At 41.1% G+C, this 57,671-nt stretch carries 55 protein-coding genes and 1 tRNA gene (1 of these 56 only partly in view); 46 read left to right on the top strand and 10 right to left on the bottom strand.

The window, feature by feature from the left end:
• Both FQ085_RS12335 and FQ085_RS12330 read left to right on the top strand, forming a co-directional pair.
• Positions 1-364: the 3' end of an ABC transporter ATP-binding protein gene (locus FQ085_RS12335; RefSeq protein ID WP_058385945.1), read on the top strand. The gene continues 386 nt to the left of window position 1, outside the view; 364 of the gene's 750 nt are visible here — the last part of the coding sequence; its start codon lies beyond the left edge, outside the window; the stop codon is at positions 362-364.
• A complete protein-coding gene (locus FQ085_RS12330) occupies positions 348-1,550 on the top strand; it encodes an ABC transporter permease (RefSeq protein ID WP_149456725.1) in 1,203 nt (400 codons plus the stop codon). The genes FQ085_RS12335 and FQ085_RS12330 overlap by 17 nt, the downstream gene beginning before the upstream one ends.
• A 39-nt stretch (positions 1,551-1,589) precedes the next feature.
• Here FQ085_RS12330 and FQ085_RS12325 read toward each other — a convergent pair whose 3' ends face one another.
• The 3 genes from FQ085_RS12325 to FQ085_RS12315 all read right to left on the bottom strand — a co-directional run bounded on the left by FQ085_RS12325 (position 1,590) and on the right by FQ085_RS12315 (position 4,483).
• The gene (locus tag FQ085_RS12325; RefSeq protein ID WP_149456724.1) at positions 1,590-2,759 is read right to left on the bottom strand and encodes a M20 metallopeptidase family protein; all 1,170 of its coding nucleotides are present in this window, start codon (positions 2,757-2,759) and stop codon (positions 1,590-1,592) included.
• A gap of 179 nt (positions 2,760-2,938) precedes the next feature.
• Complete coding sequence (locus FQ085_RS12320) at positions 2,939-3,934, bottom strand: sodium:calcium antiporter (RefSeq protein ID WP_149456723.1); 996 nt, start codon at positions 3,932-3,934, stop codon at positions 2,939-2,941.
• Positions 3,935-3,976: 42 nt separating this feature from the next.
• Positions 3,977-4,483 (bottom strand): antibiotic biosynthesis monooxygenase family protein, encoded by a 507-nt coding sequence (locus FQ085_RS12315; protein ID WP_149456722.1) that lies wholly within the window; start codon positions 4,481-4,483, stop codon positions 3,977-3,979.
• A gap of 208 nt (positions 4,484-4,691) precedes the next feature.
• Between FQ085_RS12315 and hemE the strand changes: the two genes are divergently transcribed.
• Genes hemE through FQ085_RS12295 form a run of 4 tightly spaced genes read left to right on the top strand, consistent with a single transcriptional unit; the run spans position 4,692 to position 8,626 of the window.
• On the top strand, positions 4,692-5,738 hold the full coding sequence (gene hemE / locus FQ085_RS12310; protein ID WP_058385940.1) for a uroporphyrinogen decarboxylase: 1,047 nt from the start codon (positions 4,692-4,694) through the stop codon (positions 5,736-5,738).
• A gap of 39 nt (positions 5,739-5,777) precedes the next feature.
• The gene (hemH, locus tag FQ085_RS12305) at positions 5,778-6,695 is read left to right on the top strand and encodes a ferrochelatase (RefSeq protein ID WP_071153692.1); all 918 of its coding nucleotides are present in this window, start codon (positions 5,778-5,780) and stop codon (positions 6,693-6,695) included.
• A 24-nt stretch (positions 6,696-6,719) separates the two neighbouring features.
• Positions 6,720-8,159 (top strand): protoporphyrinogen oxidase, encoded by a 1,440-nt coding sequence (gene hemY / locus FQ085_RS12300; protein WP_149456721.1) that lies wholly within the window; start codon positions 6,720-6,722, stop codon positions 8,157-8,159.
• The gene (locus FQ085_RS12295; RefSeq protein ID WP_149456720.1) at positions 8,156-8,626 is read left to right on the top strand and encodes a FixH family protein; all 471 of its coding nucleotides are present in this window, start codon (positions 8,156-8,158) and stop codon (positions 8,624-8,626) included. The genes hemY and FQ085_RS12295 overlap by 4 nt, the downstream gene beginning before the upstream one ends.
• 381 nt (positions 8,627-9,007) lie before the next feature.
• On the opposite strand, the gene yhfH is transcribed toward FQ085_RS12295, so the two are convergent.
• Complete coding sequence (yhfH, locus tag FQ085_RS12290; RefSeq protein WP_071153669.1) at positions 9,008-9,133, bottom strand: protein YhfH; 126 nt, start codon at positions 9,131-9,133, stop codon at positions 9,008-9,010.
• 144 nt (positions 9,134-9,277) lie between these two features.
• Between yhfH and lplA the strand changes: the two genes are divergently transcribed.
• The 7 genes from lplA to FQ085_RS12255 all read left to right on the top strand — a co-directional run bounded on the left by lplA (position 9,278) and on the right by FQ085_RS12255 (position 18,147).
• On the top strand, positions 9,278-10,270 hold the full coding sequence (gene lplA / locus FQ085_RS12285) for a lipoate--protein ligase (RefSeq protein WP_149456719.1): 993 nt from the start codon (positions 9,278-9,280) through the stop codon (positions 10,268-10,270).
• A gap of 42 nt (positions 10,271-10,312) precedes the next feature.
• A complete protein-coding gene (locus tag FQ085_RS12280) occupies positions 10,313-11,047 on the top strand; it encodes a response regulator transcription factor (RefSeq protein ID WP_410477406.1) in 735 nt (244 codons plus the stop codon).
• On the top strand, positions 11,047-12,150 hold the full coding sequence (locus FQ085_RS12275; RefSeq protein ID WP_149456718.1) for a sensor histidine kinase: 1,104 nt from the start codon (positions 11,047-11,049) through the stop codon (positions 12,148-12,150). The genes FQ085_RS12280 and FQ085_RS12275 overlap by 1 nt, the downstream gene beginning before the upstream one ends.
• On the top strand, positions 12,053-12,826 hold the full coding sequence (locus FQ085_RS12270) for an ABC transporter ATP-binding protein (RefSeq protein ID WP_071153673.1): 774 nt from the start codon (positions 12,053-12,055) through the stop codon (positions 12,824-12,826). Before FQ085_RS12275 ends, FQ085_RS12270 begins: the two co-directional genes overlap by 98 nt.
• A complete protein-coding gene (locus FQ085_RS12265) occupies positions 12,798-14,735 on the top strand; it encodes an ABC transporter permease (RefSeq protein WP_149456717.1) in 1,938 nt (645 codons plus the stop codon). Before FQ085_RS12270 ends, FQ085_RS12265 begins: the two co-directional genes overlap by 29 nt.
• 97 nt (positions 14,736-14,832) lie before the next feature.
• On the top strand, positions 14,833-16,386 hold the full coding sequence (locus tag FQ085_RS12260) for a fatty acid--CoA ligase family protein (RefSeq protein WP_149456716.1): 1,554 nt from the start codon (positions 14,833-14,835) through the stop codon (positions 16,384-16,386).
• A 171-nt stretch (positions 16,387-16,557) separates the two neighbouring features.
• Positions 16,558-18,147, top strand: coding sequence for a S9 family peptidase (locus FQ085_RS12255; RefSeq protein WP_149456715.1), 1,590 nt, complete (start codon positions 16,558-16,560; stop codon positions 18,145-18,147).
• A gap of 42 nt (positions 18,148-18,189) precedes the next feature.
• On the opposite strand, the gene FQ085_RS12250 is transcribed toward FQ085_RS12255, so the two are convergent.
• Positions 18,190-18,966, bottom strand: a complete 777-nt coding sequence (locus FQ085_RS12250; protein WP_149456714.1) for an enoyl-CoA hydratase-related protein — start codon at positions 18,964-18,966, stop codon at positions 18,190-18,192.
• A gap of 101 nt (positions 18,967-19,067) precedes the next feature.
• Between FQ085_RS12250 and FQ085_RS12245 the strand changes: the two genes are divergently transcribed.
• Positions 19,068-20,684, top strand: a complete 1,617-nt coding sequence (locus FQ085_RS12245) for an ABC1 kinase family protein (RefSeq protein ID WP_058385929.1) — start codon at positions 19,068-19,070, stop codon at positions 20,682-20,684.
• A gap of 329 nt (positions 20,685-21,013) precedes the next feature.
• On the opposite strand, the gene FQ085_RS12240 is transcribed toward FQ085_RS12245, so the two are convergent.
• On the bottom strand, positions 21,014-21,568 hold the full coding sequence (locus tag FQ085_RS12240; RefSeq protein WP_058385928.1) for a competence protein ComK: 555 nt from the start codon (positions 21,566-21,568) through the stop codon (positions 21,014-21,016).
• 177 nt (positions 21,569-21,745) lie between these two features.
• On the opposite strand from FQ085_RS12240, the gene FQ085_RS12235 reads away from it, so the two are divergent.
• The 4 genes from FQ085_RS12235 to FQ085_RS12220 all read left to right on the top strand — a co-directional run bounded on the left by FQ085_RS12235 (position 21,746) and on the right by FQ085_RS12220 (position 28,328).
• The gene (locus FQ085_RS12235) at positions 21,746-21,988 is read left to right on the top strand and encodes an IDEAL domain-containing protein (protein WP_058385927.1); all 243 of its coding nucleotides are present in this window, start codon (positions 21,746-21,748) and stop codon (positions 21,986-21,988) included.
• Positions 21,989-22,183: 195 nt separating this feature from the next.
• Positions 22,184-24,166 (top strand): excinuclease ABC subunit UvrB, encoded by a 1,983-nt coding sequence (gene uvrB, locus FQ085_RS12230; protein ID WP_071153693.1) that lies wholly within the window; start codon positions 22,184-22,186, stop codon positions 24,164-24,166.
• A gap of 6 nt (positions 24,167-24,172) precedes the next feature.
• Positions 24,173-27,055, top strand: a complete 2,883-nt coding sequence (gene uvrA / locus FQ085_RS12225; protein WP_058385925.1) for an excinuclease ABC subunit UvrA — start codon at positions 24,173-24,175, stop codon at positions 27,053-27,055.
• 100 nt (positions 27,056-27,155) lie between these two features.
• Positions 27,156-28,328, top strand: a complete 1,173-nt coding sequence (locus FQ085_RS12220) for a DUF4097 family beta strand repeat-containing protein (RefSeq protein ID WP_149456713.1) — start codon at positions 27,156-27,158, stop codon at positions 28,326-28,328.
• Positions 28,329-28,405: 77 nt separating this feature from the next.
• Here FQ085_RS12220 and FQ085_RS12215 read toward each other — a convergent pair whose 3' ends face one another.
• The 3 genes from FQ085_RS12215 to FQ085_RS12205 all read right to left on the bottom strand — a co-directional run bounded on the left by FQ085_RS12215 (position 28,406) and on the right by FQ085_RS12205 (position 31,837).
• Complete coding sequence (locus FQ085_RS12215) at positions 28,406-28,831, bottom strand: DUF1801 domain-containing protein (RefSeq protein WP_058385923.1); 426 nt, start codon at positions 28,829-28,831, stop codon at positions 28,406-28,408.
• 29 nt (positions 28,832-28,860) lie between these two features.
• Positions 28,861-30,807 carry an elongation factor G gene (locus FQ085_RS12210; protein WP_058385922.1) on the bottom strand — a complete coding sequence of 649 codons (1,947 nt, stop codon included), beginning with the start codon at positions 30,805-30,807 and terminating at the stop codon, positions 28,861-28,863.
• Between the two features lie 481 nt (positions 30,808-31,288).
• On the bottom strand, positions 31,289-31,837 hold the full coding sequence (locus FQ085_RS12205) for an N-acetylmuramoyl-L-alanine amidase family protein (RefSeq protein WP_078080233.1): 549 nt from the start codon (positions 31,835-31,837) through the stop codon (positions 31,289-31,291).
• Between the two features lie 167 nt (positions 31,838-32,004).
• Between FQ085_RS12205 and hprK the strand changes: the two genes are divergently transcribed.
• From hprK to FQ085_RS12105, 20 genes are all read left to right on the top strand, one after another.
• Positions 32,005-32,931, top strand: coding sequence for an HPr(Ser) kinase/phosphatase (hprK, locus tag FQ085_RS12200; protein ID WP_058385920.1), 927 nt, complete (start codon positions 32,005-32,007; stop codon positions 32,929-32,931).
• Positions 32,932-32,952: 21 nt separating this feature from the next.
• Positions 32,953-33,765: a prolipoprotein diacylglyceryl transferase gene (lgt, locus tag FQ085_RS12195; RefSeq protein WP_149456712.1), complete on the top strand. Its 813-nt coding sequence runs from the start codon at positions 32,953-32,955 to the stop codon at positions 33,763-33,765.
• Positions 33,766-33,784: 19 nt separating this feature from the next.
• Positions 33,785-34,720: a nucleoside recognition domain-containing protein gene (locus FQ085_RS12190; RefSeq protein WP_149456711.1), complete on the top strand. Its 936-nt coding sequence runs from the start codon at positions 33,785-33,787 to the stop codon at positions 34,718-34,720.
• A complete protein-coding gene (ppaX, locus tag FQ085_RS12185; RefSeq protein WP_058385917.1) occupies positions 34,717-35,373 on the top strand; it encodes a pyrophosphatase PpaX in 657 nt (218 codons plus the stop codon). Before FQ085_RS12190 ends, ppaX begins: the two co-directional genes overlap by 4 nt.
• Entirely contained in the window at positions 35,370-35,882 is a 513-nt protein-coding gene (locus tag FQ085_RS12180) for an acyltransferase (RefSeq protein ID WP_058385916.1), read from the top strand. The genes ppaX and FQ085_RS12180 overlap by 4 nt, the downstream gene beginning before the upstream one ends.
• A gap of 132 nt (positions 35,883-36,014) precedes the next feature.
• Positions 36,015-37,172 (top strand): ATP phosphoribosyltransferase regulatory subunit, encoded by a 1,158-nt coding sequence (gene hisZ / locus FQ085_RS12175; protein ID WP_149456710.1) that lies wholly within the window; start codon positions 36,015-36,017, stop codon positions 37,170-37,172.
• Positions 37,172-37,798, top strand: coding sequence for an ATP phosphoribosyltransferase (gene hisG / locus FQ085_RS12170; protein WP_058385914.1), 627 nt, complete (start codon positions 37,172-37,174; stop codon positions 37,796-37,798). Before hisZ ends, hisG begins: the two co-directional genes overlap by 1 nt.
• Entirely contained in the window at positions 37,795-39,078 is a 1,284-nt protein-coding gene (gene hisD, locus FQ085_RS12165) for a histidinol dehydrogenase (protein ID WP_149456709.1), read from the top strand. Before hisG ends, hisD begins: the two co-directional genes overlap by 4 nt.
• Complete coding sequence (gene hisB, locus FQ085_RS12160; RefSeq protein WP_071153694.1) at positions 39,072-39,662, top strand: imidazoleglycerol-phosphate dehydratase HisB; 591 nt, start codon at positions 39,072-39,074, stop codon at positions 39,660-39,662. Before hisD ends, hisB begins: the two co-directional genes overlap by 7 nt.
• Complete coding sequence (hisH, locus tag FQ085_RS12155; RefSeq protein ID WP_058385912.1) at positions 39,659-40,288, top strand: imidazole glycerol phosphate synthase subunit HisH; 630 nt, start codon at positions 39,659-39,661, stop codon at positions 40,286-40,288. Before hisB ends, hisH begins: the two co-directional genes overlap by 4 nt.
• The gene (gene hisA, locus FQ085_RS12150; RefSeq protein ID WP_058385911.1) at positions 40,281-41,009 is read left to right on the top strand and encodes a 1-(5-phosphoribosyl)-5-[(5-phosphoribosylamino)methylideneamino]imidazole-4-carboxamide isomerase; all 729 of its coding nucleotides are present in this window, start codon (positions 40,281-40,283) and stop codon (positions 41,007-41,009) included. Before hisH ends, hisA begins: the two co-directional genes overlap by 8 nt.
• Complete coding sequence (gene hisF, locus FQ085_RS12145) at positions 41,003-41,755, top strand: imidazole glycerol phosphate synthase subunit HisF (protein ID WP_058385910.1); 753 nt, start codon at positions 41,003-41,005, stop codon at positions 41,753-41,755. Before hisA ends, hisF begins: the two co-directional genes overlap by 7 nt.
• Entirely contained in the window at positions 41,752-42,378 is a 627-nt protein-coding gene (hisIE, locus tag FQ085_RS12140; RefSeq protein ID WP_058385909.1) for a bifunctional phosphoribosyl-AMP cyclohydrolase/phosphoribosyl-ATP diphosphatase HisIE, read from the top strand. Before hisF ends, hisIE begins: the two co-directional genes overlap by 4 nt.
• Before the next feature lie 81 nt (positions 42,379-42,459).
• The gene (locus FQ085_RS12135; protein WP_058385908.1) at positions 42,460-43,983 is read left to right on the top strand and encodes a tetratricopeptide repeat protein; all 1,524 of its coding nucleotides are present in this window, start codon (positions 42,460-42,462) and stop codon (positions 43,981-43,983) included.
• 69 nt (positions 43,984-44,052) lie between these two features.
• On the top strand, positions 44,053-45,015 hold the full coding sequence (gene trxB, locus FQ085_RS12130; RefSeq protein ID WP_058385907.1) for a thioredoxin-disulfide reductase: 963 nt from the start codon (positions 44,053-44,055) through the stop codon (positions 45,013-45,015).
• A 202-nt stretch (positions 45,016-45,217) separates the two neighbouring features.
• Positions 45,218-45,709 (top strand): 8-oxo-dGTP diphosphatase, encoded by a 492-nt coding sequence (locus FQ085_RS12125; RefSeq protein WP_058385906.1) that lies wholly within the window; start codon positions 45,218-45,220, stop codon positions 45,707-45,709.
• On the top strand, positions 45,696-46,577 hold the full coding sequence (rapZ, locus tag FQ085_RS12120; protein ID WP_071153685.1) for an RNase adapter RapZ: 882 nt from the start codon (positions 45,696-45,698) through the stop codon (positions 46,575-46,577). The genes FQ085_RS12125 and rapZ overlap by 14 nt, the downstream gene beginning before the upstream one ends.
• Before the next feature lie 4 nt (positions 46,578-46,581).
• Entirely contained in the window at positions 46,582-47,577 is a 996-nt protein-coding gene (locus FQ085_RS12115) for a gluconeogenesis factor YvcK family protein (RefSeq protein WP_058385904.1), read from the top strand.
• A 23-nt stretch (positions 47,578-47,600) separates the two neighbouring features.
• Positions 47,601-48,551, top strand: a complete 951-nt coding sequence (gene whiA, locus FQ085_RS12110) for a DNA-binding protein WhiA (RefSeq protein ID WP_058385903.1) — start codon at positions 47,601-47,603, stop codon at positions 48,549-48,551.
• A gap of 51 nt (positions 48,552-48,602) precedes the next feature.
• Complete coding sequence (locus FQ085_RS12105) at positions 48,603-48,860, top strand: HPr family phosphocarrier protein (protein WP_058385902.1); 258 nt, start codon at positions 48,603-48,605, stop codon at positions 48,858-48,860.
• A gap of 92 nt (positions 48,861-48,952) precedes the next feature.
• Here the strand turns inward: FQ085_RS12105 and clpP are convergent, their stop codons facing one another.
• The gene (gene clpP / locus FQ085_RS12100) at positions 48,953-49,564 is read right to left on the bottom strand and encodes an ATP-dependent Clp endopeptidase proteolytic subunit ClpP (protein ID WP_058385901.1); all 612 of its coding nucleotides are present in this window, start codon (positions 49,562-49,564) and stop codon (positions 48,953-48,955) included.
• 172 nt (positions 49,565-49,736) lie between these two features.
• Between clpP and FQ085_RS12095 the strand changes: the two genes are divergently transcribed.
• The 8 genes from FQ085_RS12095 to eno all read left to right on the top strand — a co-directional run bounded on the left by FQ085_RS12095 (position 49,737) and on the right by eno (position 57,629).
• A tRNA-Arg gene (locus FQ085_RS12095) sits at positions 49,737-49,808 on the top strand.
• 505 nt (positions 49,809-50,313) lie between these two features.
• Positions 50,314-50,544: a glutaredoxin family protein gene (locus tag FQ085_RS12090; RefSeq protein ID WP_058385900.1), complete on the top strand. Its 231-nt coding sequence runs from the start codon at positions 50,314-50,316 to the stop codon at positions 50,542-50,544.
• A 107-nt stretch (positions 50,545-50,651) separates the two neighbouring features.
• Positions 50,652-51,695, top strand: a complete 1,044-nt coding sequence (locus tag FQ085_RS18100) for a sugar-binding transcriptional regulator (RefSeq protein WP_188074747.1) — start codon at positions 50,652-50,654, stop codon at positions 51,693-51,695.
• The gene (gene gap / locus FQ085_RS18095) at positions 51,696-52,703 is read left to right on the top strand and encodes a type I glyceraldehyde-3-phosphate dehydrogenase (RefSeq protein WP_058385898.1); all 1,008 of its coding nucleotides are present in this window, start codon (positions 51,696-51,698) and stop codon (positions 52,701-52,703) included.
• Positions 52,704-52,814: 111 nt separating this feature from the next.
• Complete coding sequence (locus FQ085_RS12080) at positions 52,815-53,999, top strand: phosphoglycerate kinase (protein WP_149456708.1); 1,185 nt, start codon at positions 52,815-52,817, stop codon at positions 53,997-53,999.
• A gap of 32 nt (positions 54,000-54,031) precedes the next feature.
• Positions 54,032-54,793, top strand: a complete 762-nt coding sequence (tpiA, locus tag FQ085_RS12075) for a triose-phosphate isomerase (protein WP_058385896.1) — start codon at positions 54,032-54,034, stop codon at positions 54,791-54,793.
• Positions 54,786-56,318, top strand: coding sequence for a 2,3-bisphosphoglycerate-independent phosphoglycerate mutase (gene gpmI, locus FQ085_RS12070; protein WP_149456707.1), 1,533 nt, complete (start codon positions 54,786-54,788; stop codon positions 56,316-56,318). Before tpiA ends, gpmI begins: the two co-directional genes overlap by 8 nt.
• A gap of 15 nt (positions 56,319-56,333) precedes the next feature.
• Positions 56,334-57,629 carry a phosphopyruvate hydratase gene (gene eno / locus FQ085_RS12065; RefSeq protein WP_058385894.1) on the top strand — a complete coding sequence of 432 codons (1,296 nt, stop codon included), beginning with the start codon at positions 56,334-56,336 and terminating at the stop codon, positions 57,627-57,629.
• Positions 57,630-57,671 lie beyond the last annotated feature (42 nt).

The raw sequence follows: 57,671 nt of genomic DNA, 5'->3' as shown, positions 1-57,671 counted from the left end.
ATGGTTCCCGTCACATTTTTCAAAAGGAATGCGTCAAAAAGTGATGATTATGAGTGCGTTTCTCGTGAATCCCGCACTGTATATCATCGACGAACCTTTTGTTGGACTCGATCCACTGGGTATTAAATCACTATTAGATCAAATGGAAAAACAAAAGAAAAAAGGCGCATCGGTGCTGATGTCGACACATATTTTGTCCACAGCTGAGCGTTATTGTGACCGGATTATCCTGCTTCATAATGGCCGTGTGCGAGCAAGTGGGACAATGGAAGATTTGCGCAAAGCCTTTAATATGCCAGATGCGTCGCTAGACGATTTGTATATTGCGATGACCGAGGATGAGCTAAATGAAGAATTTGCATGATATTTGGTCAAGACGACTTCATAAGCACACCGTTGAAGTTCAAAACTATTTAAAATATATTTTTACAGGTCATATTGCCGTCGTTTTACTTTTTGCACTCGGAGCTGCCGGTTTTGCTTATAGCGAATGGATACAGGATATTCCCCCTGAATTCCCAGCCGCATGGCTATTAGCAGGAGTGTTTGGATTGTTGCTCGCCATCAGTCCACCGTCAACCTTGTTAAAAGAAGCGGATACGGTGTATTTTTTGCCATTGGAAAGCAAATTAGATGAGTTTTTGAAACCTGCTTTAAAATGGTCGTTCGTGTCTCAACTGTATTTGCCGGTAGTCGTTTTCATCGTTTCGCTGCCGATGGTCAACGCCCTATACGGTCTGCCGTCTTCTTTTTTGATTGGCTTTCCAATTCTCTTACTGCTAATCAAATGGTGGAATGTTCAAACTGAATTCGCCTTTCGACGCCAAGGAGCAGGAGAAGGCGTGTGGCTAGACCGATTGTTACGTTTTTTACTAGTTGGTTTGTTCACCTACTTTTATATAGAAGAGCAGTTAATAGTTGCTGTATTTGTTCTGTTTGCTATCATTTTTTATGGCAAATGGATTACTCGTAAAGCCGTTGGCAAGCCTTTTGCTTATGAGCATTTTATTGCACTAGAAGAAAATCGCATGCTGCGTTTTTATCAGTTTGCTAATTACTTTACCGATGTCCCTCATCTAAAGGGAAAAATAAAAGTCAGGTCATGGCTCAATTGGATTTATCGCTTTATTAAGCCGGGAGCAAAAAATGCTCACTTGTATTTGGTTTGTAGAACGTTTATCCGGTCAGATGAATTATTTTATTTATGGGTACGGCTAACTGTCATTGTTATGATAGGTGCTTGGTTCATTCCGTTTCAAGTGGGTGTGGCATTGTTTGCAGGCGCGTTGGCGTTCGCAACCACTATTCAAATTTGGCAGGGCTTGACACATACACAACATTTCCGAATGGACAATTTGTTTCCACTATCTCACTTTAGTAGACAACAAGCTGTTTTTAAACTTATTCTTGCGTTGCAACTAGTGCAGAGCATCGCTGCAGCCATCATGTTAGTAATTATGGGTCAGTTGATCACAGCTTTGATAACGCTTATGGTTATTTTGGTCGTGTCTTTCGTGACTGTTACTGTATTAAAAAGTAAAAAAACTTAAAAACAAACCCGGCCTCTGAAAAAGAGGCTGGGTTTGTTTTTATTGATGAAAATGAATAGCTGCTGTGCCTAAAGTTTTAGCGGCGACAAGCATCGCTTCTTCTTTAAAATCGAATTTCGGATGGTGGTGGGGGAACACATCACCATCGGGCATAGCTCCTGTAAAGAAGAAGGCTCCAGGAATTTCCTCTAAGTAGTAGGCGAAATCTTCTCCACCCATTTGAGGAGGGCAGTCAAAGACTTCTGTAACGCCTGGAACGGTTTCCGCAATGCTTTTAATATAAAGCGTTTCTTTTTCATGATTAATGACAGCCGGATAGCCTCGTTTGAAATTAAATTCATAACGACTGTTGTTAGCCAAACTCGTTCCTTTAATGACGCGCTCCATTTCTGTTTCCATCAAGCTACGAACATCTTCCTTAAATGAACGGACAGTACCTGACAATACAGCTTGGTCTGCGATAATATTAAACGGGTTTTGCGCAACAAATGAACCGATAGACAAGACAGCAGATTCTAAAGGATCTACACGTCTAGATACTAAAGACTGGAGAGTAGAGACAATTTGAGAGCCGACGACAACTGCATCAATGGTTTCATGAGGACTTGCTCCGTGACCACCACGACCTTGAATTTTCAATTGAAAGCTATCTGCTGCTGCCATAATTGGACCGACACGCGTGTCAATTCTCCCGAATGGTGTCGTTGACCAAAGGTGCGTGCCAAAAATGGCATCAACGCCTTCCAAGACACCAGCTTCTATCATAGACTTTGCCCCTCCAGGAACGAGTTCTTCAGCGTGCTGATGAATTAATATGTAGGTTCCTGCTAATTCTTCACGCATGGTGTAGAGTGTTTTCCCTAAAACTAAGAGAGTGGCTGTATGACCATCGTGTCCGCATGCATGCATGACACCATCAACAGTTGATCGGTAAGATACTCCTTCTTTCTGGTCCTGAATCGGCAAGGCATCAAAATCAGCGCGCAATGCAACGGTTTTTCCAGGTTTTGCGCCTTGAATGGTTGCGACGACACCATTTCCACCAATATTGTGTTTAACGTCAATGCCTAATTTTTTGTAATAATCTCGAATAAACTGAGCAGTTTGGGTTTCTTGAAACGACGGTTCAGGATTCATGTGGAGGTGACGACGAATCTCGACCATTTCTGGGTAAGCAGCATCTAATTTAGCGTAAAGCGTATCAATCATTTTTAAAACCCCTTTCTTTTTTAAAAGCATATCATAAATAACTAGCAGTATGAAAATGAACCTAAATGTAATATGCGATATATGGTATAGGAACTATTAATTTATTTAAGATTTAAAAGAAATAAAAAAAGCAAAGTCCAACTCCGCAGACGGGAATCGGACTTTGCTTTTAGTTTATCTTAGTAAGTGAAATTAAAGTAAGATGCTGCGAAATACACAACGACAATAATAACTGACGGTAGTGCATAGGATAGTGTAGAACCACTCTTTTTTCTATAAAGCGAAAACAAAGCGAGCAATGACATGATCAATACACCGACAGCGATAATCATATTCGCACCAGATACCCCTGAAATAATCGTCCCAGCAGTATATACAGGGTCAGAAAGGGCAAGAATGATCATATTAAAGATGTTGCTTCCGAGAATTGCACCAACAGCCATGTTCACATTGTTCAATCGTAGCGCCACAAAAACAGAAATGGCTTCTGGAAGAGAAGTCGCTGCTGCAATTAAGAAACTACCGATAAAGCTAGAGCCGATTCCAGTAATGATCGCAATTTCGTCTCCTGTAATGGATAGCGCCGTCCCAGCAGCTAAAATGATCAGTGCCGCGATAACAAAACGAAAAATGGCTGCTTTTGACGATAAAGAAGCACTTGGGTTATCAGGTTCTTCTTCTGACTCGGCAATTGCTTCTGCTTGAGGATCAAGAGACGGCAATTTATTGATAGCAATCATACCAACTATATAAGTGATGGCAATGATTAATGCATCTAAACCAATACCTAAAATTTGGACATCAATGCGTAACCAAAGTGCCAAAATGACCAAAACCGTTAATAAGGTTCCAAGAAGCGCTGTATAAATATTATTGCGTGAAGCTCGATCTAAAATACGTCGACCACGCAAGAGAAAATCAAATCCAGCGAGGATGAACAAGTTAAACAAGTTCGATCCGATCATGTTTCCAACAGCGATATCAGCGTTGCCAATCGCTGCGGCAGAAAAACTAGTGGAAACTTCAGGCAGAGAAGTAGCACCTGCTAATAATAATGTACCGACCATCATGCCGCCCATTGCTGTTTTGGAACTGATGACATCTGCATATTGAGATAGCTTGATGGAGGCAAATACAGTAAGTGCCGCCGCTAATATAAAAATAACAAAAACCAATTAATTTCCTCCTTTTTAGTTATGGGGCAAGAATATGCTGTATTAGTCTTCTTCAGGCTTTGCTCTATAGGTACTGATATGAGAAACACCTGAGAAAATATTTGGCCGCTGTGCACCACTATCCGGTTTCTCAGAATGAGCTTGTGCAAAAGCTTGAGACTCTTTCCATTTTTCATAAAAAACAGGAGATTCCCATTCAGTCAAAACGATATAAGTATCTGAATCAAGCGGTCTTAAAACACGAAATGCAATGTATCCGGGTTCGTTTTCAATAGCACCCGCACGATTTTTAAAACGATGTTCAAAAATTGGACGACCTTCTTCAGTTACCGGTATATTGTTTAAAACGAAAAATCCTTTCTCAGTTAAGTCACCTGTCCCATCGACGATTTCATAACGCCGAGGTGTTTGGAAAAAAGTTTTTCCTTTTGTTTCGTGCATCATCATTGTCGTATTTTCGCCCTGCATGACGACCATCGTCTCTTGTGGGTGTTTGTCACGCATTTTTTTCATGTAGTCGTATGTTCCAGTTGTCATGTAAAAGTTCATTAATACCCCTCCTAATAATATAAATACTACTATATCTACTTCCCTTTAGGAAACTTCCTGAAACAGGAATGGCAATCAAGTGAAAAGAGAAGCGTCGAATTTATGACAAATGCGTTTGGAATCTATACAATATAGTACGGAACGTCTATAGTATAGACGGATATAGGTAGACAAAAGTAGAGTAGCACATCGAAGGGATGAAACATTCATGACATTTAATGATACTTATCTTCGCGCAGCACGTGGAGAAAAAACAGATCACGTACCCGTTTGGTATATGAGACAAGCTGGACGTTCACAGCCAGAGTACCGCAAAATCAAAGAAAAATACTCATTAGAGGAAATTACGCATCAACCAGAATTGTGTGCATATGTTACCAAGCTTCCAGTGGATCAGTATAATAACGATGCGGCCATTCTGTATAAAGACATTGTGACACCACTGCCGGCAATTGGAGTGGACGTAAAAATCAAGTCAGGAATCGGTCCGGTTATCGATAACCCAATCCGTACGATGGCAGATATCGAACGCTTAGGAGACATTAATCCTGAACAAGATGTCGATTATGTACTTGAAACAATTCGTATCCTAACACAAGAACAATTAAACGTGCCGTTGATTGGGTTTTCAGGCGCACCTTTTACATTGGCGAGTTATATGATTGAAGGCGGTCCTTCGAAGAGCTACAACAAAACAAAAGCAATGATGGTTTCTGAACCCGCTATGTGGTTTGCCTTGATGGACAAACTAGCCGACACAATCATTCCTTATGTAAAAGCACAAGTAAAAGCAGGAGCTAAAGCGATCCAAATTTTCGACTCGTGGGTTGGTGCCTTGAACGTTGAAGATTACCGTATTTTCATCAAACCGGTAATGGATCGTATTTTCGCAGAATTGCGTACAGAAAATGTACCATTAACCATCTTTGGAGTAGGCGCAAGTCATTTAGCTAAAGAATGGCACGAACTTCCTGTCGACGTCGTTGGACTGGATTGGCGTTTGCCGATTTCAGAAGCGCGTTCAATGGGCTTAACAAAAGCGTTGCAAGGCAACTTTGACCCAGCTTATTTATTGGCAGATTGGTCAGTAATCGAAGAGCGGGCGAAAAAGATTTTAGATATGGGTATGCAAAATGATGGGTATATCTTTAACTTAGGTCACGGAGTATTCCCAGAGGTTAATCCAGATACTTTGAAACGCTTAACATCATTTGTTCACGAATACAGTGCTGCACATAAAAATAACTGGAAGTAAAACAAAATTCATAATGAGGTGACTAGGTTGAAAAAGAAAATGGGATTATTAGTAATGGCATATGGAACACCTTACTCAGAAGATGATATTGAACGCTACTACACACATATCCGCCGTGGCCGTAAGCCGAGCGAAGAAAGTTTAGAAGACTTGAAAAGTCGTTACAAAGCAATTGGTGGTATTTCGCCACTTGCTAAAATTACATTAGAACAAGCGAATGGCCTATGCGATCGTTTAAATGACGTTCAAGATGACATTGAATTCAAAATGTATCTAGGTCTTAAGCACATTGAGCCATTTGTAGAAGATGGTGTTGAAGAAATGAAAAAAGACGGCATTACAGAAGCAATCTCAATCGTCTTGGCACCCCATTTTTCAACGTTCTCAGTAAAATCATATAATGGCCGTGCAGCAGAAGCAGCTGAAAAAGCAGGCATCTCTTTGACTTCTGTTGAAAGTTGGTACAAAGAACCAAAATTCATCCAATATTGGACGGAAAAAGTAAGTGAAACGTTTGATGGAATGTCAGAAGAAGAACGAGCAAATGCTTGTTTAATCGTTTCTGCACACTCATTGCCAGAAAAAATTATTGCAAACGGTGATCCATACCCAGACCAATTAAAAGAAACAGCCCAAATGATTCAGCAAGCAACGGGCGTTAAAAATGTAGAAATTGGCTGGCAAAGTGCCGGACAAACGGGCGAACCTTGGATTGGACCAGATGTTCAAGACTTAACTCGTGATCTTTTCGAAGAAAAAGGGTATACATCATTTGTTTATACACCAGTTGGCTTTGTAACAGATCATTTAGAAGTTCTTTTCGATAACGATTATGAATGTAAAGTAGTATGCGATGACATTGGTGCAAATTATTATCGTCCAGAAATGCCGAACGTTCAGCCTTTATTTATTGATGGGTTAACAGATGTCGTATTGCGCAAACTAGCAGAAAAATAAATTAGATAAAAGTGAGGATTAAACGTGACTGTACAAACGCATAAAGTAGTCGTTGTAGGCGGTGGCATAACTGGACTGTCAGCGGCATACTATTTACAAAAGCAAGCAATTGAGCAAGGTTTGGAAATCGAAATCACTTTGATTGAAGCAGCCCACCGTCTTGGCGGGAAAATCCAGACTTTGCAAAAAGATGGTTTTGTAATTGAGCGTGGTCCGGATTCGTTTGTCTCACGAAAAAATAGTATTCAACAGCTGGCTCGAGAATTAGGGATAGAAAATCAATTGGTCCAAAGTGCTCCTGGTAAACCCCATGTAGTGGTTGAGAATCGACTTTATCCGATTCCAACAGAATCGGTTATGGGCATACCTACCAATTTCGCTTCGTTTTTCACTTCAGGTACTAGCTCTTGGTTTGGCAAGATCCGTACTTTGGGAGATTTTGTCTTGCCTGCATCGACTATACTTGACGATCAGCCGCTGGGGAGATTTTTAAGACGTAGATTTGGTAACGAATTGGTTGAAAATTTAATTGAACCCTTATTTTCAGGTGTTTTTGCTGGGGACATTGACCGATTGAGTTTAAAAGCAACATTTCCTGAATTACTGGCAATTGAGCAACAACATCGTAGCTTAATTCATGGCTTAAAGAAAAAGAAAGTATCAGATTATCGTGCTTTTGATACCGAAAAAGAAGGTTTGTTCCAAACGTTCGAAGGCGGTCTTGAAACACTTGTACAGACGCTGGAAAAAGAATTGGAGAAGTGCACGATTTTAAAAGGCATCAAAGTTGAAAAAATAGAGCAGCAACAGCGTGAAATAGAGCTTACGTTAAACAATGAGACATCGATAACCGTGGATGGCGTAATATTCGCGTTGCCACATGCGAAATTAATGCCAATCTTTGAGCCTTTAGGATTGTTACAAGGATTAAAAGATATGCCTTCTACGTCTATCGCGACAGTGTCTATTGTTTTACCAGAAAGTGTCCGAGCGAGCAAAAGTGATTGTACCGGTTTTGTTGTAGCGCGAAATAGTGATTTTACGATCACTGCTTGTTCAGCAGCCCATTTGAAATGGCCGAGCCTAACACCGTCTGGAAAAGCTGTTTATCGGTCATTTATTGGCCGTGTCGGGGATGAGGCTGTTGTAGAACTATCAGATGGTGAAATTGTTAAAGCTGTTTTAGAAGATCTGCAAAAATTATTGGATATTCAACTAATCCCTGAATTCACAGTGGTTTCCCGTTGGAAAGAAGCGATGCCACAATATTTGGTTGGTCATGATGAACGCGTAGCTTTAGCAAAGAAAGAGTTGCAATATGCTTTTCCACAAGTGCAGGTTGCGGGGGGATCTTTTGAAGGGTTCGGCTTGCCAGCTTGCGTTGACCAAGGAAAAGCAGCTGCCACTCAACTACTAAAACTGTTTTCTGCTGAAACACCTACTACGGAGGGAAATACGAAATGAAAAAATTATTTTGGCTAGGTATCCCTTTTCTTTTACTTGCTGCATGCGGAACAGGAGAAGCTGATTCTCCTGGTGCCGGACCTCAAATTGAAGAAGTGAAAGTTGCATTTAATACCGATACACAAGCTGACCCGGCTAAAGAAGTTCTTTTGTCTGTTACTGTGACACAGGGCGATAAAGCTGTGGAAGATGCTGATGAAGTTGTCTATGAAGTATGGCAGTCTGGAGATCGCAGCAATAGCGAAATGATTCCAGCTGAACATACGGAAGAGGGCATTTACGAAGCACAAACAAGCTTTGAAGAAGAGGGACTGTATTTTATGCAGGCACATACGACTGCGCGTTCGCTGCATGTCATGCCAAAACAAGAAATTACGGTGGGTAATCCAGATCCAGCATCTATTGTTTCGGATGATAGTGATGATACACAAGGCATGGATAAGATGGAAGATCATTCAGGCCATTGATATAAAATGACGAAGATACTGCTCAGGCAGTGTCTTTTTTGTTGTGTATGGTCAATAAGAGAGAGCTAAAGAAATCGATTTTAACGTTTTGGAAATTGCTTCGGAGTAGGGTCTCGCGATATGTTGAGAAAATGCCAGTCTTATCACTCGAACGACTCCTTTGACGCGCTTTCGCTGCATAGTGATAGGAAGAGGGGGAATTTGTGTTGTGATAGATAAGGTAGCTTAGGTTTTAGAATTGCTCGGCAGCGATTGCGCCCGTAAAACTACCGCGTGTTGTAGTACAGCATTGAATTATCGGATCCGTTATATTGATTAATACAAAAAACGAAGCACCGCTAAAGAGCGTTGCTTCGTTTCTTCTAAGTATGCTTGTTGATCTTATAAATCGTTGCACGAGTCACATTTAGTACCATAACATTCATGCTGCTCTTCCATTTTTTCTCCACAAGACGCGCACTGTTTCGGGGGCAAGTTCTTGAAAAATTCGACTACGTTTTCAATCATAACTTCCAGCTCCTTTTTGTTATAGTACTGTTGGTGTTTAAGTTAGTGTATTATAACAGTTTGGATTCGTCAACCCAAAATAGTGAATTTATTTAAATAATCCGTTAAACTAGAAAGAGCAACGTAGCCAAAAGGAGAGAGAATATGTATTTTGTAGATAATAAAGGCATTACAGACCCGCGAATTAACTTGGCAATCGAAGAATATCTATTGAAAACAATGGATGTTGAGAAAGATCCATTTCTTCTATTTTATATTAATGAACCATCTATCATTATTGGCAAGAATCAAAACACAGCTGAAGAGATTAATACGGATTACGTAGATTCTAATGGCATTCATGTCGTTCGCCGCTTATCAGGTGGTGGCGCAGTTTATCACGACTTAGGAAATTTGAATTACAGCTTTATTACAGTTGATGACGGCAACAGCTTCCGTAATTTTCGTAAATTTACTGAACCTGTTGTAAAAGCATTGCAAAGTCTTGGCGTTAACGCAGAGCTTTCTGGACGCAATGATTTAATGGCAGAAGGTCGGAAAGTATCTGGTAATGCACAATTTTCAACTAGAGGACGTATGTTCAGCCATGGTACATTGATGTTTGATACACAGATTGATGAAGTCGTATCTGCGCTGAAAGTTAGCAAAGAAAAAATCGAGTCAAAAGGCATCAAGTCGATTCGGAGTCGCGTCGCGAACATTTCTGAGTTTTTGAAAGAGCCGATGACAGTGACAGAATTCCGTCATGCGATTTTACATTCAATTTTTGAAGGTGAAGAAAATGTACGTTATTATGAATTAACGGACGAAGATTGGAAGAATATTCATGAATTGTCGAAAGAGCGCTACGGCAATTGGGATTGGAATTACGGCAAGTCACCTAAGTTCAACATTAAGCACTCTCATCGTTTTCCAGTTGGCGGTATTGATGTCCGATTGCAAGTAGACAAGGGCATAGTTCAAGATGTCAATATTTACGGAGACTTTTTCGGTGTTGGTGATGTGTCGGAAATCGAACAGGCGATTGCTGGATCTAAATACGAGCGTGCCTCATTAGATGAAGCGATTTCAGGGATCGACATCCCCAAACTTCTGGGCGGCATCACGACAGATGAATTTTTAAAATTAATTTATTAAGAATTGCTGAGAGCCTGCTTTTATGCAGGCTCTTTTGTTAAAATGGAAAGAAAAAGGAAAGGGGGAATCAATGTGGCTGTTCAACGGGTTTTCATAGTAGAAGATGATTTGAAAATTGCGGAGTTATTGGCAGAGACTTTAAGGAAGTACCATTACCAAGTAGAGACCGCAAAAGATTTTGATCAAATCATCGAAGAATTCGAAGCTTTTGATCCCCATTTGATTTTACTGGATATTAACCTGCCTTCTTACGATGGCTATTATTGGTGCCGTCAGCTCAGGCAGCAAAGCACGTGTCCAATCCTCTTCATTTCAGCTCGCTCAGGTGAAATGGATCAAGTTTTCGCTTTGGAAAATGGTGGAGATGATTTCATTACGAAACCTTTCCATTATGAAATCGTCCTTGCAAAAATAAGGAGCCATTTGCGTAGAGCTTATGGGGAATACGCACCAAAACAAGAAGAACGCTCTGTCAAAGTGGGGCGCATCATACTGTATATGGAACGAATGGAGCTGCATGTAAAGGCTGAAGTTATTCCGCTGCAAAAAAAAGAGTGCACAATTATGGAACTCTTGTTATCTAATTATCCGAAAGTAGTATCACGTGAGCAATTGCTTGAGGAATTATGGGACGATCAGGCATTTGTGGATGAGAACACGCTAAATGTGAATATGACGAGAGTTCGTAAAAAACTAGCTGATTACACTGTGAAGTCTACGATTGAAACGGTTAGAGGGGCGGGATACCGTCTATTGCTTCACGAGGAGGAAGCATGATGTGGCGATTATTTTTGAAAGAACACGCAGCATTCATCGTCTTTCAAATGGTGCTGGTAGCTTTTATTATGCTGCTGTACTGGCTAGATGGTTTTCGTAATGTGGATACAGCTATTTATTCATTCGTCATTAGCACAGTTTTGGTCATTTCGTTTCTTTTGACACGCTTTGTTAAACGTTACCAATATTATCAACGTATTTTGGCCACTCCACAGAATATGGAACATATGCTTCAACGTGAAGGGAAGTCACCTGAGCAAGTACAAAATGAAATCTACCTGCAAAAATTATATCGACTGTACCAGCATGAAGTGCAATCTTTATATGCTTCTCAAAACCGCCATTTGCAGTTTATGAACCAGTGGGTACATCAAATGAAAACTCCTTTATCGGTTATGCACCTCTTACTTCAAGAAGAGCAGGAGCTTGATAAGAAAAGTGTTCATGAAGAAATGGACCGTTTAAAAGCAGGGCTGGACACAGTTTTGATGAATGCACGTTTAGATACATTTGAGCAAGATATGCAAATTGAAAAAATTAATTTACGGTCTTTAGTTAGTGAAGTAGTTACAGAAAATAAACGATTATTTATTTCAAAACGTGTATACCCTGAAATTTCAATAGCAGAAGAGCACGTTGTAGCAACGGATCAAAAATGGATGAAATTTATCATGGGTCAATTTTTAACAAATGCGGTTAAGTACACATTTGAACCGAATAAAAAAGTGCTGATTGCTGCCGAATGTTCGAACGGCAATACGCTCTTGACAGTTCGCGACGAAGGAATCGGTATTTCTTCTTCTGATTTACCACGTATAACTAAAGCGTTCTTCACTGGAGAAAATGGACGGAAAACTGGAGAATCCACAGGAATGGGCTTGTACTTGGCAAAAGAAATTTGCGGGAAGCTGGGTCATGAATTGTTGATTTCTTCTATTCAAGGAGAAGGGACAACTGTATCTGTACGATTCTTCAACCAAGATTTTGCAACACAGGGGGAAAATGATGACAGTAGTGAAAATCGACGAAGTGACCAAGGTCTACGAGGGGAAAGTGACGCACCGGGCAGTGAACCAGTTGAGCTTCACAGTGGAAAAAGGTGAATTTCTGGCAGTAATGGGACCTTCAGGGAGTGGTAAAACAACGCTGCTAAACTTGATTTCAACAATTGACTCGTTAACTTCTGGAGAGATTTTAATCGACGGAACCAATCCACATTTGTTGAATAAAAATGAATTGGCGTTATTTCGTAGAAGACAACTAGGTTTTGTTTTTCAAGACTTTAACCTACTGCAGATGCTGACGGTTGAAGAAAATTTAGTTTTGCCGTTAACGCTTGATTATGTGCCAATTGATGAAATGGCACGTCGCGTGTTGCGAATTGCGAAACGTCTCGGATTGACATCAATCCTTCATAAAAAACCAAACGAAATTTCAGGTGGAGAAGCGCAAAGAACAGCTATTGGACGTGCGCTTATCCATCAGCCAGCACTTATTTTGGCAGATGAACCGACAGGAAATTTAGATTCTAGATCTTCACGTGACGTACTTGAAATTTTATCGAATGTTGCTAAAGACAATAACACGACAATCATTATGGTAACGCATGATCCGATTGCAGCAAGTTATTGTGATCGCGTGCTGTTTATCAAAGATGGTGAGTTCTTCAATGAAATTTATGGAGATGAACGACGCCAGACATTTTACCAGCGAATTTTAAATGTTTTGTCGTTGTTGGGAGGATCCGTTAATGACCTTTCGGCAACTCGCTTACCATAACGTTGTCCGTAACCGAAGAAATTACGCAGCGTTCTTTTTAGCTAGCGTCTTTTCTGTCATGGTATTTTTTGTCTGCTCGATGTTTATTTTTCATCCGATATTTGACAAGGATGGATTGCAACTGCTTGCTATACGAGGCATGATGATTGCAGAAATAGTGTTGTATATTTTTACGTTATTTTTCTTGTTTTATTCGATGAGCGCTTTTTTACAGGCACGTTCAAAGGAATTCGGCGTGTTGATGCATTTGGGAATGTCAAAAAAGCAACTGAACAAGTTAATTTTTTTCGAAATGCTCATTATTGGAACAATTTCAACTGTAACTGGAATCGTTTTCGGTTTTGCGTTTTCTAAATTCTTTTTTATGATCGGCCGAGAGATTATGGAATTAGATGCGTTGCCCCTCTATGTTTCATGGGAGCCCTTTTTGCTGACGATTGCGGCATTCGCTAGTCTGTTTGTCATTATATCCTTTGTCAGCGTCGGGTTTATTCGGACGAAGCGAATCGTCGATTTGTTGCAAGGCTTTTGGAAGATCGAGGAAGAGTCGAAATCTTCTACTGTGCTAGCGATTATGGGTATTGTCTTTTTAGCTTCTGCCTATACATTTGCGGCAAATGTATCAGATCAAACAGTGTACCAAATGGTTTTTATCGTTCCGCCACTTGCGACTTTCGGTACGTATCTCTTTTTCACGCATACACTTCATTTTTCCCTGCAACTATACAAACGAAAAAAGATTGTATATTGGAAAAAAACGCGCTTAGTGTCGTTGGCCGAGGCTTCAGTTAAATTAAAAGACAGTGCTCAAATGTTTTTTATTGTCACTATCGTTTCGACGGTAGCTTTTTTGACAGTCGGAACTTTGGCGTCTTTTATGTCTTATACAGGAGATTTCCGTGAATCAAATCCATTAGGCCTTGTTTATATTTCGTTTGACGACAATGAGTTGGAAGAAGAGCATATCGACAGACTAGCGAGCCAATTAAGAGATGAGCAATTATCCTACGATATGGTCGAATTGACGGTCAAACGTCAAACCTCAGCGGCTACTGGAAACGACGTCGATATTTTAGCGCTGTCCGAATTTAATCGCTTAGCAACAGCGCTTGATTTTGAACCAGCGCAATTGCAGCAAGGAGAAGGGCTATTTGTACCATTTTCATTAGATTCTTTAAAAGAGTTGCAAAGTGCTAGCGTCGATACCGTATTGCTCGAAAGTGATGTGCCTTTATCGCTTCGTTCAACGTATCCGCATGTTGTGTTTCCTATTCATACATTAAACATCAATACGATTGTTGTTAGTGACGCCGATTATCGAGCCATCGATCAACCGCTACTAGGCTACGAAGCTGGAAAATCAGATTTCTCTTACTATGCCTTTGATGTATTAAATTGGACAGAAACAATGAATATTGGCAATCGGTTAACGGCGACAGTTGATGAGGCAGTGGAAACTGCCAATTTTAGTGACGTTAATTTTTTCTTTGAAAATCCTGGCGCCGATTATCGGTGGTTTAAATCTTCTTTTGCCTTGTTGTTGTTTATCGGAGTTATGGTAGCAGCTGTCTTTTTGTTGGCAGCGGGGAGCTTTATCTACTTTAAATTGTATACAGGTCTTGAACGGGATCGTAAGCAATATAAATTGCTAACTCGTCTAGGGATGACTGACAAAGAGCTAGGGAAAATTGTGAACCGGCAACTTATTCCTCAATTCTTTTTGCCGTGGTTACTTGCTTTACTTCACAGTGCATTTGCGTTCATTTCGTTGCAAGTTGTATGGGATGAATTTGCTGAGTTGTCGATTCTTGGTGAAATGTCCATTGTGCTTGGCGGATTTACAGTGGCGCAAATTTTATACTTTTTCTTGATTCGTTGGCGCTATGTCGCTCACTTACAGGCACCGTAATTTTACGGTGCCTGTTGTATTGTCTGAAGATTTATTTTATAATAAAAATAGATTTAAATATGAATGAGTATTCATTCAACGCGAAAGAGGGATGAAGATGAATTTAATGACACGTGTTCATGAAATTTCACAACAGGATTCTGCAAAAGTCGCTTATAGCTTTATGGGGAAAGATACAAGCTATGGTGAATTTGATCAAACAGTTGCTGTTTTTGCTAATTCTTTACAAAGTTTAGGCGTAAAAAAAGGCGATCATGTTGCACTTCTTTTAAGCAATACGCCACATTTTTTAATTGCACTATACGCCACAATGCGCTTGGGAGCTACAAGTGTCCCCATCAATCCTATTTATAGCTCGGATGAAATCGCTTACATAGTCAATGATAGTGATGCAAAAGTAGTAGTAGCATTAGACGCCTTACTTCCGCTCATAGAAAAAGCACATCAAGCACTGCCTTTTGTAGAATCGTATATTATTTGTGAAACAGATCCATCGACACAAGAGAAAATGATGCAATTGCCTGAAGCTGTTCAAAAGAAGGTGTATTCATTTACAAATCTGTTGGCTCGTTCAACAGCAACTAATACTTTTGCAGAAGTTGCAGCAGATGATAATGCCGTCATTTTATACACATCGGGTACCACTGGAAAGCCAAAAGGCGCATTACTGACACATCAGAATTTATATTCAAACGCACGTGATGTTGGAGCGTATTTGCAAATTGGTGGAAATGATCGGGTAGTAGCAACTTTGCCAGTTTTCCATGTATTTGCATTAACAGTAGTAGTTAACGCACCATTATTACAAGGTGCGACAATTGTTTTGATTCCACGCTTTCATCCAAAAGAAGTGTTTGATGCGATTAAAACACACAAAGCAAGCGTTTTTGCTGGCGTACCAACTATGTTTAACTTTATGAACCAATTGCCAGACATTGACCCAGCGGATTTTGCGTCTGTTCGTCTTGCGGTGTCAGGAGGTTCCGCAATGCCGGTTGCTTTGTTGCATAGTTTCGAAGACAAATTCAATGTGCGTATTTCAGAAGGCTATGGCTTATCTGAAGCATCACCAGTTACGTGCTTTAACCCGATTGATCGTGAGCGTAAAGCGGGCTCAATTGGTACTTCCATTATCAATGTAGAAAACAAAGTGGTTAACGAATTAGGTGAAGAAGTAGCAACAAACGAGGTGGGTGAATTGATTGTTCGTGGACCGAACGTCATGAAAGGTTATTACAAAATGCCTGAAGAAACAGCTTCAGCAATTCGTGATGGCTGGCTTTATACGGGTGATTTAGCACGTGTTGATGAAGAAGGGTACTTCTATATTGTAGACCGCAAAAAAGATATGATTATCGTCGGCGGTTACAACGTTTATCCACGAGAAGTGGAAGAAGTGCTTTTTGCTCATCCTGCAATCTTAGAAGCCGCAGTTGTCGGTTTGCCGGATCCAGACTTCGGTGAAGAAGTTAATGCTTATGTAGTATTAAAGGATCCAGCGGTTTCTATAGAAGATCTTAAAGCTTATTGCACAGAGCATTTAGCAAAATACAAAGTACCAAGACAGTTTGAAGTTCTTAAAGAGTTGCCGAAGAATACAACTGGGAAAATTTTACGGCGATCGCTAAAAGACCAAGCGATGCAGAAATAAGGCAGTGCCAGATTAAGTATAAGAAAGAGGTTCCGAGATTGAATCGGAGCCTTTTTTATATGGCTATCACATACCTTATCTTCTTTCTGCATCGTCGTTTGTGGTAGACTTTGATTGGTAAAACTGGTGGTTTTCATTGGTGAGCAATAAACGCGTAAAGGAGTATACAAAGTGGTGAAAAAAGTAGTAGAAAGTAGCGATTTAACGAAATTGATTTCAGTGACAGATCCTCAAATTTCACCGGATGGAAAAAGAGTAGTTTTCGTCCGTACGCAAATAGACGAAAAGGAAAATACGTACACAACGCATCTGTATCATATCGACTTAAAAACGGGGCAACAAAGTCAGTGGACAAATGGCGCAGGAAGAGTCCTTTCCCCGCGGTGGTCAACTGATGGAACAGCTGTCGCTTTTTTATTCGATCGAGGAAAAGAAAAGCAATTGTTTGTATTATCAATCGCTGATGGAAAAATGAACAGGTTGACCCGTTTTGAGAATGGGGTAGATCGATTCGAATGGGCACCTTGCGGAACAAAAATTTGGATTAATGCCGCAGTGAAAAAAGAAGATACGCAGTCACAAAGCTACAGTCAAATTGGCTTAGTAGATCATGAATCGAAAAGTGTGGAATTTGTGACACAAGGAAATTTCAATCATCATTTAAAAGCCGTTTCGCATGACGGTGAAAAAATAGTCTTTGGCTTGGCCGGCAATCTACAAAAAAATCCTCATCAGCCTCTCTATTTGTACGATACTAAAACAGCGCAACAAACCATGCTGACAGAAGGGCAAGGGTATTTTAATGATGCCGCTTTTTCACATGACGATTCAAAAATCGCTTATACCGGTAGCATGCGTTATTACGGAGATGTAACCCATACTGAACTTTATATCGCAGACTTACTAACAAATACTCGCTTTTGTTTGACGGAAGGGATGGATGCACCTATTGGTGATTACGCAATTAGTGATTACAAGAAGGCAGTTGCACCTGCCGTTGTCTGGACAAAAGACGATCATTTGTATTTCCAAGTATCGACGATGGGGGATGTGCGCTTGTACTTTGCGTCGCTTGATGGAATGATTTTCCCAGCTTCACCTGACATGGAACATGTGTATGATTACGATGTTTCACGAGACGGCGTCTATGCAGTTTTAGCCAGTAGCAATCCGATTCAACCGGGAGAGCTCCATCGTTTGACGATTACGACCGGTGAATATCAGGCGTTGACCTCGTTTAACCAAAAGTTTATGGAAGATACGGAGTTGGTCCAAGCACAAACTACCTTTACAACAGGTTCGATTGATGTGGTTCATGGCTGGCTAATAAAACCTGCTAGTTTTGAGGAAGGTCAGAACTATCCCTTAATCATTAAAGTTCATGACACCCCTCATGAGATGTTTGCCAATACCTTTTCTCTGGAGTTGCAACTTTATGCAGCGAGCGGTTTCGGCATTTTCTACGTCAATCCAAGCGGCAGTCAAGGATATAGCCAGGAATTTGCGGCTGCAAGCCGGGACTTTACTTATAAAGACCTTCTGAGCGCGATCACGGATACTGTGGAATCGGCTGACTGGATTGATGTTAGTCGCATAGCTGTGCTGGGTGAAGAAGTCGCAGAGCAAGTAACTCTGAAGTTGAAAAGCATGAATATCGCAACAACATTCGTTCATTTTCCAGATTTATCACGTACTGACACTCCAAACCACCGGATTGCTCGTTTAGAACAAATTGTGAATTGGCTAGCAGATAACGTGTGAAAATTAAAAACGGAGCAGCTATTTTTAGCCGCTCCGTTTTTTTTATCTACCTTTAAATATGGGTTTTCTTTTTTCGCCAAAAGCAGTTAGCGCTTCAACTCGATCTTCTGTGGGGATAGTGATTTCATAGGCTTTGCGTTCGATGTGCAGGCCTGTTTGTAAATCCGTATTCATGCCATTCTTGATGGCGAATTTTGCCTGTTGAAGAGCAATTGGACCATTGGCAAGAATCGCATCAGCAAAAGCCGCTGTCACGTCGGCAAGCTCATCACGTGCTGCTACACGTGTTACTAATCCATATGCCAGTGCTTCAGTTGATTTTAGACGACGAGCAGTCAAAATCAGTTCTAGTGCTTTGGCTTCTCCAATTAAGCGAGGCAAACGTTGCGTCCCCCCAGCTCCTGGAATAATGCCGAGACTGGTTTCAGTCAGACCAAGCAATGTATCGTCTGCAGCAATGCGGAAATCGCAGGCAAGTGCCAATTCCATTCCGCCTCCAAAGGCAAAACCATTCATCAACGCGATGGTAGGCTGCGGCAAATTCTCAATTGTTGAGAACACTTCACCAATTTTAAAGATATTGCGTTTAACATGCTGTTCCGTTAAGTTTTTACGTTCTTTCAAATCTGCTCCCACACTAAAAGCCTTTTCTCCAGCGCCGGTAAATACCACTACACGGATATCTGGGTTGATGCGGATTGCTTCTACGACCTGTCCAAGTTCAAGAAGCATGTCATAGTTAAAGGCATTCATTGAATCGGGCCGATTTAAGGTAATAAAAGCTAAATTGTTTCGCTGTTCATAATGAATTGTGTCCATTTTCATCCCCCTTGTATCATTCCATCCATTAAAAACATATCACTTTTTGGACTATTTCGCCATCAGACTCTATAATGAAAAATATGGGAGGGACTGCATTTATGAATAAAATTACGTTTATCCGTATCTTCCGGATTGTTTGGCTAGCAGTCAAAATCTTTTTGCAAGTGACGTTTTTCCAAAAGCGAAATCGTGGAAAATGGACTCCGCTAGTTGAAAAAAGATGGAATGAAATGATCACCAAACAAGCAAAAGAATACAAAAATCTCGCCTTAAAACTAGGTGGGCTAATGATTAAGTTAGGTCAGTTCCTGTCGACACGAGCGGATATTATGCCGCCCTCATTTCTTGCGGAACTAGAAGGATTAACAGATCGTGTGCCATCTGTTTCGAGAAATAGCATCGTTTCGGTGTTAGAGCAAGAGTGGAACACCGTTCACACCGATTATTTAGATAACTTATCTGATTCGGCTGTCGCTTCAGCTTCTATTGGTGAAGTGTATAAAGCGGTATTGAAAAATGGTGTAGAGGTTGCTGTGAAAGTTCAGCGGCCGGGAACAGATCGTATTTTACGCGCAGACTTTAAGGCCATTCGCATAGTCATTTGGTTGGCTGAAAAATTTACGCCGTTCACAAAACAAATTGATTTTAACTTATTGTATATAGAAATGACTGAAACCATTGGCGCAGAATTGAACTTCTTGGGAGAGCTTCAAAATGGTCGCGCTTTTGCCGATCGCTTTGACGCAATGGAAGGCGTTCGCATTCCGTTGTATTTCGATGAATACACGACCCGTCGTGTATTAGTTATGGAATGGATTGAAGGAGCACGTATTACAGATTTAGCATTTATTGAAAAGAATGAGTTAGATCGTCATGAAATTTCAGAGCGCTTGTTTATTTTGTTTTTAGAACAAGTTTTATACGGTGGACAATTTCACGCAGATCCTCATGGAGGAAACATCTTGTTAGAACCGGATGGTGGCATTGTCTTAATTGATTTTGGGATGATTGGCAATATAACACCAAAAGATTCTCAAGCAGTGTTACGTGCAGCAGAAGGAATTATTTTTAAAAATTATGATCAAGTATTAGATGCACTAGAAGATTTGCGTTTCTTATTGCCGCAGGCGGATCGCGCCATTTTAGGAGATGCCATTTCACGGCTAGTCGCAGCTTATGAATCGAACGAACTGTCACAGATGGATAGTTTTGTTGTTGAGCGGATTCTTACTGATATGCAAGAAATCGTTCGAACTCAACCGGTTCAATTGCCGGCAGAATTTGCTTTTTTTGGTCGTGCTGTTTCTATTTTTGTTGGCGTCTTGCACGTATTAGATCCAAAAGTAGATTTATTAGCACTTGCCCGTCCTCGAATATTGGAGTGGGCAGCTTCGCAGAAGGAAGGCAAAGGAATCTTCGGAAAAGAAGATATTCTACGCTGGGTATTGAATGCAACGGGGCCACTGCGAATCTTTCCGCAAAAAGTCATTAATTACCTGGAAGAGCCTGAACGTCTCCGCCGTTACATTGAAAATCGAGATGGCCGAGAGCGTGAATACCGTCGTGATCTGCAATCAAGAATGTTTGCTGGAATTTTCACCATCATTTCTTTCGTTGGAATTTCAGTGTCAGTCTGGTTTTGGAACGAACCGTACATGTGGGTCTCATCCGTATTTTTCGTAGGATCGCTGTGGGCTTACCGATCGATTAAATAAGAAAAGCAAAAACGCGCTCCAAGCGGCGTTCTTTGCCGCACAACAGGGTGACTTACATCCCGAAGAGCTAAGCCAGAGTCTAGATTCTACGAAAAAAGAGTTGCCGACCCAAGTCAGACATTGTGACTTGGGTCGGCAACTCTTTTTGGTATAAATAAGGACTGGTGGTAACATGAGTGTTTCTGGAGCTAGTGAGTGGAGCAATAGAGCTTGTGTAGAAAAAAGCGAGGGAAGCAGAGCTCCTTACGCAATCATACTCGATAAATCAGGAAAGTTGTACATCATTATAGAAGAGACTCTTTTCCAGTAGAATTTTCACAGCCTCAAAACTAATCGAGTGGCTGCTGTTTGCGGGACAGAAATGTTCGTTTTGTTACGTAAGCCATCGGTTGGTTATGGACACGCTGCGCCTTTTTAAAATAGCGGCGGAGAGAACCAGCAAACGAATGCTGGTTTCGCAAAGCGATAGGCGATACATCCAAACAAACGGTTTCACTATTGCTTAAATAAACAATGCTGCCTTTTCCGCTGCTGTCACTTTCTATCAAATCGATTGCATCGTAATTAAACCACACACATTCTTTGTTTTTTGGAGAGTGAGTCGGAAAGAAAATGAGCGGATTGCCATAATACTCGCCAATAATAACCGGGGGCTTATGCTTTACGCCAACTGCTTTTTGCGCGTAGAGTGTAGCACTTTCTAAAGAAGCGCGATAAAACCGACAAGAAGTTGTAACCGTTTTGTAAACAGCTTCTTCAACGACAAGCTCACTGCGATTTTCAATGACACGCGTCCACGTTCGATGACCATCTGGATAAGGTAAAAGAGCATAGGTGTTCGTACAAATAGTATATGATGACGGCCGATGATTCTTTTTACTCATGAAGAAAAACCCCCTAAATTTACTTTACATACCTTATTATAATAAAAAATGGAAATTCTGCAATATGCATTAGATTGAAAATAAAATTTTTTCTATTTAATCATAATTTTCAAATAAATATTGATTTATTCTATTCGTGTCATGTATACTAATGAAAAGCATTCGGGGTGAAGTAGAATGGAAAACTATTATTCTTATGCTGATTTCATGAAGGCAATGGCTCAAACAAAAAAAATTACGGAAGCGGAAAAGCTGCTGAATGATATTTACTTGGATTTGTTCTTAAAGCATGTTCACCGTTCCCAGCAAGAAGAACAGCTGATGACACTCATCGATGAAGCCTTGGACAATCATGATCAAAAAGCGTTCACCAGATATACTGCACAATTGCAAACTTTAAATTACGAAGAAACTGAATAAATAGCTGCCTAAGAATGGCCGTAAAAAGGGGATTTAGAGCTAATCTAATTCCTCTTTTTTCTGTGTCTAATAAAAAGTAAATTCGGTTATTTTTTGAGTATCTTCACATAAAAAACATACGTTCGCTTTTTGTTAGGGGTTTTTTAGGGCATATGTTAAAGTAGAAGTATTGAAAGAATGGGAGGACGCCTTGCTATGAAACAGGAATTTAATCTTCAAGCCCCTTACGAACCCGCTGGCGATCAGCCTCAGGCTATTGCTGAACTGACACAAGGCATCATTAGTGGCAAACGCTGCCAGACCTTATTAGGTGCCACTGGTACAGGGAAAACCTACACGATGTCAAACGTCATCCAGCAAGTTAAAAAACCAACATTAGTTATGGCCCACAATAAAACATTGGCAGGCCAGCTTTATAGCGAATTCAAGGAATTTTTCCCCGATAATGCAGTTGAGTATTTTGTTAGTTATTATGACTATTATCAGCCAGAAGCTTATGTGCCTCAATCAGATACATTTATCGAAAAGGATGCAAGTATAAATGATGAAATTGATAAATTACGCCATTCTGCCACGAGTTCGTTATTTGAACGGGATGATGTTATCGTTATTGCGTCCGTTTCATGCATCTATGGTCTTGGTTCGCCAAAAGAGTACAGAGAACTCGTGGTTTCCCTTCGAAAAGGAATGGAAATTGAACGCAATCAGCTATTGAGAAAGTTAGTTGACGTTCAATATGAGCGCAATGATATTAATTTTATTCGTGGAACATTCCGTGTTCGTGGAGACGTAGTGGAGATTTTCCCAGCATCCCGCGACGAAAGATGTTTACGCGTTGAATTTTTTGGCGATGAAATTGATCGAATTCGCGAAGTCGATGCGTTAACAGGTGAAATTATCGGTGAACGTGACCATGTAGCAATTTTTCCAGCATCTCACTTTGTTACACGCGAAGATAAGATGGTTAAAGCAATTGAAAATATTGAAATAGAATTAGAGGAACGTTTAAAAGAAATGCGTGCAGAAGACAAATTACTAGAAGCGCAAAGACTTGAGCAACGAACGCGCTACGATTTGGAAATGATGCGAGAGATGGGTTTTTGTTCGGGTATTGAAAACTACTCCCGTCATTTAACTCTGCGTCCTGCGGGGGCTCAACCGTATACGTTAATTGATTATTTTCCAGAAGATTTTCTACTAGTAGTGGATGAAAGTCACGTAACCTTACCGCAAGTAAGAGGCATGTTCAATGGTGACCAAGCACGTAAAAAAGTGCTAGTTGATCATGGTTTCCGCTTGCCTTCTGCTATGGATAATCGACCGTTAACTTTTGATGAATTTGAAAAGCATATTAGCCAAGCGGTCTTTGTATCCGCAACACCAGGTCCTTACGAATTGGAACATACCCCAGAAATGGTTGAACAAATCATTCGTCCGACAGGTCTATTAGATCCAACAATTGAGATTCGTCCAATTGAAGGCCAAATAGATGACTTGATGGATGAAATCCGCAAACGTGCGGAAGTCAATGAGCGTGTACTAGTAACGACGTTGACGAAGAAAATGTCGGAAGATTTAACAGCTTACCTAAAAGATGCCGGTATCAAAGTGAATTATTTGCACTCGGAGATTAAAACACTTGAACGTATTGAAATTATTCGAGAGTTGCGGATGGGCGTTTACGATGTATTGGTGGGCATTAACTTGCTACGTGAAGGATTGGATATTCCAGAAGTTTCACTAGTCACCATTTTAGATGCTGATAAAGAAGGGTTCTTGCGTTCTGAACGGGCATTGATTCAAACGATGGGCCGGGCAGCTAGAAATTCAAATGGTCGTGTCATTATGTATGCAGACAGAATAACAGATTCCATGCAAAGAGCGATGGATGAGACGACGCGACGTCGGACCATTCAAGCTGAATACAATGAAGAACACGGCGTAACACCGATTACGATACAGAAGAAAATCCGTGACGTCATTCGTGCGACCAATGCAGCAGAAGAGTCAGAGGAATACATCTCTAAAGCAGTATCAGGCAAAAAACTCAAAAAAGAAGAGCGCGTAAAGCTGATCAGTTTGCTAGAGACAGAAATGAAAGAGGCGGCAAAAGCACTCGATTTCGAACGTGCCGCAGAACTGCGTGATACAGTTCTTGAATTGAAAGCGGAAGGATGATGCAAGTTGAGAAATCAGGAAATACGGATACAAGGCGCGCGTGCAAATAATCTAAAAAACATTGATGTGGTGATTCCACGTGACAAGCTTGTGGTTATGACTGGACTGTCAGGATCCGGTAAATCTTCGCTTGCATTTGATACGATTTATGCGGAAGGACAGCGGCGATATGTTGAATCGTTGTCTGCTTATGCACGCCAGTTTTTAGGACAAATGGATAAGCCTGACGTTGATTTAATTGAAGGATTGTCACCGGCTATTTCGATTGATCAAAAGACCACGAGTAAAAATCCGCGTTCTACAGTAGCGACAGTTACGGAAATCTATGATTACATGCGGCTCATGTATGCACGGATTGGTAAGCCGATTTGTCCAAATCATGGTATAGAAATTTCTTCTCAAACCATTGAACAAATGGTAGATCGCATCGTGGAATACCCGGAACGTACCAAAATGCAAATTTTAGCTCCAATTGTTTCTGGTCGAAAAGGAACTCACGTCAAGTTACTTGAGGACATTAAAAAGCAAGGGTATGTCCGGGTGCGCGTGGACGGGGAACTAATTGATCTCGATGACGACATTGCACTAGATAAAAATAAAAAGCACAACATTGAAGTTGTTATTGATCGCATCATCATTAAAGAGGGCATTGCGCCACGTCTAAGTGATTCTTTAGAATCAGCCCTTCGGCTAGCAGAAGGCCGTGTTTTAGTAGATGTGATGGAGCAAGAAGAATTGCTGTTTAGTGAGCATCATGCCTGCCCGATTTGTGGGTTTTCTATTGGTGAGCTTGAACCGAGAATGTTTTCGTTTAACTCACCTTTTGGTGCATGTCCAGAATGCGACGGTTTAGGGATAAAGCTAGAAGTTGATCCTGAATTGGTCATTCCAGATTGGACTGCCACGTTGAACAAAGGAGCAATTGTTCCTTGGCAACCAACCAGTTCGCAATATTATCCGCAACTTCTAAAAGCGGTTTGTCAGCATTATAAAATTGATATGGACATTCCAGTAAGTGAATTGCCAGAAGAGCATATTAACATTATTTTACGCGGTTCTGGAAACGATAAAATTCGTTTCCGTTATGAAAATGACTATGGTCAAATTCGAGATAATCACATTAATTTTGAAGGTGTCCTTTCCAATGTGGACCGTCGTTATCGTGAGACATCTTCAGATTATATCCGTGACCAAATGGAAAAATACATGGGTCAGCAAAGTTGCACAGTTTGTGAAGGCTATCGTCTAAAGCCTGAATCGCTGTCAGTGAAAGTAAATGGTCTTCATATCGGAACCGTCGCTGAATTTTCGATTGTCGAAGCCAATCAGTTTTTCGATCAGCTCGTATTGTCAGAAAAAGATATGCAAATTGCCAAACTGATTTTACGAGAAATTCAAGAACGCATTGGTTTTTTGATCAATGTTGGACTGGATTACTTAACGTTAAGTCGTGCATCGGGAACTTTATCCGGAGGAGAGGCGCAGCGAATCCGCCTAGCAACTCAAATCGGATCAAGACTTACCGGTGTACTTTATATACTCGATGAACCATCAATAGGTCTTCATCAACGAGATAATGATCGATTGATTGAGACTTTGAAAAGTATGCGAGATATTGGCAATACCTTAATTGTCGTAGAGCACGACGAAGACACGATGTTAGCTGCTGATTATTTGATTGATGTTGGACCGGGAGCAGGAGCGCATGGTGGAGAAATTATTGCTGCAGGAACACCTGAAAAAGTAATGAAAAATAAAAAATCATTAACGGGTCAATACTTAAGCGGCAAGAAATTTATTCCCGTGCCTGCTGAGCGAAGAGTACCAAGCGACCGGAAAATCTCAATCCGCGGTGCGAATCAAAACAATTTGAAAAAAGTAGATGTCGATATTCCACTCGGTTTATTTACAGCAGTGACCGGGGTTTCAGGATCGGGTAAAAGTACGCTCATTAACGAAATTCTGTACAAAACATTGGCTCATAGATTGAATCGTGCGAAAGCCAAACCAGGACATTTTGATCTAATTGAAGGAACTGAAGAATTGGAAAAAGTTATCGATATTGACCAGTCCCCAATTGGTCGGACGCCACGTTCAAACCCAGCAACCTACACAGGTGTTTTCGATGATATCCGTGATGTTTACGCCACAACGAACGAAGCAAAAGTTCGTGGCTACAAAAAAGGCCGGTTTAGTTTCAACGTCAAGGGCGGTCGCTGTGAAGCTTGCCGTGGAGATGGTATTATAAAAATAGAAATGCATTTCCTGCCGGATGTCTATGTGCCGTGCGAAATTTGCCATGGTAAACGTTACAACCGGGAAACATTGGAAGTAAAGTATAAAAACAAAAGCATTGCGGATGTTCTTGCGATGACAGTGGAAGATGGCTACGCATTTTTTGAAAACATTCCAAAGATCAATCGCAAGCTAAAGACGATTGTCGATGTAGGGTTGGGGTATATTAAGCTTGGCCAACCTGCGACTACCTTATCTGGCGGAGAAGCGCAGCGCGTTAAGTTAGCATCTGAGCTTCATAAACGTTCAAATGGTAAGTCCTTTTACATTCTGGACGAACCGACTACAGGTCTGCATGCAGATGATATTTCTCGGTTATTGGTCGTTCTGCAGCGGCTTGTAGAAAATGGCGATACAGTACTGACTATTGAACATAATTTAGATGTCATTAAGACGGCGGATTATATTATCGATTTAGGTCCCGAAGGTGGAGATAAAGGTGGCATGATCTTAGCTACAGGTACTCCCGAGGAAATCGCCGCTGTTGAAAATTCTTATACCGGAAAGTACTTGAAACCAGTACTGGAGCGCGACCGGGCACGTATGGATGCTGTCGTCAAAGGTGCAAGTCGCAAGAAAAAAACAGTTAAATGAAACTTTTTCTGCTAGTAAACGTATCAACATAGAAGAACCATCTGTTTGTAAGGGTAAGGATTTACTTATCGGCATTCAGACAAAGAGGAGGCCGCAATACATGCAAAGTGAAAAAGAACGCATTTTGGACATGGTTGAGAATGGTACGATTTCAGCACGTGAAGCAGTTGAGTTGCTGCGGGCAATTGATGGTAGTAGTTCATCGTCGAACGAGTCAAATTATGGCCGTAGCAACCAAAGAGACAAACCTAGCAAACGTGGATTTTTTAGACCAGAAGATATTGTTAAAAAAGTATCCAAAGATTTTTCAAAGAACGTTTCCAAAAACGTTTCCAAAAATGTGTCACGAGACTTTAATGATTTGGGTACACGAATGATGGACTTTATGCAGTCGTCTGTTGGCAAGTTGAAAACGATGGAATTTGACTCGCCATTCGGTGAAGCAGTTCAGTTTACTCATACATTTACAGAAAATATGACGGACTTGAACACCATCGTTGCGGATATCGCAAATGGTCAGCTGGAAATTTTCCCATCTCAAGACGGCTTGCTACGTGCAGAATGCAACGTTAAAGCATATCGTTCAGAGTCAGTAACACAAGCGAAAGAAGATTTTCTTGATAAGTTTGTTTTTATTGCCGACGATCAAAAGTTACGCGTCATCAGTGATTTGAAAACAACGCAAGTAAATGTGATCCTGTATGTTCCAGAAGCTTCCTATCAACACATTACAGCTCGCTTGTTCAATGGTGGATTCACAATGAAACGCATTAATGCTGCATTGATAAAAGTGAAAACAGCAAATGGTAAAGTGGATTTGAAAAATGTAGAGTTTGATGATGCTGAACTAGAAACGGCTAATGGTGCTATTCATGTTCAGGAAGCAAAAGGGAAAGTGGTGGAAGCAGAGACATTAAATGGCCGCATTTATATTGATGGCGATATTCAAACAATCGTTACTAAATCATTAAACGGCAATATTGTCGCTACAACAAGATGCAAAGAAGCTCGCAAACTTGAAACGAAAACGTTGGCAGGCAATGTAGAAATTTACATTCCAGCTCATTTGCCGTTAAAAGGTGAAGTTTCGTCAAACTTGGGCAAAATAGATGTCTTATTATCGGATATCGATTCTACGCACGAACAAGGACAATTCATGCAAAAATCGATACGTTTTTCAAAGCAAGGAACTGAACCAGCTGCAGCTCCGTTATTAGTCTATGGAGAAACCAAAACAGGTTCTGTCTTGCTACGCTATTTAACAATCGACTAAATAATAGATAAAACAAAAAGCCGGCACAGATTTCCTGTGCCGGCTTTTTAACGATTTTAGGTGACGAAACTACATTGTTATTTTAGAGGTGGATACAAACTTTGAAGAAAGCTGATGGATTGTTGGATCAATTGCTGAAGGACATCAAGGTCGATGTCTTCGGTTTTATTAATATAAATACAGGCTTTTCCACTTGTATGCTTGCCGAATTTCTCGAGTAGAGGACCGCGATTTTCATCACCAGTTGCAAAATACAAACTAATCTTCGCTTTGCGTGGAGAAAAACCGACAAGTGGCGCATCGCCTTCGTGTCCGGTTTTATAAACATAATGGTAAGAGCCAAAGCCAATAATACTGGGTCCCCACATTTTTGCGGAGTGACCGCTCGCCTTTTCAAATAATTCCAGTAACTTATAAGCATCTTGACGTTTTTTTGGATGATCGACAGATTCGATAAATTCAATAACGTCGGCATCGGTTTCTTTTGTTTTTTGTTCGTACATAGCCCATTCCTCCTTCATGCAGATAGGTTTCACAAACAATGCATAGCTTTTTCTGCTTCGTCCCAAGAAACTTTATAACCTTTGCCTTTTGCGCAAAAAATAGAAGTGGATGTATAAAGAGGATCAGTGTTTTTTTCATAGCCAATCCGGTTGATTACTTGTTCTTCATTATGGCAGAAGTCATAACCATCAAATAGTAAACTGAGTGCGCCTTTGCCGTGGGTAAGTGCAGCAAATTCTGTGCTGTATTTCATAAATGTCGCTACGGGTACACGACCTTCGATGATCGTTTTGCTACCAATGGTTTCAGGAGTATTAAAACTACCATGTGCTTGCTGAACATCCGATAATACTTTTCCCATTTGCTCTAAACTTACTTTGATTTTAAAACGGTACATGGGTTCAAGTAGACGGTTTTGTGCTTGTTCAAGTCCTTGACGAAGCGCTCGAAAAGTTGCTTCCCGGAAATCACCGCCAGAGGTGTGCTCGTTGTGACCACGTCCAGTTACAAGCGTTGCTTTAACATCGGTCAAAGGAGAACCAGTTAGTAAGCCATGATGGTCGCGCTCGTTAAGGTGATGCAAGATGAGGTTCTGATTTCCGACAGATAAAGCGTGAGCATGGCAGACGTTGTCTACCTGTAAGCCGCTGCCACGCTCACCCGGCTCTAGCTTCAAATGAACTTCAGCGTAATGGCGAAGAGGTTCAAAATGGCCATAGCCCATCACGGGTATGCTAATCGTTTCTTTATAGAGAATTTCAGGTTCCCCAAACTGGACGTGGTGGCCAAACCGTTCTAGAACTACTTGTTCGAGAACTTCTAATTGAATAATGCCCATTACTTGAATTTGGATATGCTGGAAATACTCGTTCCAAAAAACCGACAAAGAAGGGTCTTCAGCACCGAGAATTTGGAAACTTGATAGTACTTCTTTTGCAGGGAGAGACGCATCAAAAAGGACAATTGATTTCAATGTTGGCACTACTTCAGATTGGTTGTCAGTAGCATAATTCCCAATGACATCACCGACCATAGCCTCTGTCAATCCCGCTATCGCAAAAAGTTCGCCTGCCCTTGCTTGTTCAACCAGTTTAAATTTGTTGCCATTATAATTGCGGATTTGCGTCACTTTTTCTTCAAGCTGATTAGGACCATAAACGAGTTTATCACGAACCTGTAAAGTCCCGCTAAACGCTTTTAAAAAACAGATTCGATTGCCATTGTCATCGTGCCGAATTTTATAAATTCGTGCACCAAATGCTTGATCTTCTGAATAAGCACTAGTCGTTAATTGATCAAGTTGGAGCAGGAAATCTAAGATGCCGATATCTTGTAAAGCAGAGCCACTAGCACAAGGGAAAATCTGGTTAGCTGCAATCAACCGCTGAAAAGCCTCTATCCAGGTTTTTTTATCAAAACCAGTCTCGACATACTGCATCAGCAATTCTTCGTCTCGTTCAGCAATAAATTCAATGAGACTTTCGCTCAACTCACCATTGTGAAAGTTATTTGTTAGGTCACAGACATCTTCGGAAAAATTCAAACGAATGTCTGCTAAAACTTGAACGGCATCTGCTCCTTCGCGATCTGTTTTATTAACGAAGAAAAAGACCGGAATCTTATGTTTTTGAAGAAGCTGCCAAACGGTTTCAGTATGCCCTTCAATGCCATCAACTGCACTAATGATAATAACGGCGTAATCCATTACTTGAATCGAACGCTCCATTTCTGGAGAAAAATCAACATGACCAGGTGTGTCAATAAGAAAATAAGTAGAATCATTTAGTGTAAAGGTTGCCTGATCAGCAAAAATTGTTATGCCTCGGGTTTTTTCAATGGTGTGGCTATCGAGAAAAGCATTTTGGTGGTCGACTCGCCCGCGCTGCCGAATACTTTTCGTATGATATAACAGTTGTTCTGAAAAAGTAGTCTTACCGGCATCGACATGCGCAAGAATTCCAATCGTTTTGTTCATGTTGTCACCTCTTTATCTCTAGTTTAGCAGAATTTATATGCAATTATAAAAAAGGGAGTGTCCCATAAGTCTTTAAAATAAAACAGACAGAGAAAAAGTATCTTTTTCTCTGTCTGTTTTTTTGAATCGCGCCTCACAATTCCGAACTCGGTTTACTTTTTCAAGGTTCCAGAGGTGAATTCTTGGGAATGATTAATTTTCCTTTATAGAAGAACACACTTTCTATTGTGATTTTGCGTTATCGATGCCACTTTAAGAGCTGCTTTGACCTGTACTTTCAGTTTACAGAAATGCACTTTTTAAAGTTTTAAAGGGGTTGATGGGAATGGAAACAATGTGTGGTTAAGATGGTTCAACCGGTTGAGACTGTGCCCGCGAAAAGCGGCCTGTTCTGTTGCAAGAAAAAGAGGCTGCACTCAAAAGTCTTAGTTCATGACCTTTTGAGACAGCCCCGTTTTCATATAAGTGTAAAGTTACCCCTTTACCGACTTGCTTCAAAACAAGCGATACCGAAACAGATTCCTTGTGCGCAGCGTTTTCGGTAAGCGGCTGACTTAAGTAATTCGACTTCTTCCTTGTGTGTCATAAAGCCGCATTCCACCAGAATAGCTGGCATATGGGTATCCCGAAGTACGGCGAAATCTGCTTGTTTAATCCCGCGATTTTTTCGTCCAGTTACTTGTATTAGTGACTGTTGGACTGCAGATGCTAGCATGTGTGTAGCAGGCTGAGGGTGGTTATAGGTAAACGTTTCTAGGCCATTTGTAGAGTTAAATGTATGCCCCACTGCGTTGGCGTGAATCGAGACGAATACATCTGCCTTCATACGATTTGCTAGATTCGTGCGTTCGTGTAATGGAACATCAAAGTCATGTTGATGGCTGAAAAAGACAATATGTCCATCCAGTACCAATCGCTTTTTAACTTCTTCTGCTACGGCCACGTTAAAATGGAATTCTCTCAATTTGCCATCGGGTGAGCGCTTTCCAGGTGTATCTGGGCCATGTCCGGCATCAATCATAATCTTCATTGGGATAGACCTCCTTTTGCAATCTATATAGGAAGGAAACATGACAAAGGGGACAAAAATCTTCAAATATATAGTTTCCATGTTAAAATAAAAGCAAACCGCATATAAAAATAATTGTTTTGATGAAAATTCAAAATAATGTGTGGATAGGAAGTGAGGAATACCAAATGGGACAAGTAACGACAAAACAAGTGATGAAGACGTTCGACTTGGAATTAATTAGTGGAGAAGAAGGCATTGGCCGTCATATCCCCATTAGCGATATTTCAAGACCAGGGTTGGAAATGGCCGGTTATTTCACCCATTATCCAGCAAATCGTGTGCAATTGCTCGGCAAAACCGAGCTTTCTTTTTTTTCTATGCTATCACCTAAAGAACGGTTAGATCGTATGATGAAGCTATGCACAGACGACACGCCAGCAATTATTGTTTCGCATGGTGTACCAGTTCCAGAAGAATTGATCGCTGCTTCAAGCAATCGGCATGTGCCAGTCATGACGACTCCAATGTCAACGACTCGGTTTTCGAGTTTGCTGACGAACTTTTTAGAAAGTCAGTTAGCTCCTACGACGGCAATCCATGGCGTTCTTGTAGATATATACGGTGTTGGAGTGTTGCTGACGGGAAAAAGTGGTGTTGGTAAAAGCGAGACAGCTTTAGAACTTGTCAAAAAAGGTCACCGCTTAGTTGCCGATGACTGTGTAGAAATTCATCAAGAAGGTGAAAATACATTAGTAGGATCTGCACCTAAACTAATTGAGCATTTGCTCGAAATTCGTGGAGTCGGTATTATCGATATCATGACCTTATTTGGTGCGAGCGCTGTTCGCACATTTAAACGGATTTCTTTGGTCATTGATTTGGAAATATGGGATCAAGACAAAACCTACGATCGATTAGGACTAGAAGAAGAAAAAATGAAGATTATTGATACACAATTGACGAAACTAACAATTCCTGTTCGTCCAGGTCGTAACTTATCGGTTATTATCGAAGTTGCCGCGATGAACTATCGTTTGAAACGAATGGGCGTTAACGCCGCCGAAGAGTTTTCGAAGCGTCTGGATGACGTGATTGCACAAGATACAAACTAAGCGAATGGGAAGGTGCACGACATGTTTGCAATATTAGCTTCAATAGATCCGACCGCTTTTTCACTCGGTCCGATTTCGGTTCAATGGTACGGTGTTATTATCGCTGTTGGTATTATCATCGCCTTTTTGGTAGGGCAGCGTGAAATGGTTAAGCGAGGACTGCATACTGAATTTTTAACTGATTTACTAATTTGGGCGGTACCGCTGGCGATTGTTGGCGCACGTATTTATTACGTAGCGTTCGAGTGGGAACATTACAAAGACAATCCTAGTCAAATTATCGCTATTTGGAACGGTGGAATTGCGATACATGGTGCCTTGATTGCATCTGTTATTGTCGCTTATCTGTTTACCAAAAAGCGTAATACGTCATTTCTGAAAGTGGCGGATATATTAGCACCAAGTATCTTAATCGGACAAGCCATTGGTCGTTGGGGTAATTTTATCAACCAAGAAGCACATGGCGGAGAAGTGTCACGGACTTTCCTTGAAAATCTGTTTATCCCTGATTGGATCATCAATCACATGTACATAGACGGGGCTTATTACCATCCAACTTTCTTGTATGAATCTATGTGGAGTTTAGTGGGAATTATTCTTTTGTTGCTACTACGAAAAGTAAATCTAGTACGTGGTGAAATGTTTTTCTTCTATATGATTTGGTATTCTGTTGGCCGCTTCTATATCGAAGGAATGCGCACAGATAGCCTGTATGTAATCGGTGAACTTCGTGCTGCACAACTAGTGTCAGTATTGGCTATTGTCATCGCTGTTGTATTCATCGTATACCGTCGTGTCACAATTAAAAATCCACATCATTATAAGGATAACTAATTAGGAAAAGAGCGATCAGATGTCGACACTGAAAAATGGTTTGAAGGCAGGGTTGAAAACGACTTGGTCATTAGGGAAAATCATTTTCCCTATCACTTTGCTCGTCACCATGCTTCAATACACACCGGTTTTGCCTTTTGTTATCGATTTAGTATCACCCGTTATGGGCTTGTTTGGATTAAGCGGCGATGCGGCAATTCCACTGGTTCTCGGTAATGCGCTTAATCTTTATGCTGGAATTGCCGGCATCCTATCATTAGATTTAACGGTTAAAGAAGTTTTTATCTTGGCCGTCATGCTATCATTTTCACATAATATTTTTATTGAAACTGGCGTAGCGCTAAAAGTTGGCGTCAAGCTGTGGATCGTTTTAGTTGTCCGCTTTGGTCTAGCTGCGTTATCTGCTATTATCATTAATGTCTTTTGGAAAGGTGGCAGCGAGATGGCGCAATACGGTTTTGCGCCTGAAGCATCAGCTGTTCCTGAGAGTTGGATTGGGGTGATGCTAATCGGACTTGAAAAAGCTTCGTTTGGTGTTCTTCAGTTGGCGATGATTGTTATTCCATTAATGATTATGATTCAAATTTTAAAAGATAAACAATACCTTCAAAAAATATCCAATCTGCTCGGACCCTTAACTCGTTTATTGGGTGTTCAGAAAAACGCTTCGTTAACACTTGCTTCAGGACTGGTTTTCGGACTCGCTATGGGAGCGGGTGTGATGATTCAAGCTGTACGAGAAGATGGCGTTAGTAAAAAGGATGCGACACTGGTATTTATCTTTCTCGTTGCTTGTCACGCGGTAGTGGAAGACACATTAATTTTTATGCCATTAGGTATTCCAATCTGGCCGCTATTGTTAATCCGAATCGTTACGGCATTAGTACTAACGGTCTTTGTTTCTTATATGTGGCGTAGAGCGGAAGAAAAACAAAAGGAAGTGATTTCGACATGACTGCAAAAAAAATAAATACGCTATTATTCGATTTTGACGGAACTTTGCTCGATACCAATGAATTAATCATTCAAACTTTCTTAGCCGTCCTTGGTGAACATTATCCTGGTCGCTTTGATCGTCAAGATGCACTGGATTTTATCGGCCCATCGTTAACACAAACATTTGCAGCGATTGATCCGGACCGCGTGGAAGAGCTGACTGTTCAATACCGCGCGCTCAATCGTACGTTGCACGATGAACTAGTCGAAGAATATGATGGTGTCGCAGAAACCTTACGTTTACTGAAAGCGCAAGGAATGAAAATGGCAATTGTCTCGACTAAAAGAAGTGACACAATACGTCATGGCTTGAAGCTAATGGGCGTTAACGATGTGTTTGATGTGTTGGTTGGTCTGGATCATGTCACAAACCCAAAACCAAATCCAGAGCCCTTGCATTTGGCATTAGAGCAATTAGGTGCGTCTCACGATGAAGCCTTAATGATTGGTGACAATTCCCACGATATCGAAGGTGGTAAAAATGCAGGAGTTCGAACTGCGGGCGTGGCGTGGTCTGCAAAAGGAGAAGAATTCTTAGCCAGTTTTAATCCGGACTTTATGTTGCAGCATATTAGTGATTTACTGGAATTAACTAAAGAGGCTGTAAAATGAGAGACACACAACGGCATTTTGTGGAAGGGCCTAATTCACTTTGGCATATTTACAAAACAGTGCCATTCTGGAAAGTTGCCAAAAATTTTCTAGTGATTCAAACGGCTAGATATACGCCGTTTTTGCCTATGAAAAATTGGCTGTATAAAACGTTTCTCCATATGAAAATTGGAAAACACTCATCTTTTGCGTTGATGGTCATGCCGGATGTTATGTTTCCGGAGAAAATAACGGTTGGAGAAAACACCGTAATCGGTTACAATACAACGATTCTTGCACATGAATATTTAATAGATGAATATCGACTTGGTGACGTAGTGATCGGAAACCGCGTCATGATTGGAGCAAACACTACGATTTTGCCCGGCATCACGATTGGAAACGGCGCAATTGTTTCCGCTGCCACGCTCGTCCATAAAGATGTGCCAGCTGGAGCTTTTGTCGGCGGAAATCCGATGAATATTATTTATACAGCTGAACAAATGGCAGAGCGCCAAGCAAAATCCTGAAAGCAACGATTGCTTTCAGGATTTTTTTCGAGTATATCTCTTGACGGTAGATGGAACAATGCGCTAAAATAAATATTACTTCATCACATTAGCGAACTAAAGTAAAATAACCAATATTAGGGAGTTTTATAAATGACTATACAAATGTTCGAGAAACCACTAGGAATGAGAGATGATTTCCCATTTATCGCAAAAAAGAAAGCGGAACTCCGTACAAATGGAACGTCTATTATTCAACAGGCAGGCTATGATTTGCTGCAAACACCTACTTTAGAATATTACGAAACCATCGGTAAAATTTCAGCAATTGCTGATAATGCGTTGTTTAAATTACTAGACAGCCAAGGTGAAACCTTGGTATTACGTCCAGATATGACTTCACCCATTGCACGCGTCGCTGCATCTAAGCTACTAAAAGAAAAGATGCCAGTACGACTTGGCTATTATTCAAATGTTTTTCGCGCTCAAAAACGTGAAGGGGGACGTCCAGCTGAGTTTGAACAGATGGGCGTTGAGTTGATTGGCGATGACTCTTTATATGCAGATGCAGAAGTTATTATTTTGGCATGGACCATTTTAAAAAATCTAGATATTGAGTCTAGCCGCTTTGTTATTGGACATACCCAATTATTGCAGTTGATTTTAGAGGATTTCGGTTTGGATCAGCAGCAAATTGAACAAGTTCGCAGTGCTTTCGTTTCCAAAAACAGTGTAGGCTTTGAAAGCTTGGTTCACCAGTTACCTATAGAAGCTTCTAGTCGAGAATCATTTATTGGTTTGATGTCCACTTCTACTGTAGAAGAATGGCAGCAATGGATTGATCCTCATAACGCCAAACAAAGTTCTTTATTCGAAGATATGAAAAAGCTGAAAAACATATTGGAGCGCAGCGGCTTAGCAGACGCGGTAACGTATGATTTGTCGTTTAACAGCCATATGACCTATTACACTGGCTTAGTATTTGAAGTGTATGCAACGGGCAGTGGGTTTCCACTTGGCAACGGGGGACGTTATGACGGATTAATGAAGCAATTTGGATTAGAGGTTGGTGCAACCGGCTTTGGTTTACGTGTAGATCGTTTACTAGAACTGATTTCAGCTGTTTCCGAACAACAAGACCATACATTAATCTTATTTGATGAACAACACGAAGAGCGTGCCTATGATGAAGCACAAAATCTTCGTCAGCAAGGAACCCGAGTCACATTGCAATTTGCACCAGCGGTTATGGCTCTTGACGAATTTAGTAAACATTTCAGCAAGGTTCTAAGATTGGAAGGTGTGAAGTAATGGATGCATTAACGATTGCCATGCCCAAAGGGAGAATATTTGAAGAAGCTTATGAATTATTAGTAAAAGCAGGCTATGATTTGCCAAAAGAACTCGATGATTCACGAAAATTGATCGTCGAAGCACCCAATGAAAATATTCGTTTTATTCTTGCCAAACCAATGGATGTTCCAGCTTATGTCGAACATGGAGTTGTAGACATTGGCATTGCTGGAAAAGATGTGATGCTTGAGCATGACCGAGATGTTTATGAATTATTAGACCTTGGTATCAGCCGCTGTTATATCGCAACTGCAGGTATGCCGGACACGCCGATGAACAAAGTATCTCCGCGTGTTGCGACTAAGTACCCGAAAGTAGCGTCGCAATATTATCGTGGCAAAGGCGAGCAAGTCGAAATCATCGAATTAAACGGTTCGATTGAATTGGCGCCAATGATTGGTTTAGCGGATCGTATTGTGGATATTGTCTCTACTGGTAAAACATTAAAAGAAAATGGCTTAGTTGAATACGAAAAAATTGTCGACATCACGTCACGTTTGATTGCAAATCCTGTAAGTTATCGCTTAAAGCAAAAACGCATTACAGAGCTAGTAGAAAGACTGAGAAAGCAGGCCATTTTATGAAAGTGACTCGTTTGTCTTCAGGAATTTCCATCAGAAGAACGATTGCAGAAGGCACGGAACAGCAAGTTACAGCGGTAAAAGCGATTATTCAAGAAGTGAAAGATCACGGGGACAGAGCGATGTTTCGCTTTACAGAAAAATGGGATGGTGCTAAATTAACCTCTTTACGTGTGACAGAAGAAGAAATTTCGCAAGCAGTCGACCGTTTTGACCCGCAATTGTTAACGGACTTAACTGAAGCTGCGGCGAATATTCGGAAGTACCATGAAAGTCAGCAACAACAAGGCTACCGTTTAGATAACGATGATGGTTCGTATGTTGCACAGCGTGTTACAGCTATCGAGTCAGCTGGACTTTACGTACCAGGTGGCACAGCTGCATATCCTTCATCTGTGTTGATGAACGTCATTCCGGCACAAGTAGCAGGCGTATCACGCATTGTCTTAATTTCACCACCGAGTAAAGACGGCACATTGTCTGACGGAGTACTCGCATCGGCTCATATTCTTGGCATTACAGAAGTTTATAAATCAGGTGGTGCCCAAGCAATCGCAGCTTTAGCATACGGCACGGAATCTATCGCACCCGTTGATAAAATTACCGGTCCGGGCAATATTTTTGTTGCGCTTGCTAAACGAGAAGTGAATGGTGACGTGGCGATTGATATGATTGCTGGACCAAGTGAAATCGCGATAATTGCGGATGATTCCGCATATGCTGATGAAGTGGCAGCCGATTTATTGTCACAAGCAGAACATGATCCGATGGCGAGCGCTGTGTTATTAACGACTAGCGAACAATTGGCTGATGCGGTTTCTAAAGAAGTAAAGCGTCAATTAGCAAACTTGCCTCGTCAAGCCATTGCGAGTCCAGCGATGATAAATCACAGCATGATTTATCTAGGGCAAACGGTAGAAGAGCTGATTACAGCCGCCAATCAACTAGCGCCTGAACATTTGGAAATTATGACAGAAGATGCAGAAGCAGTCGCGGAGAAGATTCGCCACGCCGGTGCCATTTTTATCGGAAGGTTTTCGTCTGAACCAATTGGCGATTATTTTGCAGGAACGAATCACGTATTGCCAACAAACAGCACGGCACGTTTTTCGAGTGCTTTATCTGTTTATGATTTTATTAAAAGAACCAGCATTATCCGTTATAGCGAACAGGCTTGGCAAAACAATAAAGAAAAAATTGCTCGTCTAGCACGTCTTGAAGGATTAGAAGGCCATGCGCGTGCAGTCGAATCGCGGTCGTGGGAAAAGGGGAACCGATTATGAGAAAAGCTGAAATCAAACGCAATACCAATGAAACCAAAGTAGCCATCAAATTTTCCTTAGATGGTGAAGGGAAATCGGTAATTGATACAGGTGTTCCATTTATGGATCATATGCTGGATTTGTTTATTAAACATGGCTTATTTGATGGCGATATTACGGCAGATGGCGATACGCACATCGATGACCACCACACTACTGAAGATATTGGCATTGTTTTAGGTCAAGCTGTTAAAGAAGCACTTGGCGATAAAAAAGGCATACGTCGCTACGGCAACGCATTTGTACCAATGGATGATGCGTTAGCTCAAGTAATTATTGATTGTTCAAATCGCCCACATCTGGAATTCCGTAGTCAGCCGCTGACTGAAAAAGTAGGAACGTTTGATACGGAATTGATCCAGGAATTCCTTTGGAAATTTGCGCTAGAATCAAGGATGAACGTCCACGTTATCGTTCATTACGGAAAAAATACGCACCATATTATCGAAGCAATCTTTAAAGCGCTAGCACGTGCGCTTGATGAAGCGACGATGATTGATCCGCGAGTTAAAGGTGTGCCATCAACAAAGGGGTTGCTCACATGATCATTGGCATTATTGATTACGGCATGGGCAATTTGTTTAGTGTCGAGCAAGCGTTAAAAAAGCTGGAATGTACAGTGATTGTATCCGATGACCCTGCGGTGCTGCTCGAAGCAGAAGGGATTTTGCTGCCAGGAGTCGGTGCTTTTCCAGATGCTATGGAGTTGTTAAATGACAAAGGACTTTCAGGATTTATCCAATCATTGCCAGAAAAAAATATTCCGCTTCTTGGAATTTGTCTCGGTATGCAGTTGTTATATGAAGATAGTTCGGAAGTGAAACCGACAAAAGGTTTGGGGTTACTGACAGGACAAATTCGTCGTTTTGAAAAAGGCACATACCGAATTCCTCATATGGGCTGGAACCGTTTGGAATTTTCGCATATGCCGTATTGGTTAGAGGATGTATTAAGTGATACGCACGTGTACTTTGTACATTCTTTTTTAGCGATAAATACAAAGCAGCAAGAAGTTTTAGCCACAGCAAGCTACGGAGGCCTCAACGTTCCGGGAGTAGTCGGGACAGGTTTGATAACGGGTATGCAATTCCATCCAGAAAAATCAGGTGATTTTGGCCATTATTTATTAGAACAATGGATTTCAAATGTTAGGAGGAACCTACATGTCTAAGTTTCAAATCTATCCTGCGATTGATTTAAGGGATGGCAAATGTGTACGCCTATTTCAAGGAGATTATACTCAGGAAACCATCTACGGAGATTCACCAGTCGAAATGGCTCGAAAATTCGTAGAAGCTGGTGCAGAGTGGATACATATGGTCGACTTAGACGGTGCCAAAGACGGCATCCGCATTAACGATCAAGTGGTCATTGAAGCCGCAAAGCTCGGTGCTAAAGTACAAGTCGGCGGAGGCATCCGAACTCGTGAAGATATCCAGCATTATTTATCAAATGGTGTAGCGCGTGTCATTATCGGCAGCCTAGCAATCCGTAATCCGGAACTTGCTGTATCGTTTATTGAAGAATTTGGAGCCGACCAAATTGTTATCGGTATTGATGCGAAAAATGGCATGGCCGCAACAGAAGGCTGGATCGAGACATCTGGACAAGCGGCGACAGAAGTAGCGGATTATTTCGCGCAAAAAGGTGCAAAACATTTTATCTATACAGATATTGCAACAGACGGCACGCTCGCAGGACCAAATATTACCGCCAATAAATCGTTGGTGGGTGCTGAATCAGCACAAGTCATTGTTTCAGGTGGCATTGGTTCGCTAGAAGATGTACGAAATGTTAAAGAAGCATCTGCGCAAAGTAACATCGCAGGTGTTATTATAGGGAAAGCGCTTTATGAAAAACGTTTTACGCTGGAGGAGGTTTTGTCATGTTGACAAAACGCATTATTCCCTGTCTTGATGTAAAAGAAGGACGTGTCGTCAAAGGCGTTAGTTTCGTTTCGCTGCGTGATGCGGGAGATCCTGTTGAATTGGCTCGTTTTTATGATGAGCAAGGGGCGGATGAATTGGTGTTTTTGGACATTTCGGCTTCTCACGAAGGCAAGGAAACGATGGTCGAAGTCGTGAAAATTGTTGCAACAGAACTGTCGATTCCGTTTACAGTAGGTGGCGGTATTCGCAGTCTTGATGACATGAAACGTTTGTTGCGCGCCGGAGCTGATAAAGTCTCTTTAAACACAGCTGCCCTTGACCGTCCTGAGTTGATCAAAGAAGGCGCAGACTTTTTTGGTTCTCAATGTATTGTCGTAGCAATTGATGCTAAGAAAAATGGTGATAGCTGGGACGTTTACACACATGGTGGTCGCAACAAAACTGATTGGGACGCAGTTGAATGGGCAAAAAGAAGTGTTGAGCTTGGAGCTGGTGAACTGTTGTTGACGAGCATGGACAAAGACGGCTCGAAAGACGGTTTTGATTTGGAATTAACACAAGCTGTACGCGAAGCGGTAGAAGTACCGGTCATTGCCAGTGGTGGAGCAGGAAACAAAGAACATTTTAGCGAAGTCTTTAAAATGGTGGATGCTGATGCTGCTTTAGCGGCCTCTATTTTCCATTACAAAGAAACCAGTGTAGATGAGGTCAAGCAATATTTACGGAAAGAGGGAGTGAACGTCCGATGACAACCATACAATATGATCCAAGCGGGCTGATTCCCGTGATAATCCAGAATGCCGAAACAAAAGAAGTGTTAACTTTGGCTTATGCCAACGAAGAAGCCGTCCAAAAAACAATGGCTACAAATGAAACGTGGCTTTACTCAAGAAGCCGTAGTGAATTGTGGAACAAAGGTGCGACGAGTGGTAACACTCAAAAAGTGACGGCTGTGCGATTAGATTGCGACGGCGATTCGCTAATTTATGAAGTAATTCCAAATGGACCCGCTTGTCATACGGGTAAGGATAGCTGCTTTTTTGAAACCATTCATGGTGAGCGCAATGAATCTCCAGGCGATATGTTCGCACAATTGACCGCGTTAATCGAAGCGCGTGAAAAAGAAATGCCTGAAGGTGCGTATACGACTTATCTGTTTGAAGAAGGCATAGATAAAATTTGTAAAAAAGTAGGCGAAGAAGCAGCTGAAGTGATTATCGCAGCCAAAAATCGTGACGCTGAAGAGCTATCAATGGAAACAGCCGATTTGTTGTATCATGTGTTGGTGCTTTTACAAGAACAAAAGGTAAACTTTAACAAAGTGACCAATGTATTAAAAGAACGTCATGAAACAAAAGCGACAAGTAAATAATAGGGAAATATGCTATAATTACAGCATATTTGAGTATGGAGACGATGGAAATCGTCTCTTTTACTTTTTCGGAGGCATATTTTGGAGAATAAAAAAATAAATACTAAAAACGTATTGTCGTTTATTCCGACAGGAGAATTCTATTACAGAAAAGCGTTGAAAGAGCTTCAGCGTGAAAATTACTCAAAAGCACATAAGTATTTGCGTCGTGCTTCAGAGTTGAGTCCGAAAGATCCGCTCATTTTGACGCAATACGGAATTGTGCTAATGGAAATACAAGAGTTTGAGCAGGCAATGGATGTGCTGCATACAGCACATGAACTAGACTCAAAAGAACCCGACATTCTGTATTTTCTTGCTGAAGTCCATGCACATATGGGCTTGTTTTGGGATGCTCGAAAATTTGCTAAAAAGTACTTGGTTTATGAAACACAAGGGAAATATGCATCTGAAGCAATGGGAATTATTGATTTTGCCGAGCAAGAAGATTGGCAAAATTTTGATGAGGACGGGGACTTGCAGGACAGCGAACACCATTACCGACAGGAAAAAGCACGTCGAATGATGGAGCAAGGTGATTTTACCGGTGCTATTGAATTGCTTGAAAAGTTAATTGAAGGAAAGCCGGATTTTTGGGGAGCTTGCAATAACTTAGCTTTGGCTTACTTTTATATCGGAGAAGCAGAAATGGCGAAAGCGCTGCTTTACGATGTACTGCGGAGAAATACTGGCAATTTGCACGCTTTGTGTAATTTAGCAGTCTTTCATTACTATGAAAAAAACGCAGAATTGGATGATGTACTCGATTTGCTAAAAAAAATACAACCTTATGTATTTGAGCATCGCTATAAACTAGGTGCGACTTTTGCATTGGTTGGTAAATACAAAGAAGCTTATCGCTGGCTCAAAAGTTTGCAGAAAAAAGGCTTTGAAGGTGATGCAGCGTTTTACTTTTGGTTATCGCATGCTGCGTATCATTCAGGCCATGAAGACGCGTCAAGACAAGCTTGGGATCAATTGAAAAAAATGGACCCAGATAAAGACGGTTATGCGCCATGGAACGAGCATTCAGAAATGCCGCACGTCGATGCGCTTGAGCATGATCGAGATTATTTGGTTGGAAAACTGGATCACCAAAAGAAAAGTGAACGGTTATTCGGCTTGTTTTTGTTAGGCAAATCAGCACATAAGCAAGAAATTATTTCACACCCAAATTGGTTGGCATCTGATCAGCCTTCTGTTTTGGAAACTTTTGTTTTGGGTTATGCACTTGGTCATCCTTTCAAAGAAAGCGTTCCGGCTGAAAAGGCTTTTATGCGTGCGATGGAAGCAGCAGAACTTCTTTATGGCTCATATGGAATGGTGAAAAAACAGCAAGAAGAACTCTTTCAACTGTGGTTTTTACTGCTAGAAAAAGGCTTTAGCAGGAACTATGCATTCAAAAATCCCGCGGCTCTTGCTGCGGCTGCAGAATATATGATTCACTCTTCTAAAAATGAAAAAACCACAAAAAAAGAACTGGCGGATCAATTTGGTATATCGGTTGCTACGTTGACAAAATACAGTAAAGAACTAACTGTTTTCTTACCACACATCGAATCATAGGCATAAAAGTTGAAGCTTTCGCATGAATCTTATACGATTTAACTACTGAGAAATAGGAGGCCTATTAATATGACTGAAGCAACTACAATTTTTGATGTAATTATTATCGGAGCAGGACCAGCAGGCATGACAGCCGCTGTTTATACATCTCGCGCGAACTTAACAACATTGATGCTAGAACGCGGTATTCCAGGTGGTCAAATGGCCAATACGGAAGAAATTGAAAACTATCCAGGATTTTCACACATTTTAGGACCAGACATTTCAACAAAAATGTTTGAACACGCAAAAAAATTCGGTGCAGAATACGCATACGGTGACGTAACTGAAATTATTGATGGCGAAGAATACAAAACCATTAAAGCCGGATCTAAAGAGTACAAAGCACGTGCAATTATTGTGACGACCGGTGCTGAGTATAAGAAAATGGGGATTCCAGGTGAAAATGAACTAGGAGGCCGTGGTGTCAGTTATTGTGCAGTATGTGATGGAGCTTTCTTTAAACAAAAAGAACTTGTCGTAGTTGGCGGTGGCGATTCAGCGGTTGAAGAAGGTGTTTACTTGACTCGTTTCGCGAGTAAAGTAACAATCGTCCACAGACGTGACGAATTACGTGCACAAAAAATTCTTCAAGATCGTGCTTTTGCAAATGATAAAATTGACTTTATCTGGAGCAATACAGTTAAAGAAATTCACGATGATGGCAATGGCAAAGTAGGTGCAGTTACGCTGGTGTCTACTGAAGATGGTTCTGAAAAAGAATTTAAAGCAGATGGTGTCTTTATCTATATCGGCATGCTTCCTTTAACAAAACCATTTGCTGAGTTGGGCATTTTGAATAAGGACGGATATATTGTAACGAACGACAAAATGGAAACGACTGTTCCAGGGATTTATGCAGCAGGCGATGTTCGTGAAAAAACATTGCGTCAAGTAGTTACTGCGACAGGCGATGGCAGTATTGCCGCACAAGCAGCTCAACACTATATTGAAGAGTTAGTAGAGAAAATTAGCATGAAAGCACAAGCTTAATTAGTTTTTAACTGTTTTGTAACGTGGTTGTCATGAATAAGGTTTATAGTAAGAAGAGTAAATTGACCCCCTTTTTATAAAAGATTTTGTTGGGCTGTCTTTCGAGTAACTCGAAAGACAGCCTCTTTTTTTATTCTTTTGCATGACACGCCAGGATAGATGTATAATGGAGAGAGTTTACAATAGAGACGGAGTGTCGAATGTGCAGCGAATCGCGAATTTATTAGTCATTGAAAATGGACAAGTATTATTATTGAAAAAACCACGACGTGATTGGTATGTAGCGCCCGGTGGTAAAATGGAAGCCGGAGAATCGATTATCGAAGCTGCAGTCCGTGAGTTCAAAGAAGAAACGAATGCTACCCCAATAGGTACACATTTAAAAGGGGTCTATACCATGATGATTCAAGAACATGAAAAAACGGTGGATGAGTGGATGTTGTTTACGTTCGCTGCAAACCGCGTAATTGGAGAGTTATTTCAAGAAACGACCGAGGGGCTGTTAGAGTGGCATCCAGTAGAAGCGTTGGCATCTTTGCCAATGGCTGAAGGGGACCGGACCAATCTGCAATTTGCAGCTAACCAGCAAGGAGTTCAGTACGGGACATTCTACTATACGCCAGAATTTCAGCTGATCAAAGAAACCATCCAATCATCAATTGAAGAGGTGAATCATCCTAATGGAAAAGCATAAAGAAGAAACAGAGTTAATCATTATTACAGGCATGTCAGGTGCAGGTAAAACGGTCGCAATCCAAAGCTTTGAAGATTTAGGTTTTTTTACAATCGATAATTTGCCTCCCACGTTATTGCCAACGTTTATCAATTTGATGAGAGATTCGGGAAAATCGATGAAGCGCGTAGCTGCAGTTATGGATTTGCGCGGAGGCGATTTTTTTGATAGTTTAGTAGACGCAATTGACCACCTATCACAAGATCCGAATGTCTCCATCACGATTCTATTTTTGGATGCAGAAAACGAAACCTTAGTGAGCCGCTACAAGGAAACGAGAAGATCTCATCCACTGTCACCCGGTGGATTGGTTTTGGGTGGCATCAAAAAAGAGCGCGATATGCTGAGTGACCTTCAAGGGAGAGCACAGCATATATACAATACTTCTAACATGAAGCCTCGCCAACTAAAAGAACGAATCATCGCCGATTTTTCATCAAAGACCAGTAATGTCTTTACCGTAAACGTCTTGTCTTTCGGATTTAAACACGGCATGCCGATTGATGCTGATTTGGTGTTTGATGTACGCTTTTTACCAAACCCTTATTATATTGAAGAGTTGAATCCGCTAACAGGGCTTGATGAGCGAGTGTCGAGCTATGTACTAAAATGGCAAGAAACGCAAACGCTGCTAGAAAAATTAACTGATTTACTGCAGTTTATGATTCCACAGTACAAAAATGAAGGGAAGGCACAACTTGTTATCGCCTTCGGTTGTACAGGAGGCCAACACCGCTCGGTTACGTTAGCTGAGTACTATGGCAAGCTTCTGGCACAGAATAATAAAGTGATTATCACGCATAGAGACATTAAAATTAGAAAGGATTGAGTGCATGGAACATAATCAGCACCGGAAACGTATCGTTATTTTAGGCGGCGGCACGGGACTGTCTACATTGTTGCGTGGGTTAAAATTGTATCCACTGGATTTGACGGCTATTGTAACAGTTGCAGACGATGGTGGAAGTTCGGGACGCTTAAGAAATGACCTGGATATTCCACCCCCGGGAGATATTCGAAATGTTATGGCAGCATTATCAGATACAGAACCTTTAGTTGCTGAAATGTTCCAATATCGATTTAAGCACTCCTTAGATCTTGACGGTCATTCTTTGGGTAATCTAATGCTCGCGGCATTGACGGATATTACAGGCGACTTTTCCCATGCAGTCCGCGAAATGAGTCGTGTATTAAGTGTCAATGGCACGGTTTTACCTGCCGCCAACCAAATTGTTACGCTTAGCGCAGAGCTAGAAGATGGGACGATTATAAAAGGGGAATCCAAAATTCCTGCCTATTTACAGCCAATTAAAAGTGTGTTTATTGAACCACATGATGTTAAAGCCTTGCCTGCAACAATTGCAGCAATTAAAAATGCAGACGTAATTGTTGTGGGTCCAGGTTCTTTATACACCAGTATTTTGCCGAACTTGTTAGTGAAAGATATTAAAAAAGCAGTCATAGCTGCTAAGGCAAAGAAAATATACATCTGTAATTTAATGACACAAGCAGGGGAGACTTATCAATATACAGCCTCTGACCATGTTCAAGCACTTTACAATCATGTCGGAGAAAAATTTCTAGATGCTATTCTAATTGATAAAGTCCAAATGCCGTCTAACATTGCAGAACGTTACGAAAAAGAGAAAGCATGGCCTGTTGAGTATGACGAAGAGCGCCTGAAAAAAATGGGTCTCGAAGTCTACAGAAAAGACATTGCTAATATTTCTGGAGAAACTGTACGTCACGAGCCGACGAAAGTTGCAGAATGGTTATTCGAATATGCTGATGGCCGTGCTAGTGAAGATTCGAAGCAGTTGTATTTTTGACGCTTTGAAAGGAGGAACGAATTTTGTCTTTTGCATCCGAAACAAAAAAAGAAATGACACAAATAGAGATAGATGATTGCTGCGGCAAAGCAGAGCTTTCCGCAATGATCCGGATGAATGGCACTCTATCGTTTTCCAATCGGCAATTGAGCCTGGATATTCAAACTGAGAATGCGGCGATCGCCCGCCGTATTTACACGTTATTAAAACGTTTTTACAAAACTTATCCCGTCGAATTGCTGGTTAGAAAAAAGATGCGCTTAAAAAAGAATAATATTTACATTTGTAGAATCCGAGAAGGCGCTAAGCATATTCTCGAAGATCTCGAAATTTTGACTGAAGGATTTCAATTCCAGCACCAGATTGTCAAGTCGCTGATTGAAAAGAACTGTTGCAAACGTTCGTATATCCGAGGTGCCTTTTTAGCTGGAGGATCTGTCAATAATCCTGAAACGTCATCTTACCATCTCGAAATTTACTCGCTCTACAAAGACCATGCAGACTCGTTAGTTGAATTAATGAACGAATTTCGTTTGAATAGCAAAACGATTGAACGTAAAAAAGGATTTGTGACTTACCTGAAAGAAGCAGAAAAAATTTCTGATTTTCTAAGCATTACAGGCGCACATTCTGCTTTATTGAAATTTGAGGATGTTCGAATTATTCGAGATATGCGTAATAGCGTTAATCGGTTAGTAAATTGTGAAACCGCTAACTTAAACAAAACCATCGATGCGGCATTGCGGCAAGTAGAAAATATTCGATTTATCGACCAAACAATTGGCATTGACCAATTGCCTGAAAGACTACGTGAAATCGCCAGACTCCGGGTAGAGTGTCAAGATGTGACGTTAAAAGAGCTAGGGGAAATGGTATCGGGCGGAACCGTCAGCAAGTCGGGGGTAAACCATCGTCTGCGAAAAATTGATGAGATTGCAGCATCCCTGAGAAATGGAGAAATGATCGGCCGCTAGCTAGGCTGTTCGTTTATATAGAAGAGAGTTGAGTTTTGGAGGAGGATCCGTATGGTTGAAAAACAAGTAAAAGTACGATTGAAATCAGGTCTTCAAGCAAGACAAGCAGCGTTATTTGTTCAAGAAGCAAATCGATACAGCGCAGATGTTTATTTGGAAAAAGACAATAAGAAAGTAAACGCCAAAAGTATTATGGGAATTATGAGCTTGGCAATTAGTAAAGGAACAGAAGTCACCATTTCTGCAGAAGGCTTGGATGAAGAAAAAGCGGTTCAGTCTTTATCGGAGATTATTGAAAAAGAAGCGTAAAAAAGCAGCAATCTATTATTTCAAGTAACTTCCACAAACGAAACGTATAAAAAAACTCACAGTCAAAGATGACTGTGAGTTTTTTGCTTGATTTAGTTTTCTTTTTTGTGGTTTTCAGGCAATTTGCTACGTGTAATCACTTGGTCGATTAAGCCGTATTCAAGTGCGCGTTCTGCTGTCATGAAGTTATCGCGATCTGTATCTTTAGCGATAACTTCGATTGGCTGACCTGTACGCTCAGAAAGAATCTGGTTTAATTTTTCGCGAAGGTGAAGAATGCGTTTTGCTGCAATTTCGATTTCAGTCGCTTGTCCTTGGGCACCACCAAGCGGTTGGTGAATCATTACTTCAGCATTTGGAAGTGCAAGGCGTTTGCCTTTTGTTCCTGCTGCAAGTAGGAAAGCACCCATTGAAGCAGCCATACCGATACAGATTGTTTGAACGTCTGGACGGATAAACTGCATCGTATCATAAATCGCCATACCAGCTGTGATACTACCACCTGGGCTGTTAATGTAGATTGAAATATCCTTATCTGGATCTTCTGCTTCAAGGAATAGAAGTTGCGCCACAATAGAGTTTGCAACGTTATCGTCAATTGCACTACCTAGCATAATGACGCGGTCTTTTAACAAACGTGAGTAAATATCGTAAGCACGTTCGCCTCGGCTAGTTTGTTCGATTACTGTAGGAATTAAGTTCATAGAATAGTTCCTCCTCGATTAAGTGTTTTACAAACAATGCTGAAAGTTCTCTCAGCTGTACTATTATCATACACATCATGGTCAATGAAGGTCAAATCTAACGAATCAAAAAAACGGACTTGATTATGTTAAAATATTTTTGTATAATAGAAAAGTCGCTAATAGCGAATACGCCCTCGTAGTGTAATGGATCACACGTAAGATTCCGGTTCTTGAGATGGAGGTTCGATTCCTTCCGAGGGCATAAGAAAAGCACAACAACTCGTTGAATCCGGAAAAAGCCTATTCAACTAAAATCTATTGTTCTAAAGTTGAGAAATGCCCCTTTGCCTTAATTGGTAAAGGGGTGTTTTTTACTTTTGGCTGTATTTTTTGATTTCAAAAAACCAAAGAGAAAAGGGAAGTTTAAAAGAGCCGGTAGAAAGGGAAATGACTAATAGCTTATACTAGTAGAGAAAAGCAACAGGTGAGCAAATTACTGATTCTTATTGTCATCGTATCTATTGGTAGTGAAGCAGCGATTCTCGTACCAATATAATGGCTTCATGCACCTTAAAGAAGAGAGTAACGAGTTTTAAGCACAAATTGAAATTTAGTAACAGTGTACACTTGATTTACTACCTAACTTAGTAGAAACAATGGAAGGCTCTGTTGATCAATGGTAACGTGTTATTGATTGTCTAACAGATATCGGTTTGGAGAAAGCTTCTCCAGTAACTTCATACTTTTATTTAGAAAGAAGGAGACAGATGTACACTTTATACACGCGTTCTAATTGCCCTCTTTGCGATGAAGCCAAATTGATGATTGCACTAGTCAACGAGGAGGTACCATTGCCTTACACAGAAGTAGATATCGAAAGTGATGAAGCCTTACACGAAAAATACATGATGATGATTCCTGTATTAGAAAAAAACAATCGCGTATTGGTGTATGGCAATATTGGTTATGTTGAATTACTGGAAGCGTTAGAAACTTAACGCTTCTTTTTATTTGCAATTAAAAGAAAGATTAGGTAGAATGAATTTAGTGGGACGCACAATTAATTAGTGGGACAAAAAACGTCCAGATAGAATGGAGTGAACCTATGGATGCATTATCTGTCGCTCAGCAAAAGTTGATGCCGGAAATGTCCGAACTCCTGAAAAAACGTTATCAAATTTTACAGATTATCAACTTGGAACAGCCAATCGGTAGGCGAACTTTGAGTGAAGTTGCCGGTTTGACAGAGCGAGAAATTAGAAAAGACACGGATTTACTACGCAATCAGCAATTGATTGAAATGAAAACAGCGGGCATGACAGTTACTTCGCAAGGATTGGAAGTGCTAGAGAAGCTAAAAGTTTTTGTGCGTGAAATGTCTGGACTGACAGATATGGAAATACAGCTACAGGAAATTCTAGGAATTACGAAAGTTGTGATCTTACCGCAAGATAGCGATGAAATTCCAGCAGTGAAGTCCCATATTGGTAAAGAGGCTGCTCGTTTTTTGGAAACGTTGTTTGCCCGCTATAAGAAAATCGCTGTTACTGGCGGTAGCACAATGGCGGCTATCTCGAAAGAACTAACGAACGGAAAGCCGGACAAAGCGCTGCAATTTATCGCTGCACGCGGTGGACTGGGAGAAGATGTTTTGCACCAAGCAAATACGATTGCAGCTGCATTTGCCGAAAAAACAGGTGGTTCATTTAAGACGCTATACTTGCCTGATCATTTGAGTGCAGAAGCATTTGCCATGATGATGAAAGAACCAGTGATCAAAGAAATGATGGATTTGTACGATCAAACAGATGTTGTCGTCCACGGGATTGGCAATGCAGGAGAGATGGCGGTTCGTCGGCACTCTTCTACTGAAGAAGTTGAAAAGATTCATTCAGGCGGAGCGATTAGTGAGGCTTTCGGCTATTATTTCGATAAAGACGGAAAAATTGTTTATCGCATTCGAACGGCGGGCATTCAATTAGAGCAGGTGCAAAAAGCGACAACTGTTTTGGCAGTTGCCGGTGGTGAATCTAAAGCAAGAGCGATTTTATCGTACGCTAAAAACGCAGCGAGTCCGACAGTGTTGATCACAGACGAAGGTGCTGCACGAAAAATTATGGAATTGACTAAAAAATTGGAGGAATACTAAATGACTTTAAAATTAGCAATTAACGGATTTGGACGTATAGGACGCATTGTATTTCGTGAAGCTTTAACAAATGACGAAGTAGAAGTGGTAGCAGTAAACGATTTAACAGACGCAAAAATGTTGGCACATCTTTTGAAATACGATTCTGTTCATGGTATTTTAGACGCTGAAGTTTCAGTTGATGGCGACAACATTGTTGTTAACGGCAAAACAATCCGCGTATTCTCTGAAAAAGATCCAGCTAACCTTCCTTGGGGAGAGCATGGCATAGACATCGTTGTTGAATCTACTGGATTCTTCACGGATGCTGCTTCTGCTTCTAAACACATCGAAGCCGGCGCTAAAAAAGTAATCGTTTCAGCACCAGGCAAAAACGGCATGAAGACGCTTGTTATGGGTGTTAACCACGAAACATATGATCCGAAAGAGCATCATGTGATTTCAAATGCTTCATGTACAACAAACGGTCTTGCAGGAATGGCGAAAGTATTGAACGAGCGTTTCGGTATCAAACATGCAATGATGACAACGATCCACTCTTACACAAATGATCAAATTCTTTTAGACTCTCCGCACAGTGACTTCCGTCGTGCGCGTGCAGCTGCAGAATCAATGATTCCGACAACTACTGGTGCAGCTTTAGCAGTTGCAAAAGTATTGCCTGAATTAGAAGGCAAAATTGATGGAATGGCGATCCGCGTTCCAACACCAAACGTTTCACTTATCGATTTAGTTGCTCATCTTGAAAAAGACGTAACTGTCGAAGAAGTGAACAAAGCATTAAAAGATGCAGCAGAAAACGAATTAAAAGGATTCATGGACTACAGCGAATTGCCGCTAGTATCTAGAGACTATAACGGCAACACAGCATCAGCTACAATCGATGGTCTTTCAACGATGATGGTTGGCGATAACATGGTTAAAGTTCTTTCATGGTACGATAACGAATCTGGTTACTCAGGCCGTTGTATCGACCTTGCGCTTCACATGTACAAAACGGGCTTATAATCCCGAAATCATAGCTTAATTACCAATGAACCTCTATAATAAAAGAGGGTAAAAGGGGCGGGGAACTTACCCCGCTCCTTATTTTTTTGAATACAAATAGGAGGTATTTTCATGCAGCAGAAAATGACCATGAAAGATTTGGATTTGAAAGGAAAACGGGTATTTTGCCGTGTCGATTTTAACGTACCGATGTCAGATGGTAAAGTGACGGATGATACGAGAATCCGTGCAGCTGTACCGACGATCGAATATTTAGTCAACCAAGGCGCTAAAGTAATTTTGGCTAGCCATTTAGGTCGTCCGAAAGGCCATGTCAATGAAGAAATGCGACTTGCTGCAACAGGCTTCCGTTTAGGCGAATTGTTACATAAAGAAGTGAAAAGCCTGGACGAATCAATCGGCGAAAAAGTAGAACAGGACATTTCAACGATGCAAGAAGGCGACATCATCTTACTTGAGAACGTCCGCTTCCATGAAGGTGAAGAAAAAAATGACGACAAACTTGCACAAGCATTTGCTTCGCTAGCAGACGTTTTCGTTAACGATGCATTTGGAGCAGCTCATCGTGCTCATGCTTCAACAGCAGGCATTGCGAGTCATTTACCGGCGGTATCAGGCTTACTGTTAGAAAAAGAGTTAGAGGTTTTAGGCAAAGCTTTGTCTGAGCCAGAACGTCCGTTCACGGCAATAATCGGCGGCGCGAAAGTAAAAGACAAAATCGGCGTCATTGATCATTTGTTAGATAAGGTAGATAATTTAATTATTGGCGGAGGGTTGTCGTATACGTTTATCAAAGCGCAAGGCTATGAAATCGGAAACTCTCTTGTTGAAGAAGATAAATTAGATTTGGCTAACTCATTTATCGAAAAAGCAAAACAAAAAGGCGTTAAATTTTATTTGCCGGTAGATGCAACTGTAGCTAACGAATTTTCAAAAGATGCCGAAACCAAAAGTGTGAAAATCACGGAAATCCCAGCTGACTGGATGGGCTTAGACATTGGTCCTGAAACGGTAGCGTTATATGCGGATGTTATTAAAAATTCGAAGTTGATTATTTGGAATGGACCGATGGGTGTTTTTGAAATGCCTGCATTTGAAAATGGCACGAAATCTGTCGCACAAGCAATGGCTGAAACTTCAGGTTACACCGTAATCGGTGGTGGAGATTCAGCAGCAGCTGTTGAAAAATTCCATGTGGCTGAACAAATGGATCATATCTCTACAGGCGGAGGCGCTTCACTAGAGTTTATGGAAGGGAAAGATTTACCAGGTGTCAGCGCGTTAACAAACAAATAAATAAGATAGCTAAACTGAAAGGGAGTGCTCTTGTGAGAAAACCAATTATTGCAGGAAACTGGAAAATGTACAAAACCGCTACAGAGGCAAAACAATTTGTTGAAAAAGTGAATGGCTTAGTGCCAGCATCTGATAAAGTAGACGCTGTTATTTGCGCACCAGCATTATTCTTGGCACAACTAGTTGTGTCTGCAGAAAATAGTCCGCTTCAAATCGGAGCACAAACAATGTCAGAGCAAGACGAAGGTGCCTATACAGGCGAAATTAGCCCTGTCCAACTAACGGATATTGGCGTTAAGTATGTCATTATTGGACATTCAGAACGTCGCCAGTATTTCAATGAAACAGACGAGTCAGCCAACCAAAAAGTAAAAGCTGCTTTTACTCATGGGTTAGTGCCGATTCTATGTGTTGGCGAAACACTTGAACAACGTGAAAACGGAGAAACGGGATCTGTCGTTGAAGCACAAGTAGAAAAAGGAGTCGCTGGTTTGACTGAACAACAAATCACTCAATTGGTTATTGCTTATGAACCTATTTGGGCAATTGGCACAGGGAAAACAGCTACTGCTGAAGACGCCAACGAAGTTTGTGGAATCATTCGCAAAAAAGTAGCATCTTTGTATCAGAATGAAGCAGCTGAGCAACTGCGTATTCAATACGGCGGCAGCGTAAAGCCAGCAAACGTAGATGAGTTAATGACAATGGAACATATTGACGGAGCATTAGTTGGAGGCGCAAGCCTAGAAGCCGAGTCATTTGTTAAATTGTTGGAGGCTGGTTCGCATGCGTAAAACTGAACACCCAGCGGCTCTTATCATTTTAGATGGATTTGGCTGCCGTGAAGAAAGTTTTGGTAATGCAGTAGCACAGGCTAATAAGCCGAATTTTGATCGTTTATGGGAGACTTATCCACATGAATTACTGACCGCTTCAGGTGAAGCGGTTGGGTTGCCTGAAGGACAAATGGGTAATTCAGAAGTAGGTCACTTGAATATTGGTGCTGGCCGAGTGGTTTACCAAAATTTAACGCGTATCAATAAAGCAATTCGTGATGGCGATTTTTACGAAAATCCAGCATTTCTTGAAGCGATTGCGAACGCGAAAAGCCGCGGCAAAGCGCTTCATATATTGGGGTTATTATCTGATGGCGGCGTTCATAGCCATTATGAGCACCTTTTCGCTTTATTGCGACTTGCTAAACAGCAAGGATTAACGGAAGTTTATGTTCATGGCTTCTTAGATGGGCGCGATGTGGGACCAAGGACTGCGCTTAAATACGTAGAGCAAGCTGAACAGCAAATGACAGAAATTGGTATTGGGAAATTCGCGTCGATTAGCGGACGGTATTATGCAATGGATCGTGATCAGCGCTGGGAACGTGCCGATTTAGCATATCGCGTTTTAGTTGACGGCGTTGGAAAAATGGCGGAATCGGCAACTGCCGGTATTGCTGCTTCTTATGAAGAAGGCGTTTCGGACGAATTTGTTCTACCATTCGTAATCGAAGAAGATGGCAAACCAGTAGCGACCGTTGATTCAGGCGATTCACTAATTTTCTTTAACTTCCGACCGGACCGTTCGATTCAATTAACAAAAGCATTTATTCGTGAAGATTTTGTTGGATTCCCATTAAGTGCTAAGCATCCGAGAGCATTAAGCTATATCACCTTTACTTCTTATAGTGAAGATTTACCGACGCGTGTAGCATTTGAAACATTGAACTTGGAAAATACCATTGGTGAAGTGTTATCCGCAAATGGACTAACGCAACTGCGCATTGCAGAAACCGAAAAATACCCACATGTTACGTTCTTTATGAGTGGTGGACGTGAAGACGTTTTTCCTGGAGAAGATCGTATTCTCGTTGCTTCGCCAAAGGTTGCAACTTACGATTTGCAACCTGAAATGAGTGCTTACGAAGTGACCGACCGTCTAGTTGAGCAAATTGAAGCGGGTGCGCACGACGCCATCATCTTGAACTTTGCGAACCCGGATATGGTTGGCCATAGTGGGATGCTGGAACCTACGATTCGTGCCATTGAAGTAGTGGACGAATGTCTAGGTCGCATAGTTGATGCGCTACATGCTCAGGGTGGCTCGGCATTGATTACTGCCGATCACGGTAATGCTGACGAAGTCCGTACCCTTGAAGGACAGCCAATGACAGCACACACCACCAATCAAGTCCCAGTAATTTTAACGAAGTCAGGTCATGAACTTCGTAAAGGCGGCATTCTTGCTGACCTAGCACCAACCATTTTAAAAATGCTAAATGTAGAACAACCGGTTGAAATGACCGGAAAACCATTATATTAAAGGGAGCTGTTTTAATTGCCAATTATTACACACATTCAAGCACGCGAAATTTTAGATTCACGAGGAAATCCAACAATCGAAGTTGAAGTATTCACAGAAAGCGGCGCTTTTGGTCGCGCAATCGTACCATCAGGCGCATCTACTGGTGAACACGAAGCTGTAGAGCTACGTGATGGCGATAAGAGCCGTTACCTAGGTAAGGGTGTCTTAAAAGCAGTAGAAAACGTTGATGGTGAAATTGCTGAAGCATTAGAAGAAAAATATTCAGTGCTTGATCAAGTATCAATCGACAAAGCGATGATCGAATTAGACGGTACTGAAAACAAAGGACGTTTAGGCGCTAACGCAATTCTTGGTGTTTCTCTAGCCGTTGCACACGCAGCAGCAAACTACTTGGATATGCCTCTTTACCAATACTTAGGCGGTTTTAACGCGAAGCAACTGCCAGTTCCAATGATGAACATTTTAAACGGCGGCGAACACGCTGACAACAACGTGGACATCCAAGAATTCATGGTAATGCCAGTGGGTGCAAAATCGTTCCGTGAAGCAGTTCAAATGGGAGCAGAAATTTTCCATAACTTAAAAGCCGTACTAAAAGAAAAAGGCTATAACACTTCTGTTGGGGATGAAGGCGGATTTGCTCCGAACCTTGGTTCAAATGAAGAAGCATTAACGACAATCATGGAAGCAATTGAAAAAGCTGGATACAAACCAGGTTCAGACATCTTGCTTGCAATGGACGTTGCATCTTCTGAAATCTACGACAAAGAAAAAGGTGTTTACAACCTGCCAGGCGATAATACAGTGAAAACATCTGCTGAAATGGTTGACTGGTACGAAGAGCTTTGCAATAAATACCCAATCATTTCAATCGAAGATGGCTTAGATGAAAACGACTGGGCTGGACATAAATTATTGACAGAACGAATCGGTGACCGCGTTCAATTAGTTGGAGACGATTTATTCGTAACGAACACGAAAAAATTGGCTCAAGGAATTGAAGAAGGCATCAGTAACTCAATCTTGATCAAAGTAAACCAAATCGGTACATTAACAGAAACATTTGATGCGATTGAAATGGCGAAACGTGCGGGCTACACAGCAGTTATCAGCCACCGTTCAGGCGAGTCTGAAGATGTAACAATCGCAGACATCGCAGTTGCGACAAACGCTGGACAAATCAAAACAGGTGCACCGTCACGTACGGACCGCGTTGCGAAGTACAACCAATTACTACGCATTGAAGATCAGTTGTTCGAAACGGGTCAATACCTAGGATTGAAAACTTTCTATAACTTGAAAAAATAAAGTGATAGAAAGTAGAATTTGATTGAAGTTAAATAATTGATA

This window comes from Planococcus sp. ANT_H30 (assembly GCF_008369335.1).
Classification (GTDB): Bacteria; Bacillota; Bacilli; order Bacillales_A; family Planococcaceae; genus Planococcus; species Planococcus kocurii.
The sequence above is the reverse complement of the archived record's forward strand: the minus strand, read 5'-3'. Positions and strand labels throughout refer to the sequence as shown.

What these genes read in the sequence shown, in the direction of transcription:
- FQ085_RS12180 (WP_058385916.1), top strand. Translation starts at nt 35,370, where the DNA reads ATGAGAGACACACAACGGCATTTTGTGGAAGGGCCTAATTCACTTTGG.
- hisIE (WP_058385909.1), top strand. Translation starts at nt 41,752, where the DNA reads ATGACAACCATACAATATGATCCAAGCGGGCTGATTCCCGTGATAATC.
- FQ085_RS12280 (WP_410477406.1), top strand. Translation starts at nt 10,313, where the DNA reads ATGGAAAGAAAAAGGAAAGGGGGAATCAATGTGGCTGTTCAACGGGTT.
- FQ085_RS18100 (WP_188074747.1), top strand. Translation starts at nt 50,652, where the DNA reads ATGGATGCATTATCTGTCGCTCAGCAAAAGTTGATGCCGGAAATGTCC.
- hisF (WP_058385910.1), top strand. Translation starts at nt 41,003, where the DNA reads ATGTTGACAAAACGCATTATTCCCTGTCTTGATGTAAAAGAAGGACGT.
- hisG (WP_058385914.1), top strand. Translation starts at nt 37,172, where the DNA reads ATGGATGCATTAACGATTGCCATGCCCAAAGGGAGAATATTTGAAGAA.
- FQ085_RS12270 (WP_071153673.1), top strand. Translation starts at nt 12,053, where the DNA reads ATGACAGTAGTGAAAATCGACGAAGTGACCAAGGTCTACGAGGGGAAA.
- lgt (WP_149456712.1), top strand. Translation starts at nt 32,953, where the DNA reads ATGTTTGCAATATTAGCTTCAATAGATCCGACCGCTTTTTCACTCGGT.
- uvrB (WP_071153693.1), top strand. Translation starts at nt 22,184, where the DNA reads ATGAAACAGGAATTTAATCTTCAAGCCCCTTACGAACCCGCTGGCGAT.
- rapZ (WP_071153685.1), top strand. Translation starts at nt 45,696, where the DNA reads ATGGAAAAGCATAAAGAAGAAACAGAGTTAATCATTATTACAGGCATG.
- clpP (WP_058385901.1), bottom strand. Translation starts at nt 49,564, where the DNA reads ATGAACTTAATTCCTACAGTAATCGAACAAACTAGCCGAGGCGAACGT.
- FQ085_RS12190 (WP_149456711.1), top strand. Translation starts at nt 33,785, where the DNA reads ATGTCGACACTGAAAAATGGTTTGAAGGCAGGGTTGAAAACGACTTGG.
- FQ085_RS12215 (WP_058385923.1), bottom strand. Translation starts at nt 28,831, where the DNA reads ATGTACGAACAAAAAACAAAAGAAACCGATGCCGACGTTATTGAATTT.
- trxB (WP_058385907.1), top strand. Translation starts at nt 44,053, where the DNA reads ATGACTGAAGCAACTACAATTTTTGATGTAATTATTATCGGAGCAGGA.
- ppaX (WP_058385917.1), top strand. Translation starts at nt 34,717, where the DNA reads ATGACTGCAAAAAAAATAAATACGCTATTATTCGATTTTGACGGAACT.
- FQ085_RS12105 (WP_058385902.1), top strand. Translation starts at nt 48,603, where the DNA reads ATGGTTGAAAAACAAGTAAAAGTACGATTGAAATCAGGTCTTCAAGCA.
- FQ085_RS12330 (WP_149456725.1), top strand. Translation starts at nt 348, where the DNA reads ATGAAGAATTTGCATGATATTTGGTCAAGACGACTTCATAAGCACACC.
- FQ085_RS12205 (WP_078080233.1), bottom strand. Translation starts at nt 31,837, where the DNA reads ATGAAGATTATGATTGATGCCGGACATGGCCCAGATACACCTGGAAAG.
- FQ085_RS12245 (WP_058385929.1), top strand. Translation starts at nt 19,068, where the DNA reads ATGAATAAAATTACGTTTATCCGTATCTTCCGGATTGTTTGGCTAGCA.
- FQ085_RS12240 (WP_058385928.1), bottom strand. Translation starts at nt 21,568, where the DNA reads ATGAGTAAAAAGAATCATCGGCCGTCATCATATACTATTTGTACGAAC.
- FQ085_RS12235 (WP_058385927.1), top strand. Translation starts at nt 21,746, where the DNA reads ATGGAAAACTATTATTCTTATGCTGATTTCATGAAGGCAATGGCTCAA.
- yhfH (WP_071153669.1), bottom strand. Translation starts at nt 9,133, where the DNA reads ATGATTGAAAACGTAGTCGAATTTTTCAAGAACTTGCCCCCGAAACAG.
- FQ085_RS12260 (WP_149456716.1), top strand. Translation starts at nt 14,833, where the DNA reads ATGAATTTAATGACACGTGTTCATGAAATTTCACAACAGGATTCTGCA.
- FQ085_RS12315 (WP_149456722.1), bottom strand. Translation starts at nt 4,483, where the DNA reads ATGAACTTTTACATGACAACTGGAACATACGACTACATGAAAAAAATG.
- gap (WP_058385898.1), top strand. Translation starts at nt 51,696, where the DNA reads ATGACTTTAAAATTAGCAATTAACGGATTTGGACGTATAGGACGCATT.
- FQ085_RS12275 (WP_149456718.1), top strand. Translation starts at nt 11,047, where the DNA reads ATGTGGCGATTATTTTTGAAAGAACACGCAGCATTCATCGTCTTTCAA.
- FQ085_RS12220 (WP_149456713.1), top strand. Translation starts at nt 27,156, where the DNA reads ATGCAAAGTGAAAAAGAACGCATTTTGGACATGGTTGAGAATGGTACG.
- hemH (WP_071153692.1), top strand. Translation starts at nt 5,778, where the DNA reads ATGGGATTATTAGTAATGGCATATGGAACACCTTACTCAGAAGATGAT.
- FQ085_RS12115 (WP_058385904.1), top strand. Translation starts at nt 46,582, where the DNA reads ATGGAACATAATCAGCACCGGAAACGTATCGTTATTTTAGGCGGCGGC.
- hisH (WP_058385912.1), top strand. Translation starts at nt 39,659, where the DNA reads ATGATCATTGGCATTATTGATTACGGCATGGGCAATTTGTTTAGTGTC.
- hemE (WP_058385940.1), top strand. Translation starts at nt 4,692, where the DNA reads ATGACATTTAATGATACTTATCTTCGCGCAGCACGTGGAGAAAAAACA.
- FQ085_RS12080 (WP_149456708.1), top strand. Translation starts at nt 52,815, where the DNA reads ATGCAGCAGAAAATGACCATGAAAGATTTGGATTTGAAAGGAAAACGG.
- FQ085_RS12295 (WP_149456720.1), top strand. Translation starts at nt 8,156, where the DNA reads ATGAAAAAATTATTTTGGCTAGGTATCCCTTTTCTTTTACTTGCTGCA.
- lplA (WP_149456719.1), top strand. Translation starts at nt 9,278, where the DNA reads ATGTATTTTGTAGATAATAAAGGCATTACAGACCCGCGAATTAACTTG.
- hprK (WP_058385920.1), top strand. Translation starts at nt 32,005, where the DNA reads ATGGGACAAGTAACGACAAAACAAGTGATGAAGACGTTCGACTTGGAA.
- hisD (WP_149456709.1), top strand. Translation starts at nt 37,795, where the DNA reads ATGAAAGTGACTCGTTTGTCTTCAGGAATTTCCATCAGAAGAACGATT.
- FQ085_RS12210 (WP_058385922.1), bottom strand. Translation starts at nt 30,807, where the DNA reads ATGAACAAAACGATTGGAATTCTTGCGCATGTCGATGCCGGTAAGACT.
- FQ085_RS12090 (WP_058385900.1), top strand. Translation starts at nt 50,314, where the DNA reads ATGTACACTTTATACACGCGTTCTAATTGCCCTCTTTGCGATGAAGCC.
- FQ085_RS12250 (WP_149456714.1), bottom strand. Translation starts at nt 18,966, where the DNA reads ATGGACACAATTCATTATGAACAGCGAAACAATTTAGCTTTTATTACC.
- FQ085_RS12265 (WP_149456717.1), top strand. Translation starts at nt 12,798, where the DNA reads ATGACCTTTCGGCAACTCGCTTACCATAACGTTGTCCGTAACCGAAGA.
- FQ085_RS12325 (WP_149456724.1), bottom strand. Translation starts at nt 2,759, where the DNA reads ATGATTGATACGCTTTACGCTAAATTAGATGCTGCTTACCCAGAAATG.
- gpmI (WP_149456707.1), top strand. Translation starts at nt 54,786, where the DNA reads ATGCGTAAAACTGAACACCCAGCGGCTCTTATCATTTTAGATGGATTT.
- hisZ (WP_149456710.1), top strand. Translation starts at nt 36,015, where the DNA reads ATGACTATACAAATGTTCGAGAAACCACTAGGAATGAGAGATGATTTC.
- hisA (WP_058385911.1), top strand. Translation starts at nt 40,281, where the DNA reads ATGTCTAAGTTTCAAATCTATCCTGCGATTGATTTAAGGGATGGCAAA.